Annotated in this window: 53 protein-coding genes and 6 pseudogenes; 40 read left to right on the top strand and 19 right to left on the bottom strand. The window is 37.6% G+C overall.

Features of this window, described 5'->3' with window-relative positions; translation table 11 throughout:
- Window positions 1–296: 296 nt before the first annotated feature.
- From HJG58_RS02860 to HJG58_RS02835, 6 genes and pseudogenes are all read left to right on the top strand, one after another.
- A complete protein-coding gene (locus HJG58_RS02860; protein ID WP_170247862.1) occupies window positions 297–740 on the top strand; it encodes a hypothetical protein in 444 nt (147 codons plus the stop codon).
- A gap of 149 nt (window positions 741–889) precedes the next feature.
- Window positions 890–1,135: pseudogene (locus HJG58_RS02855) on the top strand (TetR/AcrR family transcriptional regulator); the annotation flags it as partial.
- A 200-nt stretch (window positions 1,136–1,335) separates the two neighbouring features.
- Complete coding sequence (locus HJG58_RS02850) at window positions 1,336–1,806, top strand: hypothetical protein (protein WP_170247861.1); 471 nt, start codon at window positions 1,336–1,338, stop codon at window positions 1,804–1,806.
- A 314-nt stretch (window positions 1,807–2,120) separates the two neighbouring features.
- Window positions 2,121–3,185: a catalase family peroxidase gene (locus HJG58_RS02845; RefSeq protein WP_171545198.1), complete on the top strand. Its 1,065-nt coding sequence runs from the start codon at window positions 2,121–2,123 to the stop codon at window positions 3,183–3,185.
- 12 nt (window positions 3,186–3,197) lie between these two features.
- Window positions 3,198–3,794 carry a cytochrome b gene (locus HJG58_RS02840; RefSeq protein WP_170247860.1) on the top strand — a complete coding sequence of 199 codons (597 nt, stop codon included), beginning with the start codon at window positions 3,198–3,200 and terminating at the stop codon, window positions 3,792–3,794.
- Window positions 3,795–4,133: 339 nt separating this feature from the next.
- The gene (locus tag HJG58_RS02835) at window positions 4,134–5,438 is read left to right on the top strand and encodes an MFS transporter (protein ID WP_170247859.1); all 1,305 of its coding nucleotides are present in this window, start codon (window positions 4,134–4,136) and stop codon (window positions 5,436–5,438) included.
- Between the two features lie 85 nt (window positions 5,439–5,523).
- Here the strand turns inward: HJG58_RS02835 and HJG58_RS02830 are convergent, their stop codons facing one another.
- A complete protein-coding gene (locus HJG58_RS02830; RefSeq protein ID WP_170247858.1) occupies window positions 5,524–5,961 on the bottom strand; it encodes a DUF2147 domain-containing protein in 438 nt (145 codons plus the stop codon).
- A 513-nt stretch (window positions 5,962–6,474) separates the two neighbouring features.
- On the opposite strand from HJG58_RS02830, the gene HJG58_RS02825 reads away from it, so the two are divergent.
- Window positions 6,475–6,945, top strand: a complete 471-nt coding sequence (locus tag HJG58_RS02825; protein WP_130118597.1) for a Csu type fimbrial protein — start codon at window positions 6,475–6,477, stop codon at window positions 6,943–6,945.
- A 122-nt stretch (window positions 6,946–7,067) separates the two neighbouring features.
- On the opposite strand, the pseudogene HJG58_RS02820 reads toward HJG58_RS02825, so the two are convergent.
- The 4 genes and pseudogenes from HJG58_RS02820 to HJG58_RS02805 form a co-directional block, all read right to left on the bottom strand.
- Window positions 7,068–8,096: pseudogene (locus HJG58_RS02820) on the bottom strand (MerR family transcriptional regulator).
- A 214-nt stretch (window positions 8,097–8,310) separates the two neighbouring features.
- On the bottom strand, window positions 8,311–9,009 hold the full coding sequence (locus tag HJG58_RS02815) for a DUF1826 domain-containing protein (RefSeq protein ID WP_170247857.1): 699 nt from the start codon (window positions 9,007–9,009) through the stop codon (window positions 8,311–8,313).
- A gap of 176 nt (window positions 9,010–9,185) precedes the next feature.
- Window positions 9,186–9,806 (bottom strand): NUDIX hydrolase, encoded by a 621-nt coding sequence (locus tag HJG58_RS02810; RefSeq protein ID WP_170247856.1) that lies wholly within the window; start codon window positions 9,804–9,806, stop codon window positions 9,186–9,188.
- 136 nt (window positions 9,807–9,942) lie between these two features.
- Entirely contained in the window at window positions 9,943–10,701 is a 759-nt protein-coding gene (locus tag HJG58_RS02805) for an HD domain-containing protein (protein WP_170247855.1), read from the bottom strand.
- A gap of 676 nt (window positions 10,702–11,377) precedes the next feature.
- Here HJG58_RS02805 and HJG58_RS02800 point away from each other — a divergent pair.
- Window positions 11,378–11,926 (top strand): TetR/AcrR family transcriptional regulator, encoded by a 549-nt coding sequence (locus HJG58_RS02800; protein ID WP_170247854.1) that lies wholly within the window; start codon window positions 11,378–11,380, stop codon window positions 11,924–11,926.
- A gap of 86 nt (window positions 11,927–12,012) precedes the next feature.
- Here the strand turns inward: HJG58_RS02800 and HJG58_RS02795 are convergent, their stop codons facing one another.
- Window positions 12,013–12,699, bottom strand: coding sequence for a hypothetical protein (locus tag HJG58_RS02795; protein WP_170247853.1), 687 nt, complete (start codon window positions 12,697–12,699; stop codon window positions 12,013–12,015).
- A gap of 434 nt (window positions 12,700–13,133) precedes the next feature.
- Here HJG58_RS02795 and HJG58_RS02790 point away from each other — a divergent pair, with 434 nt between their 5' ends.
- The 8 genes from HJG58_RS02790 to HJG58_RS02755 all read left to right on the top strand — a co-directional run bounded on the left by HJG58_RS02790 (window position 13,134) and on the right by HJG58_RS02755 (window position 18,549).
- Complete coding sequence (locus HJG58_RS02790) at window positions 13,134–13,838, top strand: hypothetical protein (RefSeq protein WP_170247852.1); 705 nt, start codon at window positions 13,134–13,136, stop codon at window positions 13,836–13,838.
- Window positions 13,839–14,013: 175 nt separating this feature from the next.
- Complete coding sequence (locus HJG58_RS02785; RefSeq protein ID WP_170247851.1) at window positions 14,014–14,571, top strand: hypothetical protein; 558 nt, start codon at window positions 14,014–14,016, stop codon at window positions 14,569–14,571.
- A 2-nt stretch (window positions 14,572–14,573) separates the two neighbouring features.
- Complete coding sequence (locus tag HJG58_RS02780) at window positions 14,574–15,266, top strand: hypothetical protein (RefSeq protein WP_170247850.1); 693 nt, start codon at window positions 14,574–14,576, stop codon at window positions 15,264–15,266.
- 159 nt (window positions 15,267–15,425) lie between these two features.
- Window positions 15,426–15,743, top strand: coding sequence for a hypothetical protein (locus tag HJG58_RS02775; RefSeq protein WP_216076490.1), 318 nt, complete (start codon window positions 15,426–15,428; stop codon window positions 15,741–15,743).
- A gap of 175 nt (window positions 15,744–15,918) precedes the next feature.
- Window positions 15,919–16,113: a hypothetical protein gene (locus HJG58_RS02770; RefSeq protein ID WP_170247849.1), complete on the top strand. Its 195-nt coding sequence runs from the start codon at window positions 15,919–15,921 to the stop codon at window positions 16,111–16,113.
- A 250-nt stretch (window positions 16,114–16,363) separates the two neighbouring features.
- Window positions 16,364–16,822, top strand: a complete 459-nt coding sequence (locus tag HJG58_RS02765) for a hypothetical protein (protein WP_170247848.1) — start codon at window positions 16,364–16,366, stop codon at window positions 16,820–16,822.
- A gap of 313 nt (window positions 16,823–17,135) precedes the next feature.
- Window positions 17,136–17,480 (top strand): hypothetical protein, encoded by a 345-nt coding sequence (locus HJG58_RS02760; RefSeq protein ID WP_170247847.1) that lies wholly within the window; start codon window positions 17,136–17,138, stop codon window positions 17,478–17,480.
- A gap of 124 nt (window positions 17,481–17,604) precedes the next feature.
- On the top strand, window positions 17,605–18,549 hold the full coding sequence (locus HJG58_RS02755; RefSeq protein WP_170247846.1) for a DUF4424 family protein: 945 nt from the start codon (window positions 17,605–17,607) through the stop codon (window positions 18,547–18,549).
- Window positions 18,550–18,681: 132 nt separating this feature from the next.
- Here HJG58_RS02755 and HJG58_RS02750 read toward each other — a convergent pair whose 3' ends face one another.
- On the bottom strand, window positions 18,682–19,284 hold the full coding sequence (locus HJG58_RS02750; RefSeq protein ID WP_170247845.1) for an HvfX family Cu-binding RiPP maturation protein: 603 nt from the start codon (window positions 19,282–19,284) through the stop codon (window positions 18,682–18,684).
- 163 nt (window positions 19,285–19,447) lie between these two features.
- Here HJG58_RS02750 and HJG58_RS02745 point away from each other — a divergent pair, with 163 nt between their 5' ends.
- The 15 genes and pseudogenes from HJG58_RS02745 to HJG58_RS02675 all read left to right on the top strand — a co-directional run.
- Window positions 19,448–19,756: an HvfA family oxazolone/thioamide-modified RiPP metallophore gene (locus HJG58_RS02745; protein ID WP_170247844.1), complete on the top strand. Its 309-nt coding sequence runs from the start codon at window positions 19,448–19,450 to the stop codon at window positions 19,754–19,756.
- Window positions 19,757–19,825: 69 nt separating this feature from the next.
- Window positions 19,826–20,689 (top strand): HvfB family MNIO-type RiPP peptide maturase, encoded by an 864-nt coding sequence (locus tag HJG58_RS02740; protein WP_170247843.1) that lies wholly within the window; start codon window positions 19,826–19,828, stop codon window positions 20,687–20,689.
- Window positions 20,640–21,395 (top strand): HvfC family RiPP maturation protein, encoded by a 756-nt coding sequence (locus HJG58_RS02735; protein ID WP_170247842.1) that lies wholly within the window; start codon window positions 20,640–20,642, stop codon window positions 21,393–21,395. The genes HJG58_RS02740 and HJG58_RS02735 overlap by 50 nt, the downstream gene beginning before the upstream one ends.
- Before the next feature lie 2 nt (window positions 21,396–21,397).
- Window positions 21,398–22,018, top strand: a complete 621-nt coding sequence (locus HJG58_RS02730) for an RNA polymerase factor sigma-70 (protein ID WP_005076757.1) — start codon at window positions 21,398–21,400, stop codon at window positions 22,016–22,018.
- Window positions 22,012–22,191, top strand: a complete 180-nt coding sequence (locus HJG58_RS02725; protein ID WP_002163210.1) for a zf-HC2 domain-containing protein — start codon at window positions 22,012–22,014, stop codon at window positions 22,189–22,191. The genes HJG58_RS02730 and HJG58_RS02725 overlap by 7 nt, the downstream gene beginning before the upstream one ends.
- Before the next feature lie 91 nt (window positions 22,192–22,282).
- Window positions 22,283–23,194: a LysR family transcriptional regulator MumR gene (gene mumR, locus HJG58_RS02720; RefSeq protein WP_170247841.1), complete on the top strand. Its 912-nt coding sequence runs from the start codon at window positions 22,283–22,285 to the stop codon at window positions 23,192–23,194.
- A 344-nt stretch (window positions 23,195–23,538) separates the two neighbouring features.
- Window positions 23,539–24,792, top strand: a complete 1,254-nt coding sequence (locus tag HJG58_RS02715) for an NRAMP family divalent metal transporter (protein WP_014206320.1) — start codon at window positions 23,539–23,541, stop codon at window positions 24,790–24,792.
- 34 nt (window positions 24,793–24,826) lie between these two features.
- Window positions 24,827–25,591, top strand: coding sequence for a LamB/YcsF family protein (locus tag HJG58_RS02710; protein ID WP_170247840.1), 765 nt, complete (start codon window positions 24,827–24,829; stop codon window positions 25,589–25,591).
- Window positions 25,592–25,593: 2 nt separating this feature from the next.
- Complete coding sequence (locus HJG58_RS02705) at window positions 25,594–26,409, top strand: putative hydro-lyase (protein WP_170247839.1); 816 nt, start codon at window positions 25,594–25,596, stop codon at window positions 26,407–26,409.
- A 33-nt stretch (window positions 26,410–26,442) separates the two neighbouring features.
- On the top strand, window positions 26,443–28,029 hold the full coding sequence (locus HJG58_RS02700) for a 5-oxoprolinase subunit B/C family protein (RefSeq protein WP_170247838.1): 1,587 nt from the start codon (window positions 26,443–26,445) through the stop codon (window positions 28,027–28,029).
- The gene (locus HJG58_RS02695; protein ID WP_170247837.1) at window positions 28,026–29,744 is read left to right on the top strand and encodes an acetyl/propionyl/methylcrotonyl-CoA carboxylase subunit alpha; all 1,719 of its coding nucleotides are present in this window, start codon (window positions 28,026–28,028) and stop codon (window positions 29,742–29,744) included. The genes HJG58_RS02700 and HJG58_RS02695 overlap by 4 nt, the downstream gene beginning before the upstream one ends.
- Before the next feature lie 303 nt (window positions 29,745–30,047).
- Window positions 30,048–31,268 (top strand): chloride channel protein, encoded by a 1,221-nt coding sequence (locus HJG58_RS02690; RefSeq protein ID WP_151302650.1) that lies wholly within the window; start codon window positions 30,048–30,050, stop codon window positions 31,266–31,268.
- Between the two features lie 341 nt (window positions 31,269–31,609).
- Window positions 31,610–33,349, top strand: coding sequence for a ShlB/FhaC/HecB family hemolysin secretion/activation protein (locus HJG58_RS02685; protein ID WP_170247836.1), 1,740 nt, complete (start codon window positions 31,610–31,612; stop codon window positions 33,347–33,349).
- A 46-nt stretch (window positions 33,350–33,395) separates the two neighbouring features.
- A pseudogene (locus HJG58_RS02680) lies at window positions 33,396–35,318 on the top strand (two-partner secretion domain-containing protein); the annotation flags it as partial.
- A 4-nt stretch (window positions 35,319–35,322) separates the two neighbouring features.
- Window positions 35,323–35,481, top strand: a pseudogene (locus HJG58_RS02675) (aromatic acid/H+ symport family MFS transporter); the annotation flags it as partial.
- 34 nt (window positions 35,482–35,515) lie between these two features.
- Here HJG58_RS02675 and HJG58_RS02670 read toward each other — a convergent pair.
- Together HJG58_RS02670 and HJG58_RS02665 are read right to left on the bottom strand one after the other, a co-directional pair.
- Window positions 35,516–35,659: pseudogene (locus tag HJG58_RS02670) on the bottom strand (IS256 family transposase); the annotation flags it as partial.
- A pseudogene (locus tag HJG58_RS02665) lies at window positions 35,650–36,555 on the bottom strand (GDSL-type esterase/lipase family protein); the annotation flags it as partial. The pseudogenes HJG58_RS02665 and HJG58_RS02670, both read right to left, overlap by 10 nt.
- A 111-nt stretch (window positions 36,556–36,666) precedes the next feature.
- Between HJG58_RS02665 and HJG58_RS02660 the strand changes: the two are divergent.
- The gene (locus HJG58_RS02660; RefSeq protein ID WP_170247835.1) at window positions 36,667–37,572 is read left to right on the top strand and encodes a LysR family transcriptional regulator; all 906 of its coding nucleotides are present in this window, start codon (window positions 36,667–36,669) and stop codon (window positions 37,570–37,572) included.
- Here the strand turns inward: HJG58_RS02660 and HJG58_RS18945 are convergent.
- Window positions 37,565–37,867, bottom strand: a complete 303-nt coding sequence (locus HJG58_RS18945; RefSeq protein ID WP_068565411.1) for a hypothetical protein — start codon at window positions 37,865–37,867, stop codon at window positions 37,565–37,567. The genes HJG58_RS02660 and HJG58_RS18945 overlap by 8 nt on opposite strands.
- 905 nt (window positions 37,868–38,772) lie before the next feature.
- Here HJG58_RS18945 and HJG58_RS02655 point away from each other — a divergent pair.
- On the top strand, window positions 38,773–38,919 hold the full coding sequence (locus HJG58_RS02655; protein ID WP_033850239.1) for a hypothetical protein: 147 nt from the start codon (window positions 38,773–38,775) through the stop codon (window positions 38,917–38,919).
- 193 nt (window positions 38,920–39,112) lie between these two features.
- Here the strand turns inward: HJG58_RS02655 and surA1 are convergent, their stop codons facing one another.
- From surA1 to HJG58_RS02640, 3 genes are all read right to left on the bottom strand, one after another.
- Window positions 39,113–39,430 (bottom strand): surface antigen protein 1, encoded by a 318-nt coding sequence (gene surA1, locus HJG58_RS02650; RefSeq protein ID WP_170247834.1) that lies wholly within the window; start codon window positions 39,428–39,430, stop codon window positions 39,113–39,115.
- 115 nt (window positions 39,431–39,545) lie between these two features.
- Complete coding sequence (locus HJG58_RS02645; protein WP_170247833.1) at window positions 39,546–39,758, bottom strand: hypothetical protein; 213 nt, start codon at window positions 39,756–39,758, stop codon at window positions 39,546–39,548.
- Between the two features lie 279 nt (window positions 39,759–40,037).
- On the bottom strand, window positions 40,038–40,514 hold the full coding sequence (locus tag HJG58_RS02640) for a CinA family protein (RefSeq protein ID WP_170247832.1): 477 nt from the start codon (window positions 40,512–40,514) through the stop codon (window positions 40,038–40,040).
- Between the two features lie 316 nt (window positions 40,515–40,830).
- On the opposite strand from HJG58_RS02640, the gene HJG58_RS02635 reads away from it, so the two are divergent.
- Window positions 40,831–42,249 carry an iron-containing redox enzyme family protein gene (locus tag HJG58_RS02635; protein WP_170247831.1) on the top strand — a complete coding sequence of 473 codons (1,419 nt, stop codon included), beginning with the start codon at window positions 40,831–40,833 and terminating at the stop codon, window positions 42,247–42,249.
- Window positions 42,250–42,290: 41 nt separating this feature from the next.
- Window positions 42,291–44,435, top strand: a complete 2,145-nt coding sequence (gene katE / locus HJG58_RS02630) for a catalase HPII (RefSeq protein ID WP_170247830.1) — start codon at window positions 42,291–42,293, stop codon at window positions 44,433–44,435.
- A gap of 54 nt (window positions 44,436–44,489) precedes the next feature.
- On the opposite strand, the gene HJG58_RS02625 is transcribed toward katE, so the two are convergent.
- A complete protein-coding gene (locus tag HJG58_RS02625) occupies window positions 44,490–45,368 on the bottom strand; it encodes an SDR family oxidoreductase (RefSeq protein ID WP_170247829.1) in 879 nt (292 codons plus the stop codon).
- Between the two features lie 140 nt (window positions 45,369–45,508).
- On the bottom strand, window positions 45,509–45,910 hold the full coding sequence (locus tag HJG58_RS02620; RefSeq protein ID WP_170247828.1) for a DUF6367 family protein: 402 nt from the start codon (window positions 45,908–45,910) through the stop codon (window positions 45,509–45,511).
- A 474-nt stretch (window positions 45,911–46,384) separates the two neighbouring features.
- Here HJG58_RS02620 and HJG58_RS19125 point away from each other — a divergent pair, with 474 nt between their 5' ends.
- On the top strand, window positions 46,385–47,734 hold the full coding sequence (locus HJG58_RS19125) for a KGG domain-containing protein (protein ID WP_170247827.1): 1,350 nt from the start codon (window positions 46,385–46,387) through the stop codon (window positions 47,732–47,734).
- Between the two features lie 58 nt (window positions 47,735–47,792).
- On the opposite strand, the gene HJG58_RS02610 is transcribed toward HJG58_RS19125, so the two are convergent.
- Window positions 47,793–48,026, bottom strand: coding sequence for a hypothetical protein (locus tag HJG58_RS02610; protein ID WP_002114518.1), 234 nt, complete (start codon window positions 48,024–48,026; stop codon window positions 47,793–47,795).
- A gap of 287 nt (window positions 48,027–48,313) precedes the next feature.
- Here HJG58_RS02610 and HJG58_RS02605 point away from each other — a divergent pair, with 287 nt between their 5' ends.
- Window positions 48,314–48,925 (top strand): LexA family protein, encoded by a 612-nt coding sequence (locus HJG58_RS02605; protein WP_005069871.1) that lies wholly within the window; start codon window positions 48,314–48,316, stop codon window positions 48,923–48,925.
- 70 nt (window positions 48,926–48,995) lie between these two features.
- Here HJG58_RS02605 and HJG58_RS02600 read toward each other — a convergent pair whose 3' ends face one another.
- Window positions 48,996–49,607 (bottom strand): LysE family translocator, encoded by a 612-nt coding sequence (locus tag HJG58_RS02600; protein ID WP_000885232.1) that lies wholly within the window; start codon window positions 49,605–49,607, stop codon window positions 48,996–48,998.
- Window positions 49,608–49,763: 156 nt separating this feature from the next.
- Between HJG58_RS02600 and HJG58_RS02595 the strand changes: the two genes are divergently transcribed.
- Complete coding sequence (locus tag HJG58_RS02595; protein ID WP_000376211.1) at window positions 49,764–50,219, top strand: Lrp/AsnC family transcriptional regulator; 456 nt, start codon at window positions 49,764–49,766, stop codon at window positions 50,217–50,219.
- 57 nt (window positions 50,220–50,276) lie between these two features.
- Here HJG58_RS02595 and HJG58_RS02590 read toward each other — a convergent pair whose 3' ends face one another.
- Entirely contained in the window at window positions 50,277–51,893 is a 1,617-nt protein-coding gene (locus HJG58_RS02590; RefSeq protein ID WP_216076489.1) for a purine-cytosine permease family protein, read from the bottom strand.
- Window positions 51,894–52,088: 195 nt separating this feature from the next.
- Here HJG58_RS02590 and HJG58_RS02585 point away from each other — a divergent pair, with 195 nt between their 5' ends.
- The gene (locus tag HJG58_RS02585; protein ID WP_170247825.1) at window positions 52,089–55,553 is read left to right on the top strand and encodes a hybrid sensor histidine kinase/response regulator; all 3,465 of its coding nucleotides are present in this window, start codon (window positions 52,089–52,091) and stop codon (window positions 55,551–55,553) included.
- On the top strand, window positions 55,550–56,509 hold the full coding sequence (locus tag HJG58_RS02580; protein ID WP_170247824.1) for a response regulator transcription factor: 960 nt from the start codon (window positions 55,550–55,552) through the stop codon (window positions 56,507–56,509). Before HJG58_RS02585 ends, HJG58_RS02580 begins: the two co-directional genes overlap by 4 nt.
- Window positions 56,510–56,556: 47 nt before the next feature.
- Here the strand turns inward: HJG58_RS02580 and HJG58_RS02575 are convergent, their stop codons facing one another.
- The gene (locus HJG58_RS02575) at window positions 56,557–57,627 is read right to left on the bottom strand and encodes an alpha/beta hydrolase (RefSeq protein ID WP_170247823.1); all 1,071 of its coding nucleotides are present in this window, start codon (window positions 57,625–57,627) and stop codon (window positions 56,557–56,559) included.
- Window positions 57,628–57,671: the final 44 nt, after the last annotated feature.

Below are 57,671 nucleotides of genomic sequence, written 5' to 3'. Positions count from 1 at the left end.
CCACACAGATACAATCTTTTTATGTTAAAAATGAACATAATTAATTTTTTAATAAAATAACAAACTTTTATTAAAAAATTAATTATAAAAATAATATTATATATTAATAAGTTAAATTTATTTTTTGGCCATTACAATTTTTAACATGGAAAGCATAGTTTGAAATCATTAATAAATGTGTAAAATGCACATAATCATTTGGTGTGAAGTTGATAACTTCACCTAGCACATATGAGAAATGCTTCACAAATATAGAGATAACAATGGTTTTTACTTTTAACGTTAGGGAATGCTATATGTATAAATTGCGATTGTTAGTAATAGCTGTGTCAATTGGACTGTCTGCCTGTGTAGCAAACAATTATTCCCAGCCTGCAGGTCTACGGTTTCAAGAAGGGAGCAACGATAAGGCTCAAGTAATAAACGTAAAACGAGATGATAAGTTATGTGCAGAAGACACGCCGGAAAAGCAAAACTGTCCTATTAATTTTTATATAGACAACATTCAATCGGGTAGTTTTTATATTAATAATGCAGCTCAGTACCGTTTGAAGCCTGAAATTTACAATTTCAAAGTTAAAAATTGTACTGCTCAAGAGTGCCAATCATGTGATGTAGACCTTCAAACGAATCAATTAACCGACAATAATTTAACACTTTCCGTAGATAAAAATGGCAAACCGTATATTTTAAATAATGGAAAAGAACTTATTTGTTCAAAAAAAGAAGAAACTCCTTAAAGTGGGCTTCTATTAATTGAAATTATAAATTTAATTAATAAAGTGAAGTGGTAATTAAAATTTTATTTTTTAATAATATAAGATTTTAATTATTTTTAACTGCTCACTTAATTTGAAATTAATAATCTTATATGTGAGAGCTTTGCAATTTATTATTTAAAGCCATGTTTGAAATAAAACTGACCTATCCAAAAGCCTATCAAACCGCAGTGAGATATAGAACATGGCTCATTAATGAAATCTATAGCCAGCTTAGAGCACTCAAAAGGGATGCGATTTTTCAGGACGCCAAGCTATTTTTATATATGATTGAAGGCACAATTATTCAGCTTTTAAGCACAGGTCAGACAGATGAGAGGGAGAAAGTGATAGATCTTTATACAATTTATGTCTAACAGAGACTAATTAATCTTTATTTTTTGTGATCTATTTATCATTAATTTTTATCACTGCGGACGGTTTCCGTAAAAGATTGCAAAAGTTTCATATTAATTACTTAATAGTAGAAATCTCTTACATTTTGTAATGATTAATTCATCATAATTCCTTAAAAGGCAAAAGATATAAGAATGCCTATAATAAAAGGGAAATAGGGATGACAAAATTTATAGCTATCGCCGAAAAGGTTTACGAAGAATGCGAGAAAAAGAATTTATTTTCTGAAAGCACTATTGAGCAGCTCAATAACTTAGTAAGTGCGATAAGAAAAGAACTAAAGGGTTCTTCATGTAAACTAAAAAGTAATTACTTTGATTTCGAAGCGTGTTTAAACAAACCGCCCGATCAGTGCTTAGTTAAGCTAGATATCAGTTTAATGCCCAAATATAAAAATAAGCTTGAATACATCATGTGGTTAGCAGGTTTTATTGAAAGAATTACAGTTGGAGGAAGACCTAAGCTTCCACCACTCGCTAGCTTGATCCCTGCTGAATATCAAGCCAGACAAGAAGTTAAAGTTGATTTAGAAGAAGAAAGAAGAAGGTCAGAAGAAAGCGCCAATATGATTAGGAGCTATTTTGATTCTGACGATTATAAAAAAAATGAAAAAAGTTTGGCTACTTCATGATGAGAAGCACTAATTTTTATTTATAAATTAAAAATCTCAAGCAGCTGTTTATGAGAACAGTTGCTTGTTTATGTTAAAAATCTAAAAACTATTATCAACCGTAAAAGATGATTAGGACCCGTAAGTGGGTGCGTACCTTATATGATCGGGAAATAAATATTATATTAAGGCTTATCTCTATTGGATCCAGAACTTTCGGGATTTTATTTACTCAGCTAATTTTGAACGTGATTCCATCAATGTAAGTAAGTCTCTTTTGACATGATCAAACTCTTTTTTAGGGATGCAGCCATACAATTTACACAGGATGAAGAATGAATAATTTGAATTTTAAAACTCTAAAGAAGTACTGGCTGCGATTCGTGGGTATTGCTGTAATCGCGGGCTCCTTAGTATTGGCATTTGCTTGGGTCGCTGGTCTATTTGGGCATCGCACCACAAGCAAAACTTTTTTGGGAGACTCATTAAATAACTTTGATCCCGGATATCGACGTGCACACGGTAAGGGTATTTGTTTTGATGGCACTTACCACAGTAATGGTGCGGCGGCGGCACTCTCTAAAGCCACAGTATTTGCCAAGTCTGATATACCAGCAATTGGCCGATTCTCTATCGGAAGTGGTAACCCGCATGCGGCAGATAATTCGACAGCAACGGTAAGTATGGCTTTATTACTTTCCGCAGCTGATCATTCACAATGGCGCATGAAATTAAACAACTTTCCCTATTTCCCTACACGAAATGCCGAAGGTTTTTTGGCGCAGCAAAAAGCATTTAAACCAGTTCCAGCTACTGGCAAACCCGATCCAGCCCTAGTTGAGGCTTTCTTAAAAGAATACCCAGAAGCACGTAAGTCTATTGAGCAAAAGTCGACGATGCCATTAACCGGTAGTTTCAGTGGCGCAGAATTTTATGTCGTAAATGCTTTTATATTGCGGGCTGCCAATGGACAAGAACAGCCAGTCCGTTGGTCTATGCGTCCTCATTCAAAATTTATTAGCCTGACAAAAGAACAACGCGATCAAGCTGGCCATGATTTCTTATTTAAAGACATCAAAAAACGTTTGGCTGAAGGGCCGCTATATTGGGATTTGGTTTTGCAACTTGCCGAGCCGGGAGACCCAGTGAATGACCCGTCTCAACCTTGGCCAAAAGAACGTAAAGAAGTGATAGCAGGAACATTGGAAGTCAAAAATGTAACTGAACAGGTAAATGGCGTTTGCCGTGACATTAACTTTGATCCAACACTAGTTCCACCCGGAATTGAGTTATCAGATGATCCAGTACTCGCCGCACGAGCAGGCATCTATTCACAATCTTACAATGCCCGCTTACGTGAAATTGGATTTGGCAAAGCAACGGATGCCGTGGGCAAATAGGAGAGATCAGCCATGCAAAACAAATCTAACGATAATGGTCCACGTCATTTTAATTTGACTGCTCGAATACTACATTGGCTTATGGCAGTAGCGATTTTGGCCATGCTATTTATTGGTGTGGGAATGACAACCTCAATCACTTGGCGTCCGTGGTTAATCGATATCCATCGTCCTTTAGGAATCGCAATCTTATTATTGGTCATCATAAGGTTAATAAATCGACTCTATTTTCCAATTCCACCTTTGCCGCCGACTGTACCACGCTGGCAGACGTTTATGGCCCATGCATCACATTGGCTACTTTATCTTTTGATGTTTAGTTTGCCATTGCTCGGATGGGCAACGCTATCGGCAGGTAATTGGCCTGTAACTTTATTTCCGGGTTGGGATCTTCCACCTATAGCACCCACCAACTCTACGCTTTACGCTTGGTTCCGTACTCTACACGGAATTTTGGCTTGGTTATTATTTGCTGTGGTTATTGGTCATCTATCCGCTGCGTTATTACATGCATGGATTTATCGCGATGGCGTATTCTCAAGTATGGCTTTGGGCTCTTCTAAACCATCAAGTAATGGATCTTCTGCTGAAAAGAAGAATGCTGATTGAGGGGAATTATTAAGCTCAGATCAGGCGGACGAGAGGGAAAAGTTTTTCGATTGTTTTTTATCATCTATTTGAATCTAAAAATAATTTAAATAATAGGATGTATGGTTTGCTTAATTTTTGTTAGATGAGCAGACCATAGCCCCTGTGCAATATAATGAGATCATTACTCGGACATAATCAAATCACCTGATCTAACTTTTTGTTTATATTCTAAAAAAAATAATATTTTGACTTTGTTTGCATATTATTGCTATTTTATTTTACGTTAATCGTAAATTGATTACGTATTGCATAATTAATATGAATTGATTTAAAGCATGTCATGGAGAAGGGAATACCATGAAAGAAGTTGCATTAAGTGATCTGATCAATCAGCAGAAAGTTGGACGCTATCAAAAATTTATTCTGATCACCTGTTTATTACTGATGATTATGGATGGCTATGACATCCAGTCTATGGCTTACGCAGCCCCAATGATTATAGAAGAATGGGGTGTTCAAAAATCCATGCTAGGGGTTGTGTTTAGCGCCAGCTTATTTGGTTTGTTTGTTGGATCATTTTTATTAAGTTCACTCTCTGATCGTTTTGGCCGCCGTCCCATCTTACTGATCTCAACCTTTATGTTCTCGGTTTTGATGCTGGTGACACCACATGTAGGCAATATTGAGCAATTGACTGCAATCCGCTTTGTTACAGGAATTTTTTTAGGAGGTATCATGCCAAATGTTATGGCTTATAGCTCCGAAATTGTTCCATTCAAATCTCGTATTTTTACCATGATGGTCATTTCTTGTGGCTATACGGTAGGGGCAATGTTAGGGGGCGGTATATCCGCCTTATTAGTTCCTTGGGGAGGTTGGCAGGCAATTTTCTATTTTGGCGGTATTGTCCCTTTAATTATTTTCTTTATCACATACTTTAAGCTGCCAGAATCTTTATATTTTTTGAGTGAAAATAATAAAAATACTCCTAAAATTTTATTTTGGTTAAAGAAGTTTTATCCGGCCTTAACATTTAATTCAGAAATAAAAATTATTAATAACACTGAAGTTGAGGTTAAAAAGTCACCGCTTGAGTTGTTTAAAAATCAGCGTGCGTTTTTTACCTATTCCATCTGGATCATCAGTATTTTAAACATGATCAGTCTATATTTTCTGGCAAACTGGTTACCGACTTTGGCCAAAGAGTCAGGACTTTCATTAAATCAGGCATTGATGATCGGTTCCACTCTACAATTAGGCGGTACGATTGGTAGTGTGGTGATGGGCCTTAAAATCGATAAGACAGGATTTTATAAAGTATTAATTCCTGTTTTTTTGGTTGCAGTGATGAGTGTTGCTTTAATTGGCTATGCGGTTAGCCATATTGTTTTATTATTTATTATCATTTTTATTGCTGGCTTTGCAATTGTTGGCGGACAACCTGCCATTAATGCACTGTCTGCCAGTTATTACCCAGTTTCGCTTCGTACTACAGGAGTGGGCTGGAGTATTGGAATTGCCCGTTTGGGTTCGGTCATTGGGCCGCTATTTGGTGGCTACCTTTCCCAATTTCTGGTCATTACCCATTTATTTGTGATTGCTGCAATACCTTCGCTACTCGTCATTATTATGCTGATGATTCAAGCTAAGTACCGATCATAAAAACTATTACATCCATCATGCACATATTGACTGTAATTATGATCGGTAAGTAGTTACAAAGAGTTGGTTACTGCTAGTTCATGACCTATTTAACTCGATACCACGTTTGATTTCGGCCAATCGCAGAGATACCAATGTATCCACGTGCAGTAAGTTTTTCACCATCTGGTGATACCGTTACGCTAAAGCGATAGGTCTTATCTGACTGTGGGTCGAGGATAGAACCTTTGTCATATTTATTTTGGCCCACACTTTTTAAATTTTTGACGATGGTTAAACCAATCAAAGATTTATTTTTATAAGTACCTTCGCACATCGTACATTTGTTGGCTTCACTTGGAACAAGTATTTTTTCGATGTTTGCAGAGAGGTTGCCATTTTTATCTTGGCTAAATCTTACCAGCGCTCGAGGTTGATTGGTTGCGTCATCAATGGTTTTCCAAACACTGCCATGTAATTTGTCCGATGCAAATGAATGAACCGAATAAAAGCTGAATAAAATTAATAATAAATATTTTTTCATATCAATGGTTTCTCGAATTAAAAATAAATGGTTTTTAAAGGCCAGAATTATTCATTTTAAATTTAACTTCACAATTTTCTTAGTATTGAATCGATAAGCTAAACAATATGTGAGGTTATAATCTATTTATTTGGATATTATTTTGATCGGTTTTTTTATGCAATTGCGAGAATGGACAGAATGATTAAGCAAGGTTTAAAAGCAGTTTATAAATTATTGATAATTTTTAGAAGTAGTGGGGTGATTAAACTGCATACAATTTGATAAATAATGACAAAATTTATGTTTAGGAGAAATAAAAAACATCCACTACTTTTTAAATTAGTTAGATTGCGTGTAACTCATCACAAATAATAAAAATAATATGCAAATCATGTGATTAGTATAGATTGACACCGTGCAATATTAAGTCTTATAACTAAACAATCCTGAAAGCTGTTTCTTTAATAGGAACAGAAAAAACACAATATAAAGATGAATAGACATTAGAACAAAAAGTTAAGGAGAGAAGAAATGAAAGTCATTAGACATGCTTTATTTTCTCTGATGGGAATGTTGACAATAAATAGTGCAGATGCTGGAAATGCATCTACATCATTGAGGGTCAGTTTAACCATTCTAGAAACTTGTGAAGTTTCCACACAAGGAAACTTAGATTTTGGTTCGGTTGAACGTGCTCAGCCAGTTCCTACTGCAAGAACGGATGTAACTGTGCAATGCAGCAAGAATACACCTTATCAATTGGCAGTAACTTCAGACAATAATTTTGAACTTAAATCTGCTGACAGCCCAGCATCTGTTGCATATGTACTGTATCAAGATGCGGGCCATACTCAAATTTGGGGAGGGGTAGCGGATAAAATACGTTCACGAATCGCGACAGGAATGAAAGAAAATATTCCTATTCATGGAGCGATCATATCAACTACGAATGTTCAGGCGACCAAGTATGAAGATTGGGTTCGTGTGAATGTTATATATTAATTTTGAAAACAAAAATAATCATAAATATCAAAACTAATTTATCAAAAAACTGTTTTTAGGGGTGGATAGAATATTTTAAAAAGCTACACCAAAATATGGTGTAGCCAGTTGTTTTGATAGAACTAAGCACCACGCATTAATGCTGCTACTGCTTTTTCCAGAAATTGTAGAGTCACTGGTTTGAGCCAAGTACCGTCAGCAAGGCTTGGTTCACTTTGCATTGCTGTACGGATTTTCTCTTGAGTACTTGGGTTTTTGCCAGCATAGCCTTGTAGCATAGAGAGCCATTGTTGTGCCAAACACTTTGATCCATCACTATCTGGTGTGACCTCGGCATCAATCAATTTTTCAATATCAACCAATAATTGAGGCCATTTTTTCATCTCACGAATATAATTCTCTTTTAGAAAAATAAACTCATCGTCAGATAAATAACGGGCAAAAATACTCAGCTTACTCTCAGAAAAAGCTTTAAGTAAAAACTCAACAACTTCTGGCGTTACGCCTACTTTTTCCTGAAATTCAGGTTCGGCTGAGTTTATGGCATTTAGTTTAACTAACCATTCTGGGTTAGCTCGCGTATTGTGCTCAAGAGTTTTCATCCACTTTCGAGCTAGGTCTTGAGCTGCTTCACTGTTAGATGGTTCACCAGCATTAAATAGTGCATTTGCTGCTTGAGTTAACTCTTGCCATTCTTGGTGGCTTTTAGTGCCTGCTTGTAAGAAAGTCAGTTTTTCAAGCTCTTCTTTTGTAAAGTATTTTTCAAACATCGCTATAAGCTCCAGTGTTTTTAGCCAATCCTCCAAACCAAGCTCTTCACCACTTATGATCTGAGATTTAAGTTTGCTGAGCTGATTTCGCAATTTCTTTTGCTCCGTCAGCCTTTGATCAATTGCTTGAATCTGCTGATCAATAATCGGTAAAAGTGCAAGATTGGGGTCTTCAAGAACCGTATAGATTTCGGCTAACGACATTCCCAGTCCTCGTAATGCTTGAATTTGATGCAAACGAGTAATGTCTTTACGGGTGTATAGTCGATAACCAGCATCGGAACGGACCGAAGGCTAAAGTAAACCGATATCGTCATAGTGATGAAGAGCACGGACAGTAAGTCCTGTTTGCTTAGCCAATTCACCAACTTTTAACAGCATCTTTTTAGCTCCTTCTTCCTTAGGCGTGTTTTATGCTAGGGGCTTACGTTACGTGAGGGTCAACTACTTTAAATCATAATTTTCATTATTTTTGATTTGCTAGATATCCGAATTTATTTGATCCGTTTTCGGAATATCTTAAGAGATTACTTAAGCCAGTTTTTCTTGGATAAAAATGATTTCAAGCTATTCTAGTCATGGAGTGACAATATATTTAACAAATCAAAAGCAATCGATACTCGCCATTTTTTTCAACAGGTGCTCGATGAACACAAGGTAAAACCTTTTGAGTGGGATGATCTACTGCTAAACGCCAAATATGTCCCGTACCTAAATTTACAGGTTGAGCATCGGGTTTGGGTTGATAATGCAAATCAAAAAAATACTCTGCCAAAAAAGCTTCAAATTCAGCATCAGAGCCGTCATGTAATTCTTTGAGCTTTTCTCTAATTTCTGGAATTAAAACTTTTTGTTCAACCTGATCATTGGGCACAATATCACTGGCAGCGCCGTGATAGGTACATAAGAATGTATCGGTTTCAATGGGGGAGCGATCAACATGGAATGAATATACATCGGTTGAAATGAAATCTAGTTCTTCATCGCGTTCATAGTTTTTAAGTAAATTAAGTACAGGTGATGCACCAAAATCAGTTAACAGCTCGATATCTTCTAAAATAGTTGTCCTTGCAAGATTACCTTTTTCTGAAAGTTGTAGCGCTAAAAGGTCTTCAATAGAAACTTCTGTAATATTTTCTTTTAACTGAAGTTTATTCACAATTTCTTTAAAGTCACCCACCAAATTTCTGTGCCAGCAAATCGCATTTGTCTCTCCTTGAAACTTTGTATTTACAAGTTCAGGGAAACTAGACACTTTTCTAATTTGGTTGCTGTCAGAAAATGCGTTCTTCATATGAGAATTAGATAAAATAATAGAGCTTTACTAATATTATAGCCTGAGCTTAGCCAAAAAATATTCCATTCCAATTGATTAATCCAGTTTAGTCTTACTTCAGAAGGACATTCTAGAGTTAAATAACTAATAGTTTTTATCAATAATAGATATTTCTCTTTACATTGATTTTTTAACTAATCAAACTTAGTAACGTCTGGTACTGACTCTAAATAATCAAAGAATTGCTGTATTTGTTCTTCTGTTACACGTGCTGTAGAAATAGGTGGTAACTCATCTCTACCAAAGAATCCAACTTCGGGTGTTTCAATACTTGGTATCAGTTCACCATCAATAATTTTACACCAGAAGAAAGCCTTATACACATGTAAAAACATGGGAGGGTGTGGGTGCTTGGTTCTATCAGTTAAAGCTAATAATTTAATGGCCTTAACTCGTAAACCTGTCTCTTCTAGAACCTCTTTTTCAGCATTTTCCGATGCTGAGTAACCTACGTCAGCCCATCCACCCGGAACAGACCATCGCCCATCTCCAATTTCTTTTGCTAATAATAATTTATTTTCTTTAAAAACAACTGCTCTGACATCTAATTTCGGAGTGGCATAACCTACATCTTGGAGCACGTTATTAATAAAATTTTCTGTTTTGATTTCTTTTAATTCTAATAAATATTCAATATGTCCTAAGAGTTGTTCATAACGTTCTTTGTCATAAACATCTTTTGAATAATGTAAACCTGTTTGGGCAATACCAGTAATTTTATTTAAAGTTTCTAACCACTTCACTGAGTCATTCATTGCAAGAGATGCCTTCAAGCTTATATCTTTTAGCTATGTTAAGTCATACTCAGCCGAAGCACTATTAAACAGTTGTTAGCTGAGATTTCAAACGAATTTTTTTGAGATTTTTTTACGATTAATAGCTCTAATCAAATTACTCTTTATATAAATTTGACTTAATCATGAGTGGTAAACCAAAACTACTTAATAGACTAGTTCGAGAATTTGGTACATTCTTACTTTCTAAATTAACAAGCTCAATAAATTCTTTATTAAATTGTTTTCTAGGATATTTTTCTAAAATTTCATTTCTAAAAGAGACGGGGAGTCTATATAGACCGTCACTAATTACATCGCATGATGCGCCTTGCTGTAATAGCGTAATTTCTGCTGGGTCAGAGTGATCTATATAGCCGTTCATATGTAAGCAGATAGCATCTTTAATAACTTCACTTTTCTTCTCATCAAAGCTTTGTTCTTTAGCCTTTAGCTCAAATTGTTTAGCACTCTCATAGGTAAAACAGTTACAACCTTTACTATGAATATGTTGCTCAGTTAAGCCAATATCATGAAAAAGTGAGGCTATTAAAAGTGACTCATCATCAAATTGCTGTTTTTGTATATGGCCTAGGGCAGCACCCCAGAAATAGGTTCGCCATGAATGATTGTAGATAGATATACTTGCTTTAGCTTCGAGCTCATCAAGCGCGACTTTAACCATTTGAGTATCTGGTATTACGATCTGATCAATATCAAAATCATGAGAAATTTTGAATCGAAAGTAATTTATTTTTATAGAGGCCATAACACTTGGCAGCATAAGTTTTTGAATTAACTTAATTTTCTCTTTGAAGCTGAGCTGACCATTGGTAGCTTGCATCCAGTGATACGAACCAATTCTTTTAGTTTTCATTATTAGATCTCATTTTAGAGCAATTACTCTAAAATATTATCATTGATGATTTTTTGCAAGTTTTCAATCTTAAGACATCAATAGAGCTTTAATTGATAGACATTTTGTAAACCTCAATTTAACAATAACTTCCTCATTATTTATCCTTACTTTTTAATGATCTATTTTAAAGCAAATGTCATTTTGTGTGCTTGACTGAAAGAGGGCGGGCTACTATCCTTTGCCTGCTGGCCTACATTGCCAGTCGGTTTTAGCAGACCGTATCAAACGTACATTAGAAGTTTCGTGCTTCTAGTGTTGAGCCCTCGTGCCCCCTCTATGGCGGAACGGAGGGGGACACCTTCGGGTGTGCTGGCCACGTTTGACCAGTCTGCTAACCCCTTTCGTTCTGCCACCATAATTCTAATGTCTGGCAGAACTCCCAATAAAAAGGAGTTGGCTTTGCACATCCATTATTTCTTGGCTCTCAATGCCAAAAGCTATAACGACACAGCTTAAACGTTTAAAGCAGTTTGATCGCCGTAAGGTTTTCAGGCTTTAAATTACTTCGTCTAAAAACTTAATCAACAATAAAACTTGAGATGTGCCAAGCACAGTCTTACGGGCTTTGCTGTGCCTTTTTTCTCCCAAAAAAGTATCTCATTTAGAAACAACAATAATTTCTAACGGTAAGACTATGCCAAATTTAGTTCTCTCAACGCGTGCTATTCAAGTCATTAATAAGTCGATTGATTTATTTCACCATCACGGCTTTCATACGGTTGGGGTAGATAGAATCGTGAAAGAGTGTGAAGTGACCAAAGCAACTTTTTATAACTTTTTTCATTCTAAAGAGCGGTTTATTGAAATCTGTCTAATCGTACAAAAAGAACGTTTAAAAGAAAAAGTGGTTTCAATTGCTCAGTACGACCAAGGTACAAACGTGAACGATAAACTTAAAGAGCTTTATTACTTACACACCGATTTAGAAGGAATGTACTACCTATTATTTAAAGCAATTTTTGAAACGAAACTGATCTATCCAAAAGCCTATATAACCGCAGTGAGATATAGAACATGGCTGCTTAATGAAATTTATAGCCAGCTTGTAAAACTCAAAACAGATGCTACCTTTCAAGACGCTAAGCTATTTTTATATATGATTGAAGGTGCAGTTATTCAGCTTTTAAGCTCGGATGTGGCAATCGAGCGGGAGAGAGTGCTTGAGTGTTTTTTGAGAAGATAATTCGTTTATTCATTTCTTTTAAAGCCCTTCCTCTATTTTAAAAAATAGAAGAAGGTTAAACATGATAATTTTGCGAAAAAATTTAATTATAAATCTATATAAACTTCAGGTTCTTTATTTGAGCTAAGTTCACAAAAATCTTTTGTAAATTTAGGTTTTAAACTCTCATTTAAAATAAATAAAGCTACTGAGAAGAGACTTATTATAATAAAGGTTACTGCTAATATAATTTTCCAATCCAGATTTAATTTCATTGGTTGATTGAAAATTATCTGGGAGAACATCGGAAGTAATAATGGTGAAAAAGCTAATATACTTATTCCCATATAAAATATAAATCCAAAAAAAATATTGAAATTAATTCTTAATTTCCCCATTTTTATCTTTGGAACTACGTGTCCATCCTCAATTTTTACTTCACTTTTTATTCTATGATAAAGACTGATAGTACTTAAAATATCTTTTCGGCTTAAAATAAATGTAGCCATTTCTTTAGAGCAAAATCGGCAACCTATTAAAGCCTTAATTTGTGTTTCCTCACATAAACGTAGGTAATCTTTCTCTAATTCATTAGTAAGAAAATTTTTATCCTTGAAGTTAGCTGCCTCTTCATATTTTTGTATGAGCCTTTTCTTAGTAAGGTCTTTAAATTCAAGGATACTATATAAAATATTTTTTGATTTAACAATAATAAATAAGATAACCAGAGTAAAAATAAATGCTGGTGAAGGGTGTTCTAAGGCTAATTTTAATAGTTCAATAATATCGCTCATCTAACCATCTCATTGTTGAAATTTACGATATTATACATATTTGAAATATTAGGTGTGTCTAACGTTCATTATTATATAATTAAATGAAACAACTATTACTCCTTAAGTATTTATATCTACAATGTACTTTATGTTTAGATATTAATACTTACATTCAGATTGGCTAGATCTGTTACTAAATTTTAACTTGATATTTAACAACGGGAATTTTAGAATTCGCCCAACTAATTTTTAGGAGCTTCAATGTGAGTACTTGCTCGAGTGACAGTAGTCGATCGGTAATAGTCTAAGTATCCACTGAAGTCCTGACAGACCTCTTTTTGTGGATGCAAGAAGAGGTTTTTTTATTTTCATCTTTTCATTTCTATTATTAACCCATGATCTGATCATGTTGGGTTGCAGTACTTGCATGTGCTCCATGACTTATGGGAGTGATGCCAGTGTTATTTACTTTAAAGAAACGCTCACTTATTTCTGGTTTCTGTTTATTCACATTATCTAATGCAAGCTATAGTGGACGACCTATGGTTGTTGACGATGCCGCTCTTGTTTCTCCAAAAACTTGTCAGCTAGAAACATGGGCACAGCATAACTCTGACAGCAAAGAATATTGGGCAACACCAGCCTGTAATTTTGGTGGCAATTTTGAATTTGCTGTAGGGATGGGGAGAGTAAATGATGATACCGAGCACGTCAGTTATGCAACTCTACAAGGCAAGACCTTATTAAAACCTTTAGAAACGAATGATTGGGGAATCGGTTTTTCATTTGGTACTCAAATCAATACTAAAGATTCTTCAAAGAAAGATTGGACGTTTAATGTTCCTTTAAGTCTTTCTACTTTGGATGATAAATTTTTAATCCATGCCAATATGGGGTGGTTACGTGAAAATACCACACATAAAAATCAAACCACGTGGGGAATTGGAACCGAAACACAACTTGCTAACCCATTAACGTTCACTGCCGAAGTATATGGTAATGACCGAAATGATGCCTTTTACCAAACAGGTTTTCGATACATGGTCTATAAAGATTTTGTTCAATTAAACACAAGTTATGGCAACCAAATGTCTCATCATGATAATGCTTTTTTCTCTGTCGGATTTGTGTTTCTAACAAAGCCATTTTTACCTTAATCACTTAAAAATGTCTCAAAGTTCCCTTTAAAAAGTGCTCTTTTGAATATAAAGAGCACAAGTAAAAATAAGTATATATTTCATATAAGGAAACTTTCTCTCTATTCTTTTGATTTTATCTAAAACATAGAGTAAAGTTCGTTCACAAGATATTAAATAAAATGAATGGCTTGTTATGAATATTATAAAAGGTACTAATTTTTGGAGATTACTTTCTATTATATTATTCTTTATAATTTTTCTGGGATTATATTATTTTTTTATTGTATATCCTAAGGATACAGAGCAAGCCAGAATAAGATTTTCAGAAGAAGTTATGGCTTCTTTTTTTTGGATGGACTTATCTGATGAAGTGGAAATAAACAGTATTATTTTAAAAGAAGGCCTACAGTTAAACCCCATTAATGATGAGATATACATTAACGATTTGAATGGTTTAAGCTCATTTTATGTTTGGAATGGTGAACATAAAGAAATGAAAGATGTCTTAAATAAATATTCTGAGTATTCATATTTTGGTAATAAGGGCATTCGAGGATTATGCTTAAAGCTTATGTTTGTACAACAATATAATCAAAAAATTCAGCAGAAAAATTATTCTTCATCAAGGCTATTAGCATCAAAAAATATTAATAAACGTAATCTGGAAACTATCTCTCCATGGTTAAATGATATGAAGGCTTTTGATGAGTTTTATAAAGCTAAGCACATGATTCCAAATTGTAAAATATAGATATGGCTTCTAAAAGTTTTCTTTCTACGCTTGCACGGAAAAGTAAAGGAAATAAAGGAAATATAGCCTTATGCTCTATTCTTTTTATTATTCCTTTATTTGTATTTCCTGCTTATCCAAAAAATGAATGGCAGTACGAGCTATATCAATACATCACACAAACTATGCATGTGACTGTTGGTACGAAAGGGCCATTACCGTTTTTTACGATTCTTTATAGCATTTACATAACCATAGTCATGTTCTTTGTTGGTTGTGTTATCTCCTATTTTTTTATTAAAAAATATGGAATTAATAAAGCTTATCAAGAAGAAATTTATAAATTCTTTTTTAAAGCCGAATTTGAATCTTCAAAAAAATACCCTTGGTTAGAAAAGCCTCTAATTAAAAAGACTTTAGTCTCAAGTACATTTGCTGGTTGTTTTGTTATGGGAATTTTTCACTTTATTGAGGATGATATTACTCAGCAAAGGCCTAGACGTAGAGGTGGACTCATATCATTCTGTTATAACTATAGAGTCGGGGTTATGTTTTGGGAAATCATAAGTACTGCCTTTAGTATTTTTCCTATTTTTTATTTTGGTCTTTTATTCTTATACATCTTTAATTATTTTTTTCGCGGGTTGGGTACAGGTAAGGTGGATATTCCTTTAGAAGTGCCAAGCAAAAAACGAAAAAGAACTAGGAAGGTCTGATATTTCCCTTTTAATTGATTAAACACATTTCACGTAATCTATCAACAAATGTGACAGAATCTAACTTTTTATATCGTGTAAATACCGCTATCTTGATTGGACTTGAGCACATCCTTTTGAAGTGTTCGTCTTTTCGTTAGATTTTTAGGTATTTAAAAAATGAATAAAATGCACGTAACTTTGGCGGTCATTATTGGTTTAATTGTTGGTGGTGTAATCGGTGCTCTAGGCTACTCTGAAACTGCTGCGCGTTATGACGCGATGACGACAGCATGTGTCATGGTAAACGAAGCAGTTGAACATGGCATCTTGAAACCAGAACAAGTGAAAGAGCTTGGTGAGCTAACAGGACAAAGCCTTAAAAAAGATTATGAGTCAGTTGCCTCTAAATTTAAATTTTCTGAAAAGCAATTAGGTAATGCATCTGAAGGTTCTAATTGTAGTCAGTTTATTGTTGGGGTAAATGCCGCACAATAACCATTTAGAAGCCCACAGTAAGTGGGCTTTTTTTATAATATTTAGTTAGGGCAGCTACAATATTAACTGACCATATCATCTATAGATTGCTATAATAATGATCAATTCAAAATCTGAAATATAAGCTTGCCTAAAGGCAGGCTTTTTGTATATATAAACAAGTCTGCTAGGAAATATGAAACGCTATTTAAAACAAGCTGAATCGGCTACGACTAATTGGACAACAGAGCAAGACTGTTTCTTGATAGAAAATAATTCTCTCTCAATTTACGAGCTTATCGAGCATTTACCTTTTTCTGAAGAAGAAATACGAGTGCGTCGAGCTTTTCTGGGTTTAGTGAGACGAGATAGGCAAATGAAAGTATATTAATTTTACCAAATGGTAAAAATAATATGAAAATAAATGTTTCAAACTTTCTCTATTCAACCATGCATTTTTGCGGATAAGTTATCAAAACCATAATTTTTTTCGGTATTTTATTGGTGCGCTTTACATAAAGCGATAACTACTTACAAACAAGTCTAGTAAGGTTACCTTTAATTACACGCGTTTAAGCATAATCAAATACATAAGACATTCATAGATCAGAACTTTATAACAATAGGACGGAGAGAGGTTAATGCCAAAGTATCTAGCTGTAGCCGAAAAGGTTTATAAAAATATAAAAAAAGATAGCTTATTCACTGATGACATTACTCAGAACCTTAACTGTTTAATTAGTCAGACCCGAAAAGCCATCAAGGGGACTGAGTTTAAGCTCAAGTTCAACTATATAGACTTTGAAGAAAACTTAACTAAACCGTTAAGTGAATGTAAAGTTAAAATTGATTTGAGTGTCATGCCAAAATTTGTAAATGAAGGAGAGTATCTTCTTTGGTTAGCTGGTTTTATTGAACGAATTACGGAAGGTGGAAAACCTAAATTGCCGCCTATTTCGCAATTTCTTCCACCTGGTTTTAATATGTCGAAAGATGCATTTCCTGTATCTGTAGCTCCTCAAAAAGAAGAGCATGCAGACATGATTATCAATTATTTTAAATCTGAAGATTTTAGTAAAACCAATAAAACTCCTTCATAAAAAGAATATAGAAGTGACCGTCCACCACACTTCTATATACTGCTGGTTTTAAATTCAGCGACCGCCTTCTGGGGCGGTTTTTTTTGTCTTAATCCCATCCTAACTAACTTTTAACATTGTCTAAATTTAGATTTTTGAAAATATTAAATGTATACAAATGTGCAGATATCTATTGAATCATAATAAATAACAATATCTTAAGTGTATTTGTTAATAAAGAAAAATATACGTTTTTCACATAAGCAATGTGTCAAGTAACGCAATTAAACATTTAGCTGTTCATAATCTTTAAAAAAAGGGGAATATAAATAATATGAATGAAAATGCCGAGTTAATTAAATACATAGACGTTGCTGAAAATGTATATGAACGTATTTATGAAAATAACCAAGTTTCAAATAATTTGATTGTTAACCTCAATCGAATTATGGCTGAAATTAAAAAGCAGGCCCAAGAAAAGGATCTAAAATTAAAGTATAACTCTATCGACTTTGAATATTGTCTGAGTTTACCTTTGGCAGATAGAGATATAAAAATTGATTTAAGTTTGATTCCTCATTTTGAACATCGTGATGAATGTATTTTATGGCTAACCAACTTTATTGGAAAAATTAGTGTGCAAAAAAGGATGATAAAGCAGAAACTAAATTATCATTAAAAGAAATTAGATTTTTAATGTATGAATGAACCGTCTTTAGACGGTTTTTTGTGGGTGAAATATATAATATGATTTGCCTTAGATTGATATTCCATAATTAGAAAATGACATAGAGCGCTTTAAAATGAAAAAGCTTGTAATGACTTTTGCTGTATTAATTCAACTATCGACCTATAGCGTAGCCAATGATTCTACGGGCTATGTCGGTACGGGTGGGATTCAATATCTCAAAAATTCGCAGATTGCCATGCAAAGCGAAGATCTATTTATTAGTAAAAAACTGATTAAGGTCGATTACCTCTATAAAAACCTAAGCAATAAAGAAGTCACTGAAACCATTTTATTTCCACTACCGCGCATTGATAATTTTTTTGAGTCTGATTTTGCCCATACAGAAGAACTTCTAAAAAGTTTTAAGATCGTGGTGGATGGGAAAAATATAAAACCGGAAATGCATGTCAGAACGTTTATTCAAAAAGATGAAAAATCGCCTCTGATTGATGCTACGGATGAGTTTAAACAGTGCGGTTTTAGTGAAAAAGAGATGCTAAATCCCTGGACTCGTACTAACTATGATTATGAATATTATGTAGATAAGCTAAAACAATGTAATAAGCCGAACATACAAAAAATCTTAGCCAAATTTAAAAAAGATGATGTGATCCCGTGGTCATCTCAAGTGGTTTATAGTTGGAGGCAGACCTTTAAAGCCAATGGTTTGACTAAGATTCATCATGAATATAAACCTTTGGTGGGTGGTTCTGTTGCCTTATATCCCGAGGAAGATAGCCAGCAATTTTGTATGGATAAGCAATTTAAGCAGGGCTTAAAAAAAGCCAGTGCAGAAAATTCGCCGTTTAGTGCTTTGGGTTACATTTTGACGACGGGCGCAAATTGGGCAAAGCCAATTGAAAACTTTAAGTTAACCATTGAGCGCGATAAAGACGAACTGGTTTCATTTTGTTGGGATGGGCCAGTTAAAAAAATTAGTCCAACTCAATTTCAAATGACCAAGACTAAGTTTGTACCCAAAAAAGACCTAGATATTATTTTTGTGAGAGTTAGATAACTTCCTACAAGCTTCTGGTTTGACCAACAAATTGCCTCAATATTGATTGTGTGTCATGAACCAGACATGGCACACAATAAGCAAAAAGATGCTCTATGTTGCTGTCAGTAGGATTCTGAGCGTAATGATTAATTAGAGCAGCTTCTTTTTAATCCAATAATCTAAACTGAAATAACGGCCGCCTCCAAGAACAAGCAGTGCGAGTAGCATGACTAAATACGTAACGGCAAATTCAATTCCATTATTTAAAATTACAAACGAACCACTAGACGTGAGCCAGTCATAATTGCCGTAGGTTTGTAATATTTCACGAGCTTTTTCTAGCTTTTCAGCCGAGGCCAAGACCTGCATGTTTGCAAAGGGTGCATTTGGATCAGCAATCGCTTGCCATCCATTTGGTAGATGGACTGTGAATATAGCAACTAACATCGTAATAAGCAGTGGGATGCTAATTAAGCGAGTAAAAAGGCCAAATGTTAATAGTATTGCCCCCGCGAGTTCAGTTGTTGTTGCAAGCAGGGCCATTAGATATGGAAAGGGAAGTCCTAAACCTCCATCTGAGTTGCCAAACCATTCTACAATATCATTGAAGTGCATTAATTTATTTGTGCCGGCCATCCAAAATATAGGAACTAAATATAATCGAAGAGCCAGAGCTGCGATGCCGTCCGCATGTTGTAGAGTTTTACCCAGTTTTTGATAATATTGAGATAAGCCATAAATAAAATTCTTCATGATAATTTCACATCCGATGCGATTGAATATTAATTAGTCGGATAAAGACTGTATTTCTTACATAAAAAATTTTTTATTTACGGTGTAATAAAAAAGGATTTGGTCCGTCTAACTATACGTACAAATGTACAAACAGAGAATTTATCTTTAAAGGAATACTAAAATGAACAAACTCAACTCAATGACTTCAGTGGCGGCATTATTAGCACTTTCAGTTACTGGCGCTACACAAGTGGCGGTAGCAGCAACCCATACAACAACCGAAGCACATGCAACCAAAGCAGCAGATGGAAAATGCGGTGAAGCAAAATGCGGTGCTAACAAAATGAAGAACCACGAAAAGTCTGCCGAAGCAAAATGTGGTGCAGATAAAAAAGCAGCTGATGGAAAATGTGGAGCAACCAAAAAAGCAGCGGACGGCAAGTGCGGTGCAGATAAAAAAGTCGCTGACGGTAAGTGCGGCGCTAAGTAAAAAATCTGATCATGGATGATGTCGACCTTCTGGTAAGTGTCGGCATCGTTTCTAAAAGGAGAAATCACCATGATAGATTTGTCAGGCGTAGGGCTGGGTTTAAGGCGTGATTTTATAGATTCGTTTTTAGATGCAAAAACATGTCCCGATTTTATCGAAGTTGCTCCTGAAAACTGGCTAGGTTTTGGTGGACGACACGCGAAATTACTCGCACAGTGTGTTGAAAAAGCTCCATTAATTTGTCACGGCTTGTCATTGTCTATTGGCGGTCCTCATCCACTCAATCTTGAATTTATCGAAAAAATAAAAAGCTTTTTAGAACAATATGATGTCTCGATTTATTCTGAACATTTAAGTTATACAAATGATGGCGGCTATTTATATGATTTGTTGCCAATCCCCATGACCGAAGCGGCTGTTCAATATGTCGCTGAACGTATTTTACGTGTTCAAGATATTTTAGGAAGAAGATTAGTCATAGAGAATGTTTCTACTTATTTAATGCCCAATGCTGAAATGAGTGAAGCGGAATTTATCCGTGAAGTTCTTCAATATGCAGACTGTGATTTGCTGCTGGATGTAAATAATGTCTATGTCAACAGTATTAATCATGGCAGTGATGCGTTTGGATTTATTCGGGACATGCCAAAAGAGAGAATCCGTTATTTACATATTGCTGGGCATGAACAAGTTCAGAAAAATTTATTAATTGATACGCATGGTGCAGAGGTTTGTGATCGCGTATGGGAACTATTGAGATATACCTATCAAGTGTGTGGTGTGAAGGCAACTTTACTTGAGCGCGACTTTAATATTCCATCATGGCGAGAGCTAGAAGAGGAGCTAGCCAAAATTAAAATAATTCAACAACAGGAGAGTGGCTATGAAGGAAAATCAAATATCCTTTCAGACCATGCAACAACAGTTTTGTGACTGGATTCGTGATCCTGATTTGGAATTACCTCAAGCTCTTCCTGCCGAACAAATGTATATTTATCGAGATTTACTTTTTAATAATGTCTGTTCATTTATTGATTTAGTTTATCCCGTGGCTCGTGCGATGTTGCCAGAGTTAAAGTGGCAACAATTACTCTCGGAGTTTTTTCAAAAAGCCCAGTGTCGCTCACCTTTGTATAATGATATTTCTCTGGAGTTTAGAGAGTATTTGACAGATCAGAAACACCCAATATTGCAAGACTATTCTTGGTTGGCTGAGTTGTTGCAGTTTGAATGGCTTGAGTTGTATTTAGACACTGTTGAAATTGAAAAAATAGTCTTGCAGGAAAACTGTGATTGGCAGTTAACCACGAAGGTATGGGTATTGGTTTATCAATATCCCGTTTATAGGTGGACAACTTTAATGACTCCAGAACAGGTCGAGCCTATGCCTGGAGCAATTATGGTCTGGCGAGATGAACAAGACAAAGTATGTATTGAACAGCTTTCGCCTTTGTTTGCTATGGTAATTGAACAGTTGACTCAAAATGTAAAGTTAACTGACCAAGATATTCATACACTCATTCAATCTGTACTCACTGATTTGTCTGAACATGATATTTATCTGCAGATTCAAGAACTAAAAGCACTGTTAACTCGAATGCGATTGATTCAAACTCCTCATGATTTTAAAGAGGTATAAGGATGACTTCAGCCGTGGCATCAGATCATGAAGAAATAGGGGATCAGTTGCATAATCCAGCCTTTTTACAAGACTTAAGACAGCAAATGATAAAATTTGCTTTTTTACAGCTTTCTTCTCTTCCTCAAGCTGAAGATGTGGTGCAAGAGGCATTAACGAGTGCTTTCCAGCATTTAGATTCATTTAAAGGACGTGCTGCGTTTAAAACATGGGTGTTCGCGATTTTAAAAAATAAAATTATTGATGTGATTCGGCAAAAATCGCGTTTGGTCTCAATGACAGAATTATTTAAAGATGAGGAAAGTGAACTGAGTATTGATGCACTGTTTGATGCTTCTGGACATTGGCATAAATATGAAGCGCCTCAAGCATGGCAAAGCCCTGAAGAAATGATGGAGCAGGCCGATTTTTGGATGATTTTTGAAGCTTGTTTAAATCATTTACCTGCCAAATATGCTCAAGTTTTTATGATGAGAGAGGTGATAGAGCTGAGTTCTAATGAGATTTGTAGCAAGTTGGAATTGTCTATCTCAAACTTTAATGTGTTGATGTATCGGAGTCGTACCAGATTACGTGAATGTTTAGAAAATAAATGGTTATTGAAGGAGGATTGTTCATGCTGACATGTCGACAAGCCACTCAACTGTTGTCTGAAAAGCAAGATAGACCATTGTTATTACGTGAGCAAAGTGGTTTACAACTGCATTTATTGGCGTGCCGCTCATGCCGCCGTTATTCAAAACAGATCAAAACAATTAGTCAGCTTTCTAAGGCATTTAAAAGTTTTGATGGCTAATTTTATTTAAAAATTTATTTATTGCTAGCCTAATCACGCTAACAACTCCCATACTATAAAAGTAGAGGAGTTTTTTAAGACAGGATGAAACGTGAATTTAAAGAATCTTGAAGCATTTTATTGGGTTGTGACTTTAAAAAGCTTCAATAAGGCCGCGACTAAATTACAAACCACCCAGCCTGCGGTTTCTCAAAAAATCACATCTCTTGAAAATGAATTAGGCTTTAAAGTTTTAGATCGAAGTTATCGGCAGCTTAAACCAACACACAAAGGCTTAACTTTATTTAAGTACGCCGAAAAATTTATGCGACTAGAGACAGATCTGGTGGCTGAACTGACTGAAAATCAACACCTGACTGGCACCATTCGTTTAGGCGTTTCCGAAACTATTGTTTATACATGGTTGGTTGAATATATCGAAAAGGTTCAGCAAGAGTTCCCAAAAATTTCAGTAGAAATTGTGGTAGACCTTACGCCTAACTTACAAGAAGGTGTACGTACAGGTGACTTGGACATGGCCTTTTTGCTTGGGCCAACGTTGGCTTTTGAATGTATTGAACAGGCATTGTGTGACTTTGAACTAAGTTTCTTGGCTTCACCGTCGTTTAAAGGTGGAGTTGCTCAAATGTCTTTTAAAACTTTAATGTCACATACCATTTTAACTTATCCAAAAATTACCTATCCCTATAAAGAATTGAAAGCACGAATGAAAGAGCAAGGGATTGATGAACCACTTTCAATTACCAGTTATTCATTGGCAACGCTGTTGCGTTTAGCCGAGCAGGGCTTGGGTATTGCTGTGGTGCCGACCTTAACAGCACTAAAAGAAATTACTGATGGGCGACTAGAAATATTAAATACACCGATTCAGTTAAAGATGTTTCATTTCACCTCGATCTACATTCAAGGAAACGATGTTGCATTAAAAGAGAAATTGACCGAAGTTGCGGTTAAGGTCTCTGAATGCGCTATGAAAAGACTCAATGAGCAAATTAAAAAATAAGCTGTTTTTGTGTGTCTTGTATCCCTATTTTTTCTTATTTAAAAAAGCTGTTTTGTATGTAAAATCATAAAAGCAGCTTATTAACTTCAATAAGTAAAGCTTATCTTGATTTTTTTACAATTAATAAATCATTAGAAATCAAATATTTGAAATTTTAATTTTATGTAAAAAGTCTTATTGTCCGTAGGGATTAGCTATGTTTTTATTTTAGACACAAGATTTGATCACCGATTGTGTTGATTGGGGAACAGGGAATCTTTGTCATTTAAAAGGATTAAAGAATATCGTTTGGGACGAAAAATGGTGTTCTTGGTTCAACTTGAAAATAGCGTTGTTAAGCTCAAATGGATGAGGAACGCATTAATATGTCTTTACTGAAATCTTCTTTTTTATCAGATCGCCAATGGGCCATTGTGGCCTCGATCTTTATGATGGCGACCTCTGCAATGGGGCCCGGCTTTTTAACCCAAACTGCTGTATTTACAGTCAAGTTAGGCGCGGCATTTGGCTTTGCCATTTTAGTTTCCATTTTGATTGATTATGTGGTTCAACAAAATATTTGGAGAGTGGTCACACTTACTCAAATGCGTGCATCAGACATTGCCAATAAAGCATTGCCGGGTAGTGGTTATTTACTGGCGTTTCTGGTGATTTTGGGCGGGTTTTTCTTTAGTGTCGGTAACATTGCCGGTGCAGCTTTAGGTTTAAATGCACTTTTTGGCTTAGACACAAAGTGGGGCGGTATTTTAAGTGGTGCTTTAGCCATTTTGATTTTTGCTTCAAGAAAAGCAACGCTTGCCATGGATAAAAGCATGATCGTGTTGGGATTACTTAAAATCCTCCTGATTATTATCGTTGCTGTCATTGTGATGCCTCCAGTTGGGCAAGCTGTACACCAAACCTTTGCTCCAGATCAGATCGACTTTGCCATTATTACTACCATTGTTGGCGGAACGGTTGGTGGCTATATCTGTTATGCAGGTGCACATCGTTTACTAGATAAAGGCGCTGTTGGCCCTGAAAATATTGATGAAGTTGCTAAAGCTGCGACCAAGGGCATTGTTGTGGTCGGCATCATGCGCTATGTGTTGTTCTTGGCTTTTTTAGGTGTGGTGGTGAGCGGTGCAACGATTGATTTAGCCAGCCATGACGCCAATCCGGCAGCTCAAGCATTCCAATATGCAGCGGGTACATTTGGTTTTAAATTATTCGGCTTAATTTTCTGGGCAGCAGGGATTAGTAGCACGATTGGCGCAGCATATACTTCAGTGTCATTCTTTACTGCCTTTAAAAAGAACTTAACACCAAAACAAACCAACTATACGACCATTACCTTTATCGCATTGGCTTTATTGCTTTATGTGTTATTGGGTGCAACTCCGGCAGGCCTACTCATTTTCGTAGGTGGTTTTAACGGATTGGTGTTGCCAATTGGCCTTACAATTTTTGTGTATGTTGCCGCGTGCCGTAAAGATTTGATGGGTAATTATAACTATCCAAAATGGTTGCTTATTTTGGGTGGATTAACATGTCTGTTAACGTGGTGGATGGGCTATATGTCGTTTACGACTGTGTTTAACTATTTGACCAAGCTTTAAGCCAGACTGCGTGAAGTGATAAAGGAATAATGCCATGTTTGTAGATTTAAATAGTGATTTGGGTGAAAGCTTTGGCTCATGGAAAATGGGTAATGATGACCAGATTTTACCTGTCGTGACCAGTGCCAATATTGCTTGTGGCTTTCATGCGGGCGACCCACTCGGCATTTTAAAAACGGTTCGTAAAGCCGTTGAGCTTGGTGTGACTATTGGGGCCCACGTGTCTTACCCAGACCTTGTAGGCTTTGGCCGCCGTAATATGGATTTGTCACGTGACGAATTGATTGCCGATGTGCTTTACCAAATTTCTGCACTCGATGGCTTGGCTAAAGTGGCAGGCTCAAAAGTGCAATACGTTAAACCACATGGCGCGCTCTACAACACCATTGCACATGACCAAGCTCAGGCAGCAGCCGTGATTGATGCCATTAAAATGTATAACCCCGAATTGGTTTTAGTGGCTTTGGCAGGTTCTAACTTAGTCGAACAGGCACGATCTGCGGGTTTAAAAGTTGTGTCTGAAGCATTTGCAGACCGTGCGTATAACAGTGATGGTTCATTAGTTTCTCGCCGTCTAGAAGGTGCGGTTTTACATGACTCGGCATTTGTTGCGAGCCGTGTGGTGTCTATGCTTAAAAATGGTGGAGTTGAGTCAATTGACGGCGTATTTACCCCAATTCAAGCCGACACCATTTGCTTACACGGCGATACCGATGGTGCGCTAGAGATGTCGGCTGCCATTAAAGCCGAGCTTGTAAAAAACAATATTGAAATTCACCCATTTGTAAATAAAGCATAAGGATGAGCACCATGTATAAGGATATTAAAGTCGACCCAGCTCAGCTTGAAGCCGCATTAGATGCGCGTTTAAAAATCCGTGCTGGTTTTGATAAACCGACAGCAGGCATGGCTGCGGGCATGACGCAGGTCAACATGATCTCGGTGCCAAAAGAGTGGGCATATGACTTTTTGCTCTATGCACACCGTAACCCTCAAAGCTGCCCAGTGCTTGACGTGCTCGAAGAAGGCATCTATGCAACTAAGCTTGCAGCAGACTCAGACATTCGAACCGACTTTCCGCGTTATCGTATTTGGAAAGATGGCGAAATGGTCGATGAAGTGACCGATGCAAGAGAGATTTATAACGCTCGTCCTGATTTGGTGACTTTCTTAATTGGCTGTAGTTTTTCGTTTGAAACAGCTTTGCAAGAAGCGGGCATAGAAGTTCGCCACATTCATGACGATACCAATGTGCCGATGTATTTGAGCAATATAAAGTGCGAACCAGCAGGGCGTATTTCAGGAAACATGGTGGTTTCCATGCGACCAATTCCATCGCATCAAATTAGTGAAGCGGTAAAAATTACAGCACGTATGCCAAGCGTGCATGGTGCACCTGTACATATTGGGCACCCTGAAAGCTTAGGAATTTTGGATGTAAATAAGCCAGACTTTGGCGATGCTTCTCGTATTGAAGCGGGTGAAATTCCAGTGTTTTGGGCCTGTGGCGTAACACCGCAAGCTGCCGTCATGAACTCGAAAATTCCTTTTGCGATTAGTCATGCACCGGGTCACATGTTTATTACCGACATTCCTGACCATGCTTGGATTGGCTAACTGGACTAAAGAAGAATTAAAAAGGATAAGCAAATGCGTTTTTTATCGGTAAACGCCGACTGTTTCCTGATTGAGCTTGCAAGCCTAGAAGAAACATTGGCGTTGTACAATAAATTGCAAAATACGCAATTGAATGGAATTAAAGACTTAGTCCCCGCTGCAAAAACAATTTTGGTTTTCTTTAATGAGATCGAAACCAATTTTAAAACGCTGGTTGCTTCAATTCAGAGTCTCAAAATTGATTCTGGATTTGAGCGTAGCGGCCAAGAAGTGATTGTGCCGATTTGCTATAACGGCGAAGACCTTGCTCAAGTTGCAGAGCTACAAGGGCTGACTGTTGCAGATGTGATTAGAAAACATCACCAAAGTGTGTGGAATGTGGCTTTTATTGGTTTTGCGCCGGGCTTTGCGTATATGAGCAGTCCCGATAAGCCTTTTACCGATATTCCGCGCTTAACGGTTCCGCGTAAAAAAATACCGTCAGGTTCTTTGGGCTTGGCTGGGAAATACTCTGGTATTTACCCAAAAGACAGTCCGGGTGGTTGGCAGCTAATTGGTACTACATCAGAAAAAATGTGGGATTTAGAGCGTAAAAATCCTGCGTTACTGTTACCGGGCATGACCGTACATTTTGAAGATGTGACGCATAACCAAACGACAGTGACTGTACCGCAGCAAATCACGCGTACGGTTGAGCCGAAACAATCGGTGCCACTGTTTAAGATCACTGTACCAAGTTTACAAATGCTTATTCAAGATGAAGGGCGATTAAACCAGACCAATATTGGGGTTGGCGTGGCTGGTGCAATGGACTTATCTGCCATGCACAGTGCTAACCGTATTGTAGGTAATCCAACCGATACACCAGTTATTGAAGTTTTAAATGGCGGCCTAAAAGCCAAAATGCAGCATGCGGGCGTTATTGCAGTGGCTGGGGCTATCTCAAACATTCGGGTGAAATTTGCCGATGGTCAAGCCGCAGACTTTGCAAGCTATCAACCGATTGATTTGGATGAAGGCGATGAATTTCAAATTCAGCCACCAACAGCAGGCTTAAGAAATTATTTGGCTGTTCGCGGTGGAATAGACGTTGAGCCAGTACTCAATAGTGCTTCGTTTGATAGCTTGGCAGTGTTAGGTCCAGAGCCTTTAAAACTTGGAGATACCATTTATCAAGGGCAAGTAAAGGCAGCCAATATTAGCGTAAATGAAGTTGGTAAAAACGATTTGCCACAAGCTGGCGAAGTAGTTGAGCTAGATATTGTGATGGGTCCACGTACCGATTGGTTCGAACAAGACAGTATTGAACTGCTATGTCAGCAAGAATGGCTCGTGACCAATGAAAGCAACCGAGTCGGGCTAAGACTTTCAGGTGCACAGCCTTTAACTCGCAAAATTACCCATGAACTGGAAAGTGAAGGCACATGTATTGGTGCTTTGCAGATTCCACCGAGTGGTCAGCCCGTTTTGTTTATGAATGATCACCCTTTAACGGGCGGATATCCGGTCATTGGCTCTGTTGCTAAACACCATTGGGACTTGGTGGCACAGATTCCAGCAGGTTGCCGCATCAAATTTAAAAAAATTGCCGAATTTACAGATTTTGAGAATGAAAGATGAATACAGAAAAATTATTGATTGCTAACCGTGGTGAAATTGCCGTTCGTATTATTCATGCTTGCCGTGATATGGGAATTTCATCAGTAGCGTTATATGCAGATGACGATATTGGCAGTATGCATGTCGAACTTGCAGATGAAGCATGGGGTTTGGCTGGTGCGACTGCTAGCGAGACTTACCTAAATATTCCAGCCATTATCGAAGTTGCAAAGAAATCGAAAGCGACGATGGTGCATCCGGGGTATGGCTTTTTATCTGAACGTGCTGAATTTGCCCAAGCCGTGATTGATGCGGGCTTAAAATGGGTAGGGCCATCACCAAGTGCCATTGAAAAACTAGGCGATAAAATCGAAGCACGTAAAATTGCAGCTTCTGTAGGTGCGCCGTTAGTTCAGGGTACGCAAGACCCACTCAATAATGCAGATGAAGCTTTAGCGTTTGCCAAACAATATGGTTTACCGATTGCTATTAAAGCCGCATTTGGTGGCGGTGGCCGTGGCTTAAAAGTCGCGTGGAAACTCGAAGAAGTGAAAGAGCTTTATGAGTCGGCAGTGCGAGAGGCAAAAGCTGCTTTTGGTCGTGGTGAATGTTTTGTCGAGCAATATCTTGATAAACCGCGTCATGTAGAAGCGCAGGTGATAGCGGACCAACATGGCAACATTGTGGTACTGGGCACACGTGATTGTTCATTGCAACGTCGTAACCAAAAGTTAGTCGAAGAAGCACCAGCGCCATTTATTAGCGATGAGATTTATCAACAAATTTTAACCTCGGCAAAAAACATTTGTCAGGCCGCAGACTATGTCGGTGCGGGCACAGTTGAATACTTACTGAGTCGTGACGGCAAGCTTTCCTTTTTAGAAGTAAATACGCGTTTGCAAGTTGAACATCCAGTGACTGAAGAAACATCAAAAGTCGACTTGGTGGTAGAGCAAATTCGCGTGGCACAAGGCCATGAGCTTTCTATTAAAGAAACACCAAAAGTCCAAGGCCATGCCATTGAGTTTCGTATCAATGCCGAAGACCCAGCACGTGGTTTTATTCCAGCCTTTGGTGTGCTTAGTTTATTTGAAGCGCCGTTTGGTAACGGTGTACGAGTCGACACAGGTGTTCGAACTGGGTCATTAGTGTCTAGCCATTTTGACTCACTCATGGCAAAACTGATTGTCACTGGTCCAACCCGAGAAGTTGCAATTGCTCGCGCTAAACGTGCTTTAAAACAATTTAAAATTGAAGGTGTAGCTTCGGTTTTAGACTTTCACCGTGCGGTACTTAATGAACCTGACTTTACAGATGAATTTAATGTACATACGCGCTGGATTGAAAATGACTTTAAACAAGAGTTAAAGCCAACCAAACGTGGCATTCCAAACCATCAACAGCCAATGCTGCTTAGCTACATTGAAATTGATGGCAAGTTACACCGTTTAGGTTTACCTGCGGGCATGTTTGCACAAGGCCCAGCAACCGCCGTTCAAGCGCAAACAGCCGAGCCAGAAGTCAGTGCCGAGCATTTACTCGCCCCAATTAATGGTGTGATTAGTGCTTGGAAAGTCGAAAATGGGGAGCAAGTGATAGAAGGCCAAGTGGTCGCCATTATGGAAGCCATGAAAATGGAAGTGCAGGTACTGGCACACCGCAGTGGTGTTATCCAGATTGGTGCAGAGAAGGGCGCGACCTGCCATGCAGAAACAGTGATTGCGAGTATTAATTAAGTTTTGAATAAATGATTTGACTCACTTAAGCATTAGTTTAATTGGGTCAAATCGAATGCTTATTTATTCACTCAGTTCGTTATTTTTCACAGTACTCGTTAACCATTTTCAGCTTGAAAATCAGCCCAAATTGTGAGATATTTATCACAGTTTAGTGATATCAAAATTAATCACTGTATTGAAAGCTCGCTTATGCGGGCTTTAATTTTTAGCCCAGTTTAAGCATTTCTCACTTAATGAGCTGGCAGCATAAAAATAATTTGAGAATTTGGCACTCACTCAAAGGCGAATTGAAGAAAGCGAATGAAAATTCTACCTTCATCTGAATATGATCAAATTCTAAAATACAGTGTCTATTGGCTCGTCATCTCGATTGTGATTGGAGTCGTAGCGGGGTTGGCCTCGACTTTAATTTTTGTCGCTTTTGATATTTCAAACAAAGTTAGAAGTCTGCATCACTGGCTCATCTACTTTTTGCCTTTTGTGGGTTTTGGTATTGGTTATCTCATTAAAAAATATGGATCACCGATTGAACGGGGAACCCATTTACTGATTGATGAAATTCATCAACCGAAGTCGTTTATTCCAAAGCGAATGAGCCCCATCATTTTTATTACCTCAATTTTAACGCAACTGTTTGGTGGTTCGGCAGGGCGTGAAGCGCCAGCGGTTCAGCTTTCAGGTGCCTTAATTGACCACTTAAGCCATATATTAAAAGTCTCGGAAGATAACCGAAAAATTTGTTTAATCGCCAGTATTGGTGCAGGCTTTGCAGGGGTATTTGGTTTGCCTCTGGCGGGTGCAATCTATGGGTTAGAAATTACTGCTTTAGGTAATTTAAGATACTCAGCTATTTTTCCATGTTTTGTGTCGGCGCTGATTGCATCGGCCATCCCTGAGCTATTTGATATTGTTCATCCGCATATTTTCTATGTGATTAGTGAGTTTCCAGCCATCCATTTTGGCACGCTCATGAACTTAATTGTGGCAGGTCTGATCTTTGGTTTAGTCGCACGTTTCTTTATTGCGGCCATCCATTTTGCGAGTGACGTCTTTTATAAATATGTGCGTTATTTGCCATTAAGAACAATGGCGGGTGGTATTGTCATTATGCTACTTACTTTGTTCACTGCACATCAGCAATACAACGGTTTGGGTACAGATAAAATCATTTCATCTTTTTATGTGCCGATTGAGTTTTATGACTTTTTTAACAAGACTATTTTTACTGCCATCACTTTAGGTTCAGGCTTTAAAGGTGGTGAAATTACGCCGTTGTTTTATGTAGGTGCGACATTAGGTAATGCGTTAGGGGCGGTTTTAAACTTACCACTTTCATTGCTTGCAGGCTTAGGTTTGGTGAGCCTGTTTTCTGGGGCGAGTAAGGCACCGTTAACGTCTATTATTTTAGCTGTTGAGCTATTTGGAATGAATGTTGCCACGTATGCGATTATTACTTGTTTGTTGGCAGCGCTATTTTCAGGGAATTGTGGGTTGTATCGCCGTAAAAAGTTGATGGATTAGAGTGAGCCTTTCTAAGGAGTTGAGTAGTTTTAGGTTGCTTAACTCCTATTAAATTTTTTTTAATAATAAAAATTGGCCTAGTAAATGAAATACTTCTAAAAATATGAAAAGAATTGAATTTATATCTTTATAAAAGAAGATAGAAATTAATTTTAATGAACAACTATTGTTTCCTAAATATTTAAACTATAGATATACATTAATAAAAATTAAAAATATTTAAAAAATTTCCAAAAATGTTTCAATTATGAATTTTTTATGACATTTATTGTTGATTGTGAATGATTCATGTAGTTTTTGTTTGATTTTTTATCCATTTGGTAAATTAAAAATAACATTTTATGCAAAACAAAATTTTTTTTACTCACGCTTTTTTTCTTTTGTATGGGGTAGCTACACATGCTTATGCTATCGATGATATTTCTTTACCAGATCGTATACGTCAGGAACAACGTTTAAAAGAGCTTAATCAACAATTAGAAGAGCAAATCACTCAGCTTGCACCTAAACCTGTCACTACCCAATTGCAGGATTTTAAAACTATAGTCGTTTCGGAAGAGCCATGCGTTAAGGTCAAGAATATTGATTTTGATAGAAAGACGTTACAGGACCCTGAACACTATAAATTTCACTTTATGCTTCGGGCAATCTGGAATCATCCCCAGAAGATTATTGGCAAGTGTATCGGTACGCAAAGCTTACGTAACCTCGTTAATTTCGCCCAAAATGAATTGATTAAAAAGGGTTTTATTACCAGTCAGGTTACTGTTGATCCTCAAGATATTCAGCAAGGTTCTTTGCGACTTGGTGTGCAGATTGGGCGTTTACGTAAGATCATCGTTGAAGGTGAGCAACTCTCTTTATTACAACTTAAAGCAGCTTTACCATTTAAAGAAGGCGATGTCCTTAATCTACAACAACTTGATCAGGGTCTCGAAAACTTAAAACGTGCTCATACGGTAGATATACAAATTGTGCCGTCAAATGAGTCTGTTCAGGAAGCTAAAGGGTATAGTGATCTGATTATTAAGTTACAGCCACAATCAAAAATCAATTTAAATTTTGGTCTGGATAATTCAGGGAGTAAAGATACAGGTCGTTATATAGGTAGTCTGGGACTCAATATTAATAATCCATTCTATTTAAGTGATTCTCTTTCTTTTAATTTTAGTCATTCATTAGATAACTTACATCGAGACTTAAATAAAAACTACTTTGTAAGTTATCAGCTTCCGTTAGGAAATTATGATTTCAGTACTAGCTATAGCCGTTATCAATACGAGCAAAATGTATTGGGTGCAAATGGTGTACTGCGTTATCACGGCTTAAGTCAGCAGGGTAATTTGAATGTATCTCGTGTACTTAGCCGAAGTGGGCAACATAAAACCAGCCTCTATGGCAAGCTCTACCATAAGCAAAATTCAAACTTTATTGATGATATTGAAATCGAAGTACAACGTAGAAAAACTTCAGGCTGGAATGCCGGGATACAACATCGGCAATATTTGGGTGATGCTGTATTAGATGCGGGTTTGGATTATCGGCACGGTACGGGTGCCTTTGATGCATTGTTAGCACCAGAAGAACAAATTAAGGATATTGATAAAAATCCATTACCGTCAGAAGGGTATTCACGTGCACCGATATGGAGTGCCGATTTACGTTTTCAAATGCCATTTTTGCTTTTAGATACCCCTGCTCAATACCGTTTGAACTGGCGTGGACAATATGCTCCACGAGTTTTAGTACCTAATGATCGTTTTTATATCGGTGGTCGTTATAGCGTTCGAGGTTTTGATGGTGAACTGATGCTATCAGGCGATAACGGACAGTATTTACAACAGGAAATCAGCGTAAATACACAAATTCCTAATACTCAATTTTACATGGCTGTAGATCAGGGATGGGTGAACGGTGAGAACAGTATTGCTGGGCAGCGTCATCTGATGGGAAGTGTCGTAGGACTACGAAGTTATCTCAACCATTTTTATATTGATGCCTTTACAGGGCGAGGCCTAATCGCACCTAAAAGTATAAAAAAAGACTGGATTTTGGGATTTAGCCTAAATGCTTTTTATTAAGTTTCCTTAAGAAACAAAATTAATTTTAATTAGAGAAAACTGACTTATGAATAAAAATCTTTATCGAATTGTTTTTAACAAAGCTCGTAACATGTTTATGGCTGTTGCGGAGAATGTTAGAAGCCAGAGCAAGGCGGCAGGACAATCTACCTCCTCAGAAATAGAGCGTTCGGGACAATCATCAGGACAAGAAAAATCATTTCATCAACTGTGGCATGTCAAGGCATTAGTAGCAAGTATTAGCTTATTAGTACCATTTGCTCCTGTCTATGCTGCTATTGTCGCAGATAGTGCAGCAAATGCTGCGAATAGAGCAGTCATTGGTGCTGGTAAGAACTCAGCAGGTACAACAGTTCCAGTGGTTAACATTCAGACTCCCAAAAATGGTATTTCCCACAATATCTATAAACAGTTTGATGTATTGGCTGAAGGTGCTGTTTTAAATAACAGTCGAACAGGAGCAACCACCAAAACAGTAGGGGCCGTAGGGGCAAACCCATTTTTAGCGACTGGTGAAGCGCGAGTTATTTTAAATGAGGTAAATTCAACAGCTGCTTCAAGATTTGAAGGTAACTTAGAAGTCGCAGGGCAAATGGCAGATGTGATTATTGCCAACCCGTCTGGTATTAACATTAAAGGCGGTGGCTTTATTAATGCCAATAAGGCAATTTTTACTACGGGTAAACCTCAATTAAATGCCGATGGTAGTATTAAACAGTTCACAGTTGATCAAGGGAGAATTACGGTTTCAGCAAATCCTAACTCTAAGTTTGGATTAGGGGGAAATAATAACGATGTAAATTATGTAGACCTTTATGCTCGTGCATTAGAACTTAGTGCAGAACTCCGAGCCAAAAATGATATTCAGGTGATTGCAGGGGCGAATACTATCGGTGCAGATTTACAGAATGTTATGGCTAAAACAGGAATAGGGACTGCACCGACATTAGCTGTGGACGTGAAAGCACTGGGCGGGATGTATGCCAATAACATCTATTTGATGGGGACAGAAAAGGGCTTGGGCGTTACCAATGCAGGGACTCTTCAGGCAGTCAACAATCTGGTAATTACCAGTGCAGGGAAAATTGAGCATAGCGGTACAATCAGTTCAACCAGTAAAACCCAAGGTTTAGTGAACATACAGACAACGGGCACTGGTGCAGTTGCAGATATCAACTCATCAGGGAGTATTAATAGTAATAGCATGCTCAATATTGATTCAGGTAATAACCTGAATGTAAATGCCAAAGAAATTATTATTAATAATGGTAGCTTGGCTTCTTCTCCTTTAATGATCAATACTAAAGGTAATTTAAATTTAGCAGCGAATAGCCGAATTTTTAATGATGCACAGAGTGGGGATGTATATGTTGATGCAGCGAACATCAATCTGGCAACTAACGCAGGCATCACCAGTAATCGTGGTTCTGCTTATATTCAGTCACAAAAAGATGTGGTTGCAGCACAAGGTGCAAAATTAATAGCAGCACAAAATTTGAATGTATCTGGAAAAGGTAAGCTCTCACTGAACGAAAATCAGATACAGGCATCCTTGGGTTCAATAAACCTACAAGCAGATTCTTCAAATACAGATGGTTTAATTGATATCCGAGGTGGGACTATTTATGGGGGTAAAGATTTAAACTTATATAGTTCAGGAGATGTAAATTTACAGAATCTTGGATTTGCACTTGAAAATTCTGCAACACGAGTCAAGAATATTAATGCTCATAGTGGACGAAATTTGGTCTGGAACAATGCAACAAAAGTTCTACCCCAGATTACAGGGAAAGTTGCATTGGATGCCGAGAATAATTTAAGTATTTCAGCTCAAGGGGTCTCTAGCAAAGATAGTATCCAATTGCAAGCAGGTCAATTAACATTAAATACTAATCTCACCTCTCAAAAAGATATTAATCTGATCGCAGAAACAACTGATTTATTTCTAAATAATGTATTAAATGCTCAGAATGGGGGTCATGCCAAATTTAGTTGCACTTACATCAGAATATGCGCCTAAACGTATAAGAAGTACGCTGGTTGGGAGTATGTTTAGTGGTTATGCAATTGGCGGGATTCTTTCAGCATTAATTGGTAGTTATCTGGTTGAAAGTCAAGGATGGCAAATTATGGAGCCTGTAAATTATTTTGTGTAAGTTCCATTTTTTATAAATGATCTTTTAATCGATCATCGAACTGAATCGTAAACCAATTCATTGCTAAACGCCAATTTTGAATTGGCATCGTCCATTTCTTCGCAGCATTTGATGTTGCTAAGTAAATGACCTTCTTTACTGAGGAGTGAGTGTTTCAAAAGTCGGTATTTGTTGTTTAGGTGCAAATGCGGTACCGGGCCATGAAATATCATTAATACCCAACAAAACAATTAATGTTTTCACACCTGAATATTGAAATACTTCTTTTTTCAAACGATCTAAAGCATTGTCACCCATACCGTCTGTGAGTAATCGATTTCCTGAAATTCCACTATTAATGACCGCGACTTGATGTGGCGATAAGCGCTTAGATAAAAAGTCGGTCCATCGTGTATTTGCATCTAAAGTTGCAGTTGCTCCATCGGTAATTGAGTCTCCAATGACAGCAATAACATGGGCTTTACGCTTTGGTTTTACTTCTACAGCCGACAATAATAATCGCGCAGTTGTAGTTTTGGCACTACTAGGCATATTTAAGTTCGCAGTCTGGTTGCCCGTAATGAGCCAACTGGTTTGTTTCGCATCCCAATGAAAAGTTTTAAATGTAGTTGGCCTTTGAATAAAGGTATTTACCATTAACTGCGCATGATCGGGAACAGGGAGCTGGATTGGATCACTGATCAATTGTTTGCCAGGTAAAATTTGTGCTTTAAGCTTTCCTGAGAAATAAACTGGGTAAGCACTCTTTGATTTAAGACTTTGTCCTTTGACTAACCCCACAGTAGTTTTATCAATATAAAGTGGTTGATCCCCATATTGATTGGTAAAAACGAGCCTAACCGCTTCACCACCTAAACTAATTTGGCTGATTTGCTTAATAGTCTGATTGGATATTTGCTCGGGAATTAGGGTTGGAAAAACGAAATCTTTATTCCAGACTTTTTGTGGACTAGCTGCCCAAGTGGTAATCCATTGGCTCTTTTGTACTTCTGCTTGTGCAAAGCTCGTAAATAAAACGAGAGAGAATAGTGCAGATTGATAAAGTTTCATCTCAAGAACTCTTTAAAACGAATTAAAGGTATCTTGAAACAAATTGATGCCTTGTTATAGCGGTCTAAGCGGAATAAGATTTGTGAATATAATTCTTAAATAAATTTTACTATGTCTTATTTTGATATCAATCGTTCTGGCGAGTTGGCAATTTTTATACGGGTGGTCGAGCTTGGAAGTTTTTCAGCGGTAGCAAGAGCATGTAACATGACGCCGTCTGCCGTAAGCAAGTTAATTTCTCGTTTAGAAAAAAGACTGGGTGTCAGGTTACTCAACCGTTCAACACGTCAGTTTCAGCTTACCAGTGAAGGATGCCAGTTTTATGAGCAAGGCATTCAAATACTCAATGACTTAGACGAACTGGAACAAGCGGTTACCGCAAATCATACACCGAAAGGGCGAATTAGAATCCATACCAGTTTTTCATATTGGACACACTTTCTATTGCCATGCATTAGTTTGTTTAATCAACGCTACCCGGAAATTGAATTAGAAGCTCATTTGAGTGATGAAGTCATTAATTTGGTTGAACAAAGAATTGATGTTGCGATTCGAACAGGACCTTTGAAAAGCTCCAATTTGGTGGCCCGCTCGCTTGGCAGTACTTATAAACAGTATGTTTGCTCTCCTGTATATATTGAAAAGTACGGTTGTCCTGAGCATCCAGATGAACTACATGAACATCAGCTTTTAGATGTAAGTTATCAGCGCCAGAACAAAACGTGGCTCTTTAAAAAAGACGTTCAAGAAATCACACTTACACCAACCAAAGTTTTAAAAGTAAATCATGGAGAGGCAATCTTACAATTGGCGCTTGCAGGAGTTGGTATTGCACAGCTTAATGAATTCCAAGTCCAAAAAGCTTTAGAACAAAAACAGTTGGTTAGAATCCTTGAAGATTGGAATATCAATGCTTCGGAAGAATTCCATGCTGTTTGGATAGGACATGATAAATATGTCCCTAAGCGTGTAAGGGCCTTTCTAGATTTCTTAGTAGAGCATGCGAATATTAGTTAATTAAACTTTTTCTGGCACTTAACTGACATTGGTGCATTGTTTCATTCATTGTTTCCACAAAGTGCATATCCGCATCAATATTTTGTAAGCTTACTTTAGGCAAGTTCTCAACAAATTGTGGCGAATAATGTTTTTCTAAAGAGTTATAAATACAGTTGCATTGTGAAAGTGCACGACCAGCCCAAACACAATGTGTATTAAATTCATTTTTACTAATAGATCTGCAACCTAATAAACTTATAGAACTTATTAATAGGGTGCACACTAAAACAATACGATATAAAAAAAACATCATTATTGCTCTTCATTGGTTGTTGTTATCGTTAAGTCATGTTTATAGAAATTTTCTAGTCTTTATCCAGCTTTAAATATGGAAATATTTACTCTGAAAAAAGAAGAAAGCAGCAACATAAAAAAATAGAGCTTTTTCTTGAAAATAGTTTCAGCTAAATCGATAACGTAATGAAGAGTAGATGAAATAACACGATATAAAATAATAGTCATTAGAGACTCCTTGATAAAAGAAGTTGCGCCCAATCACTGCTATTAATTATGGTGGTGAAACGAAAGAGGGTTAGCAGACTGATACCTAAGAAACCAGCACACCCGAAGGTGTCCCACTCCCGTTCCTCCGTCAAAGGCACGAGGGGCTACACACCAAAAAACTCGTTTTTAGTGCGCTTAGGTAGACGGTCTGCTAAAACCGACTGACAAAATAGGTCAGCCGGAGCATCATAAGCTGAGCCTTAAAGCGGGTCAATTGCAAAAATAAAAGATTGGTTTATATAAACAAATATTAATATTTTTAAATTTTCATTAATAAAATAATGAGTTATTTACAATTGGAGTTATTGAATAATGGTTCAATATGATTATAAAAATAATTTTTAATGTTTATATATCAAATATTTATTAATTGTTTATTTGTATAGTGTTCGTGTTCAATGACTTGACTAAACATAAAGCAAAAAAGAGTAACCAAATTTAATTTTATGAATATGGCGTAATTAAATAAATAGCTGTTGCCAAATTTTAAATAAAATATCAATTGCAAGAAGAGTAATTTTTTATCATTTATTTTATTCAAGTTTTTACAAAAGCTTGCATAACCTACAAAACTTAAGAGAACCACAGCGGTAGGCCAACATAAGATAATGTTATTCATAAGTCTACATCTTAAGATTTATAAGGGTGGCCTCAATGTTAAGAATTTTTTGTGCAGTGAGTATGGTTGTTGCAATCGCCATGGGTATGAGCGCTTGCCAAGATCGAAATTCAACAGATGATGATGGAACACATGGCTCTAATGATCCAACCACTTCTCAACAAATGGATAAAAATTCATAATTTTTTATTTAAGGAAACTCATAGTTATGTGGGTTTCCTTAACTTTTTTCTATAAAGTATGTAACATAATAAAAAATGAAAATATAAAAATAATTAATTGTTTAGTATTCTTTAGTACACACATCCATAAAAAAAAGCTTATTTCCCAGGGCCAATAGGAAATAAGCTATATGCTTTGGAGCAATTAAGGACGTCACATGCCATCCCATGCATCTTTAATGGCTTGTTTTGCATGTTCCCATTTTAATCGGGATTCAGCTTTGAGTTCTTCCCACTTTTGTTGCAATCTACTTTCCATATCTTCAAACTGAGTTCCTTCTTTCGATTCTGAACGGGCACGGTGACCTAGTTCATAAGCTGCAGAAAAATCACGATCATAATCCAGATCTGGCGTAGTTAATTGAGCTTCTTGATAATAAGGTCGAGTAAGATAACTTTCTCGCCAGCGAGAGTCAGAATAATTATGGTCGCCAGCTACTAGTCGAGTATGGTCTGTATTTTGATCTGTCATCAGTTTTTCCTCTTCTCTTATTTAATTTTATGCTTATGTTAAATTTAGGAAGGTGAGGGCACCTTCCTAAATAAAATGAATGACCGCATCAAATGACATTTAAGTCAGCAACGGATTAACGTTGCTGATTATTGTTATTTGAGTTTTGTTGGCCTGAATCTTTTTGATTAGAGCCTTGTTGTTGGCGGCGGTTGTCATTTTGCTGTTGTTGCTGATTGTTCTGTTGCTGTTGATTGCCTTGCTGCTGTTGGTTGTTGCGGTTGTCGTTTTGCTGTTGTTGTTGCTGTTGATTATCGCGTTGATTGCTTTGATTATTAGTACTGCTCATCTTTAATTACCTCATATCATTTATGATGTGTGTTTTATCTGAGAGCTTCAGATAGGTTTATTTAAACATGAAATTTTTTAATGTGTAGCTTCGGGCTGTTACCCTATATTTAACTGTAACTTTAAATATTAAATAAAACCTTGATTTATATAAAATGTAATTTGAATGAATAAACATAATTAATATGAATATAGTTAAAATTACATTTGGGTACATAGAGGTTAAATAAAAGCTATGATCATTTCTAAATATGTATTTGTTATCTTTTATGAAGGAAAGCTATTTTTTATTATCCAATATTACATATTTTATATCCTGCGTAATGTAATAGAGCAGTTGTCTAAGTTTAAGATAGGGTAGTCCTTTAAATAGTCGTCTAAAATTATAAAAATTATTTTTATAATAAATACAATAAAAAAAGGTACCTACAGGTTTTTCTTGAGTTTCAGAACCTCCTTTTTTTAATAACCCGGTACAGGCAATATAAAGATCGGCATTCAGGAGTTCTTTACCTTTTTTGATCATTTCTACAGTGACTTGCATCGACTCAGGTGTATATTTTTCAATGAGTTCAGGTGAAATATGAAGTGTATTTTCTTTAACACGTAAGTCGTAACTGACTAAGCTCCCAATAAGAATATCACCTGAATAGGGACTCAAAGAAAAGCGGTAAGCTAAATAACCTGCAGATGCACTTTCAAAAAATGCGATTTTAATTTTTTCTTGTGCTAGTAGTTTGCAGCATGAGTTAAACATTTGTACTCTCCTTACAATTGTTTTTAATTTAGTTATAAGATTATTTTTGATTTCTTTTTGTTAAGTTTTTAGTCTGTATAATCTTAAAAGTAACTCAAATGTAATGAAAATTAATAATTTATATGTTTTTTATAAAAGCAAATATTTAAATTATTCTAAAGTTGAGAATGTAAATTTGTGTTATGATTTATGTTGTTGAATTTTAATGATTTAAAAGGGATGCGGTTTTTCTTAATAACGTAATATAACAAAGATATGCTGAGATTATAGTTTTCTTAAAGTATGGTAATTTATATCTCACTAAAGGAGAATAGAAATGCCTGTTGTAGTGAAAAAAAGATTATTAGACCTATTACAAGATAATCAACAGAGCTATTACGAATTATTTGTTTTTTTCCTTGATCCTGATATTTCTAGTTTTGAAAAAGGGAAGAAAGCAAAAGATTTCCTTAATAAAGAAATAGATAAAATAGATCAAGACGAAATTGATTTTCCCGCATCTATAAATACAGTTAAAGAATGGTGTGAAAATGATAATAAACAAAATTGTGAATTATTTCAGACTTACCTAAACCGTAGACAAAGTGGGGGGGGGAGAGAGTACTTCCAAAATGTCGGTCAGGCATTTGAATTTTTAATTAAAGTTTCTCCAACTAAAAAAGTAGACGGCGCATGGCTATATAGTTCAGTTCACTACTGGAATGATCCTATTTTTCATGACCTTATTATTACCTATCTAGAAGAGCTTGGACTCGGTGAGCCGAAAGCAAACCATGTCTGTATCTATGATGATTTGTTACGTAGTCTGGGGCTTGATAGTTTTGATCTACTTTTAGAGGATGAATACTATCATAATGCCGTGATTCAGCTGGCGCTTGGCTATGCTCCACCTGAGTTTATTCCCGAAATTGTCGGCTTCAATTTGGGTTATGAGCAACTGCCACTGCATTTACTCATTAGTAATTATGAGCTTGCAGAACTGGGTATTGATTCTAAATATTTTAATTTGCACATCACTATCGACAATATTGATAACGGACATGCAGATAAAGCCATTAAAGTTATAGAAAATATTTACAATAAATACAGAGATAAAGAAGCTTTCTTTAATAAATTAAAACGTGGTTTTGCTCTTAATAACCATGGTGTTTCTTCTTCAAAAATTATTAAAAATTTAAATCTTGAAGATTTAGTCCTTAAAATTTTAAAAAGAAAAGCGCTCGTGGGTCAGCTAATACATAACGAAACCAGACAGTTTGGATGTAAAACCATTAACCAATGGTTATCAAACCCAGAAGACGTTAAAGGCTTGGTTACACATCTCATTGATCACAAGTGGATTAAATTGAATACCGACCCTGAACAGAGCGTGTTCTGGCGAATGATTAATGAAGAAAATGGAAAAATGTTTGGGGTATTTAACCCTGTAGAACGTCAAATTATTCATGACTGGATTGCTGGTAGTGATCATTCTTCTAACTTCTTGGCATACAGTAGAGAACTAAAGAATAGCCAGCGTATTCAAGATTATCTGTTTAGCTATATTTCTGATGGCGAACTGGAAGCACTCCAAGAACGTATACGTCAGACACCTGATCTTGCCATAAAAATATGCAAGCTGACTCCGTTTTTGGCACCAGATTCACACCATAAAAGCATTGGGCTTTGGAGCACACGTAAATATGTCGAGCTCCTTTTTCCATATTTAAGTTCCTTTAACAAAACTAACTCTTGAAGTTTTTAACTCACCCCACGTTTAACTTTAAAACATAGGTAATGAACATGACTGATAATATTAAATCAACAAATAAAACAAGTGAAATGGCTGGTGCTGACGCTGCAAATAAAGCGAATACGAACCAAAAAACTGAACAATTAGACTCAGTCAGAGACGATGCAACCAATGAAGCATTAACCACAAATCAAGGGGTTAAAATTGCTGATAACCAGAATAGTTTAAGAGCAGGTATTCGCGGTTCGACACTATTAGAAGATTTTATTTTACGAGAAAAGATTACTCATTTTGACCATGAACGTATTCCTGAGCGTATTGTGCATGCGCGTGGCGTGGGTGCTCATGGTTACTTTCAGGCTTATGAAGGAAATGAGCGCTTAACAAAAGCTGGTTTTTTGACTGACCCAACCATTCAAACTCCAATTTTTGTACGCTTCTCAACAGTGCAGGGACCACGTGGTTCTGCTGATACGGTCCGCGATATTCGTGGTTTTGCCATTAAATTTTATACCCAAGAGGGTAATTTTGATTTAGTCGGCAACAATGCCCCAGTATTTTTTGTGCAAGATGGAATTAAGTTTCCAGACTTCGTTCATGCTGTAAAACCTGAACCAGATACAGAAATGCCAACAGGAGCATCTGCACACGATACTTTTTGGGATTTTGTGTCTTTAGTTCCTGAGTCAGCACACGCGGTGATTTGGGCAATGTCAGACCGTGCAATTCCACGTAATTTACGCTCAATCCAAGGGTTTGGGGTTCATACATTCCGTCTCATTAATGCCGAAGGAAAATCACATTTTGTGAAATTCCACTGGACACCTAAACAGGGTTTAAGTGCTTTAGTTTGGGATGAAGCTCAAAAGCTTGCAGGTAAAGACCCAGATTTCCACCGTCGTGATCTTTATGAAGCCATTGAAAATGGGGTTTATCCTGAATGGGAGCTCGGTGTACAAATTGTTGAAGAAGAAGACGAGATGAACTTTGACTTCGACTTATTGGATCCGACAAAAATTATTCCTGAAGAGTTGGTTCCAGTGACACCAATTGGCCGATTTGTTTTAAACAGAAATGTAGATAATTTCTTTGCAGAAACAGAGCAGGTGGCTTTCTGTCCGGGACATATTGTGCCAGGAATTGATTTTACAAATGATCCGCTTCTACAAGCACGTCTATTTTCATATACCGATACACAGTTAAGCCGTTTAGGTGGACCAAACTTCCATCAAATTTCGATCAATAAACCTGTGTGCCCATTCCATAATAATCAACGTGATGGTATTCACCAGCATACGATTCATAAAGGGCAGGCTTCATATCAACCAAACTCAATTGATAATGATTGGCCAGCTGAAACCCCACCTGCTGCTTCAAACGGCGGTTTTGAAAGCTATCCTGAACAGATTAGCGGACACAAACTTCGTCAAAGAAGCGAAACTTTTTCTGATCATTTTTCTCAACCGCGCCTTTACTACAAGAGCCTTGCCCCTCATGAGCAAAAGCATGTGGTCGATGCCTATACTTTTGAATTAAGTAAAGTGCAACGAAAACACATTCGTGAGCGTCAAGTTCAACAAATTTTGGCAAATATTGATCTCGACTTAGCACGACAAGTAGGCGCTAATTTAGGAATTGAAGTACCTGATTTAACGCTAGATTATAAAAAAACTGCAGTTGAAAAATCGGCTAAATTATCTTTCTTGGCTTTCCCACCCCAAGATATTCAAGGCCGAAAAGTTGCAGTACTCATCCATAATTTAGTCAAATCTGATGCATTAGAAGCTATGAAAAACTGGGCAATTAAAGAAGGGGTGACTCTTCATTTATTAGCGCCAAGCTTAGCTCCTGTAAAAGACCATAAAGACAACATTATTGTGGCTGATGGTATGCAAATGGCTGAGCCTTCAATTGCATATGATGCAGTGATTATTCCTGATGGCGATAACTTAAACGCTGTCATGCAAGACGGAGTAACTCGCCATTATCTATTAGAGGCTTACAAGCATTTAAAACCAATTGCGTTTTTAGGTAATAAATCTGATTTACTTGAACCACTAGGTTTAGTTCCCGATGAAGGCACTCTTGTTGGAGATGAATTCCAGCCGATTGCTGAAAAGTTCAAAAACTTGATTATGGCTCATCGTGTTTGGTCACGAGAACAAATAGCTGCTCAGATACCGGCTTAACAAACAAAAAAGCCCTGAAAGTTTTAACTTCAGGGCTTTTTTATATCTTAGGGATTAACCATTTACGATTTGACCGCCATTTACATGAATGACTTGACCTGTAATGTAACTTGCATCATCTGAGGCAAGGAAAAGATAAGCAGGTGCAACTTCACTTGGTTGTCCCATTCTTCCCATTGGGGTGTCTTTACCAAACTCCTTAACGGTTTCTGCATCGAAACTGCTTGGAATTAATGGTGTCCAGATGGGTCCCGGCGCAACACCATTTACCCGAATTCCTTTTTTCTGCTTCATTAAATTGTTCGATAAGCTACGCGTAAAAGTAGTAATCGCGCCTTTGGTACTTGCATAATCAATGAGCTCATCATGGCCTTGATAGCTGGTAATACTGGTTGTATTAATAATACTGTCGCCTTCTTCCATATAAGGAATGGCTTCTTTAGTAAGATAAAACATTGGGAAAATATTAGTTTTAAAAGTTTTTTCTAATTGCTCATTACTAATGCTTTCAATTTCTTTTTGTTGATATTGCACACCAGCGTTATTCACTAAAATATTAATTTTACCGTAATGTTGTAGAACTTTATCAATATCGAGTTTCGCAACATCTGGATCAGAAATATCACCTTTTAATAAAAGACAATGTTGTCCTTCTCTTTCAACGAGTTGTTTGGTGATTTCAGCATCTTGATCTTCTTCAAGATAAAGTATCGCAATATCGGCACCTTCACGAGCAAACAATACTGCGACAGAACGCCCGATACCGCTATCGCCACCACTAATAACGGCAACTTTACCTTTTAGCTTATCGCTCCCTTTATGTGAGCTTTTTATAATCTCTGGCTCAGGATGCATTTTTTCCTGATCACCTGGTTGATGAGGTTGAACTTGTGCGGGGGCAGATGTTGGATACTGGTTTGTTGAGTTTTCCATTTTTAAATACCTCGGTTGTAATATCTAATTTTTATATAGTGAGCTGTTACCGCGTAAATGTGAGTAAAATGAATTCTTTAATAAGTTGTCTTTGTTATTTTATTTATAAGGATGTAAAAAAATATTTTTATATTTGAGGGTTAAATAATATCGATCAACTTGATTTTATTTTTATCAATCATACTTTCAATAATAGATCTATTTCCTGTGTCTTCTAACCAGTTTTCTATAGGTATATTATTAGATAAGTCTAATATTTTTTTAATAATTTCTTTTGCTTCATCTATATTTTCTGAACTTTTATTATTTTTAACAGCTATATTATCTAGCAAAAGTTTTATATCTTCATTTTCTATATTTTTTGACTTAATGATATATAATTCTCTTTGGAAAGGATGACTTGCATGAGGTGGGTCTAATCTATAGCTCCATTCTTTGTCATAGTCCTGCCATGAGTTTTTAGACTTAATATGTCCTAGTAAAATTTCAGGGATAGAAATATGAATATATTGTAGAGCTGACTGTTGATTTTTTAATTGCATAGTTAAGTTACTCAAACCATCTTATTAAAATTAGTTTTAAATATTCATATTAATCTCTCAAGTAAATTAATTCTGAAAATGTAATGATATATGTTATTGTTTTTTAATTAAAATAATTGTTTGCTTGTTATTTTCTCAATAGACCTGATGTTGTGTTATTTTACTGTTTTGTACATTTTGAAATTTTTTGTTATCAGTTAAATTATTTTAACTATGTTTGTAAAACTATATTATAGTGTACTATTAGGTAATAATGAGTATGTTCATTATTTAAAGAGTAAAATTATTAATAATTAAAATTTTTAAAATATTTTAAAAATAATAACCTTATAGGAAATTTTATTTTTAGATTGATATACATTTAAAAGGATTGATACATCACTTGGGTGGGAAAATATTATAGATATTCTATTGTTATTAAATCCGTTAACTAAAAGCGGTAGTGACTATAATTAAATATAGGAAGATATAACTATGGCTAATACTAGATATGAAGATGATGATAACAATAGATCAGGTACTTCAAATCGTGGATTTGCAAGTATGGATCCTGAAAGAGTACGAGAAATAGCTAGCAAAGGTGGGCGAGCTGCTCACGCGAGTGGTAATGCACATGAGTTTACCTCTGAAGAAGCTCGTGAAGCTGGCCGAGCAGCCCATGCAAGTGGTAACGCTCATGAATTTACGTCTGAAGAAGCGCGTGAAGCGGGTGCATTAAGCCATAAAAATGATGGCCGTAATGGTCGTGGCCGCGGTCGTGATGATGACGACGATGATGATGATCGCGGAGGCCGTTCAGGTGGACGAGGTCGTGGTCGCAGCCGTGATGACGATGATGATGACGATCGCGGATGCCGTTCAGGCGGACGAGGCCGTGGCCGCAGCCGTGATGATGACGACGATGATGACGATCGCGGTGGCCGCTCAGGTGGTCGAGGCCGAGGTCGCAGCCGTGATGACGATGATGATGACGATCGCGGAGGCCGTTCAGGTGGTCGAGGCCGTGGCCGCAGCCGTGATGACGACGATGATGATCGCGGTGGCCGCTCAAGTGGTCGAGGCCGAGGTCGCAGTCGTGATGATGACGACGATGATGACGATCGCGGAGGCCGTTCAGGTGGTCGAGGCCGAGGTCGCAGTCGTGATGACGACGATGATGATGACGATCGCGGAGGCCGCTCAGGCGGACGAGGCCGAGGTCGCAGTCGTGATGACGACGATGATGATGACGATCGCGGAGGCCGCTCAGGCGGACGAGGCCGTGGCCGCAGTCGTGATGACGATGATGATGATGATCGCGGTGGCCGAGGTCGTGGCCGCAGCCGTGATGACGATGATGATGACGATCGCGGCCGTTCAGGCGGACGAGGTCGTGGCCGCAGTCGTGATGACGATGGTGATGACGATCGGGGTGGCCGTTCAGGTGGCCGAGGCCGAGGTCGCAGCCATGATGATGATGATGACGATCGGGGTGGCCGTTCAGGTGGCCGAGGCCGAGGTCGCAGTCGTGATGACGACGATGATGATGACGATCGTGGCCGCTCAGGTGGACGAGGCCGAGGTCGCAGCCGTGATGACGACGATGATGACGATCGTGGCCGTTCAGGCGGACGAGGCCGTGGCCGCAGCCGTGATGACGATCGTGGCCGTTCAGGCGGACGAGGTCGTGGCCGCAGCCGTGATGACGATGATGATGATGACGATCGTGGCCGCTCAGGTGGACGAGGTCGTGGTCGCAGCCGCGATGACGATGATGATTATGATGGCCGTGGTCAAAACTCTCGTAATCAAAAACGTGATGCCTACGGACGTTTTACGTCTTAAGCAGAATGTTTTAAAAACAAAGGAGGCTTTTGCCTCCTTTGTTTTTTAGCTTACTTATTTACTGAGGGAGAGGTTGTAGGCCTTTTACAATATCAAGGTATTCAGAACCGTTTAACCAAAAAGATTTTTTCAAAAAAAGTGTCGTCATAATACTTTCGGCTGCTTCGCTATCTGGATTTTCACAAAATAATCCGTAGCTTTCACCTAAAACCGCATCATTTTCAATTAGGCGGATATAGTAAGCATGTTGCTCATTTGCATAACCTAAAACCGCATCACGTTGATTTTTCATTTCGCATGTCTCCATACCAAAAAACTGAATTTAACCAGAATGTTAAGTGTTCAGAATCTCATTTGATAAAAATCAAAAAACAGTCAGCGATAACGACTATTCCGAAATAGGTTTTGATTTTCTTCAAATTGCCATTTTGGTTAAAACATCCCTGTTAAAAGCAAAATGGATTAAAATCTGATCATGAGATTTATTGTTATGCAAAAAAAATATTTCGTCAACTTGAAAATGTAACTTTTTCAAGTTACATTGTTTGTGTAGGATTTGAACAGTGGAGTGGAGGCAATATGCCAAAGAAAAAAGAGTTCGAGCATGGCGGTGCACGAGAAAATGCCGGACGTAAAGCACAGTTCAATGAACCCACCAAAGTCATTCGTGTTCCCGAGTCTCAAGTTAACTTTATCAAAAATTGGTTACTGAATAATGTCAAAACCAATAACTTGACCGACTTTAACTCAAAACTTAATGTCCAACAGGTCCACCCGAATAACGATAAAATTTACCACATTCCTTTGGCAACTGAACGTGTTGCGGCAGGTTTTCCTTCACCTGCGCAAGATGATATTGAGCAAGCACTTGATTTAAATGAATATTTAATTAGAAATGAAAATGCCACGTTTATTGTTAAAGCCAACTCTTTATCCATGTTAGATGCTGGAATTGATATTAATGATCCGCTTATTGTGGACCGTAGCATTCCCGCTAAATCAGGTGATATTGTGATTGCACTCATCGACAATGATTTTACTGTGAAGCGCTTAATGATTGATAGTCAATTTCATCCACCTAAAGTTTGGCTGAAAGCAGAGAACCCTGATTATCAGAATATTTATATTGAAGAGGGGCAAGAACTGGTTATTTGGGGAGTGGTGACTTATAACCTCAAACGAATGAGATAATTTTTTCTCATATTTTATATTCAAGTTACTGACCTGGAATGGAGGCCAGTAACTTTTGCTGAATGACTTTTTAAATTTGTCCAATCAATAAACATGTAGCGATAACAACCATCAAACCACCTGAAAAACGACCAACTAACTGTGCTGCTTGTGGTCTGGTTTTTAAAATAGCCTCTGAACCATAACCTACCATTAAGTAAATTATCGCGCAGCTAATCATGTGAACAACACCAAAGGCAAGAATTTGTGTTGTCACTGACCATGAAGCAGTAGTATCAATAAACTGAGGAAGCAGGGCTAAAAAGAGTAAAAAAACTTTCGGGTTTAATCCACTCACGTAAACGCCTTTGGTTGCCCAGCTCAACCATGACTGAGCTTTTTCAGAACCAGACTCGTTCGGAGTAGGAGGGGTAAGTAATAAATTTATACCCATCCATAACAAATAAGCAGAACCCGCAACAGTAAGAATCATTAGAGCAGTTGGATTATTTGCTACAAGCAGACCAACACCAGCCGCTACCAATAAAATCGTAATAAAGTGTCCAAATAGCATACCTGCGACGGCGGGTACGACGACTTTGCCTTTAATCCCTGCTGAAATGGCATAGGCCCAGTCTGCCCCTGGCGTAATAATAAAAAGAATGGAGACACTCCAAAATGCAATAAAAATGTTAAAAGCCATATGCTTATCTCAGCAAACTATTTTCCAAAGGTTTCGCTCGTGGTTTAGAAAAAATCCCTATTTATGCGAGCTTGTTGAAAATAATATGCTCATGTATTTAGAATGTGCTTTTAAATGTTTGCTCATATCACACTCATTTGGGGTAAATTTTTCTAAATGGATCGCACAGATAAAAAGATTCTTGCTGAATTGCAATTAAATGGCCGATTATCTATCACCGAGTTGGCAGAAAAAGTCGGTTTGAGCATTTCACCTTGTCATAGACGAGTGAAGGCTTTAGAAGAGTCTGGAGCTATCAAAGGTTATCGGGCAGAACTCGACCCAAACTTAGTGGGATTTGAATTTTCAGCGATTGTTTTTATTACGCTTAAAGAGGGCGATAAACAGGCAGTCGAGAAGTTTGAAAATGCCGTGATAGACATACCGCAAATTATTCAGGCACAGCGTTTGTTTGGTGAGCCAGATTATTTACTACATGTGGTGGCTAAAGATTTACCTGCTTTCCAGCGTTTGTACGATGAAAAATTATCTGCTATTCCAAGTGTGCAACGGCTCATCTCAACCATCGTGATGAAAGATGTAGTGCCTGAACGTTTATTCCCGATTGGCTAAGAATCATCAGATATAAAAAAAGAAGCTTTAAAGCTTCTTTTTTAGTTTTAAGAATATTTAAGCATCGAGTGTTTTACACAAAGAACAGATCGTACCGTTATGTTTGTGAGAGAACATAATATCTGGACGTTCATAGCCTTGCTCACATACGCGGCAGTGATAGACGGTAGCAACAGGAGTGCCTTCAGCATCGTAACGTGGTTCTTTAATACCGTCATCGTTTGACTTGATGTAGTATTTTCCTTTGGTTAATAAACCCATGATTGGTGTTAATACAAAAGCAAGCACAAGTGCGATAAGCGGTGAGTAAGGTGCCAAGAAACTACCGAGTAAGCCGAAGAATGCTGCAATCGATAAGCCTGCTGATACAAGGAATGCAACCATACCGACAGGGTTTACGTTGTATAGCATGTCACGGCGGTATTCCGGCTCTTTAGGTGAAAGTTTTAAAACATATTTGTTGATTGAAATGTCTGTTGCAACAACTACAACCCATGCAATCGCAAAGTTTGAATAGAACCCTAAGATTTTACCCAGTACCGCAAACATGTTGCCTTCCATTAAAGCAAGCGCAATTGCCAAGTTCACCATCACAAACACAATACGACCCGGATAATGTTTGCTAATACGAGTGTAGGCACTTGTCCATGCAAGGGAACCAGAGTAAGCATTAGTCACATTAATTTTAATTTGAGAAATGACCACCAAAATCACTGCGAGTGTTAAAGCAGCCCAGCCCGGAAGCATGTCATGAAACGCCGCATTAAACTGTTGAACAGGTTCAGTGCTGTTTACGCCCGGTATTTTAGTAAGTAAATAGAAACCTAAAAATGCCCCGATAATTTGTTTAATCGCCCCTAAAATCACCCAACCCGGACCCGCTGAAATAACCGCAGCCCACCATGCTTTGCTATTTTCTTTTGTTTTAGCAGGCATGAAGCGTAGGTAGTCAATTTGCTCACCAATTTGCATAATCAAAGATAGACATATACCAGCACCCAACATGATTGCTGCCATGTCTACAGTTGCGAAACCTTCGTTACCTGTGAAAGTTGCAAACTGGCTGACTAAGGTAGGTTCTTGATAAATCAGATAGGCCACAGGACCAATCATCAGAACCAGCCAAAGCGGGGTAGTCCAGACTTGTAATTTACTTAAGGCTTTCATGCCGTAAATTACCAGCGGTATGACCATAACTGTTGAGATGAGATAACCTGCCCAAAGCGGAATACCTAAACCGAGCAATAACCCTTGCGCCATGATTGAACCTTCAAGGGCAAAGAAAATAAAGGTAAAACTGGCGAAAATGATACTGGTCAGGACTGAACCGATATAACCGAAACCTGCACCGCGGGTAATCAAGTCAAGATCGATGTTATAGCGCGCTGCGTAGTAGGCTAAAGGAATGCCGGTTAAGAAGATAATAATCGCTGCAAATAAAATGGAGAAAACAGCATTGGTTGTTCCGTAAGACATACCAATACTGGCGCCAATAGAAAAGTCAGCAAGATAGGCAATACCACCAAGTGCAGTAATAGCGACAACTTTGGGACTCCAGCGCCGAAAGCTGTGTGGAGCATAACGTAAAGTATAATCTTCTAAGGTTTCATTCACTGCTTTTTGTGAATCTGTACCTTGCACAGTGTCCAGATTTGGATGTTCAGATACACTCATAACATCAATCTCCCAATCATTTTCGGTCAATCAACACAAATATTGATCATTGTTTTTTGATGGATTTGAGTGTGTGATTTTTGGGAAAAATTGAAAATACGTTATTTTGCGTATATGTGCGTATTCGAGAAAATCACCATGATAATTGACTTTTGGCATAAGGATTGCTGGGGTTAATGCAGCCCTATCCAAAACATGAGTGTTATGCTAGATTCTTCACGCCCCCAACAAGCGCCACAACGTGTGATCAAAACACGCCGTGAATATAATATTTGGGTGGCAGATGAAAGTATCGAAGATTATGCGCTCCGCTATGCACCCACCTCTGTACGTAAATGGTCACCTTGGACTGTGACCAACACCGCAATTTCGACCGTTAGCTTTTTGGCGATGGAAGCCATTGGGGCGACCATGCTTTGGCAGTATGGCTTTAGTAATGCAGTATGGGCAGCAGTAGTCGTATGTACCATCATATTTTTAACCAGTTGGCCGATTAGTTACTACGCTGCAAAATATAATGTAGACGTCGATTTGCTTACTCGTGGTGCAGGTTTTGGCTACATTGGCTCAACCATTACATCTCTGATTTATGCGAGCTTTACCTTTATTTTGCTTGCGTTTGAAGCCGCAATTATGGCGATGGCACTTGAGCTTGCTTTAGGTATTCCGCAAGTTATTGGTTACTTAATTTCTGCCTTAGTGATTTTGCCTTTAGTAGTTAAAGGCATTGGTTTTATTAATAAAGTTCAGGCAATCACACAACCCATCTGGCTCTTATTGCTGTTATTACCGTGGTTTTTTGTACTTTGGAAACAGCCACAAATTTTAAGTAGTAGTCTGCATTTTGTTGGTGCGGTTTCAAACTCGACTGATTTTAATCTGTATTACTTTGGTGCGGCGTGCACTCTTATTTTTTCATTTGTGATCCAAATTGGTGAGCAAGCTGACTATTTACGCTTCTTACCGCAAAAAGAAAAGAACAGAACCGCATGGCGTTTTGCCGTTTTTCTAGGTGGTCCATCTTGGATTATTTTTGGATTTCTAAAAGTTTTGATGGGCATGCTGCTGATGGTGTTAGCTTTTCAGTTGTTTATTCCTGTCTCTGAACTAGATAATCCGACTTATTTATATTGGGTTGCCTATCAACAATTTATTCCAAACCCTCAGCTAGCGTTAATATTGACTTTAGCACTGGTTTGCTTGGCGCAAATTAAAATTAATATGACTAATGCCTACGCTGGCTCACTGGCATGGTCAAACTTTTTTGCGCGCTTAACTCATAGCCATCCGGGGCGAATTGTCTGGCTTCTTTTTAACGTTTTTATTGCCATTGTTTTGATGGAAATGGGCATTAGCCATGCAGTTGAACGCATTTTGGGACTATATAGCAATATCGCTTTGGCATGGATTGGTGCCGTTGTTGCCGATTTAATTATCTGTAAGCCTTTAGGCTTAAGCCCAAAGGGAATTGAATTTCGCCGTGCTTATTTATATGACATCAATCCCGTAGGTGTAGGCGCGTTACTCATCGCTTCAGTGTTATCGATGCTGAGCTATTTGGGCTTTTTCGGTCTCATGGCGAAAGGTTTAGCAAGTTTCATTGCTTTGGGGAGTGCGGTGTTATGCGTTCCTATTATTGCTTACCTAACTAAAGGCAAATATTACATTGCACGCCAGCCTGAAAAAATTCAGGCGACTTCGGTTGCTAACTGTGTCGTGTGTGAACGGGATTATGAGCTTGCTGATATGGCGGGTTGCCCAGCCTATAACGGTACGATTTGCTCTCTATGCTGTTCACTTGAAGCACGCTGTCACGATTTATGTAAACCCGATGCACGTTGGTCAGTACAGCTCAAAAAAGCCATCTGGCACTATTTACCAGAACGTTGGGCTAGCCGTTTAAATAGCAGGGTCAGTTTGTATCTATTGCTGACTCTAGGGCTGTCTATTGTTTTGGCAGTGAGTTTAAGTCTGGTTTATATCCAAGAAAAAACCTATTTAGAAACCATTAATGCTGCAGCCGTTCCTCAGTTATTTACACTGTTTGTCAAAATCTACACCATTTTATTTTTATTAATGAGTGTTGCTGCATGGTGGTTAGTGTTAAACGATGAAAGTCGTCGTAATGCCGAAATCGAAACGCATCAGCAAACTGCATTATTGATTGATGAAATTGCTGCCCATGAAGTCACTTCAAAAGACCTGCAAGATGCCAGAATTTCAGCAGAACGGGCAAATGATGCAAAAAGCCGTTATGTCATTGGCATTAGTCACGAACTAAGAACGCCTCTAAATAGTATTTTAGGCTATAGCCAATTACTCCAAAAACAAGAGCAGCTCTCAGAACAAGGCAAAATGGCGCTCGGTGTGATTAGCCGTAGTGGGCAGCATTTAACTTCACTGATTGACGGTTTACTAGATTTAGCGCGAATTGAAACAGGCAAGATTTCTTTAAATGTAGTGGACGTTCATTTCCCAAATTTTATTGAACAAATTATTCAAATGTTTCAGCCACAGTTTGAACAGAAGAATTTACAGTTTGTTTATGAAATTGGAGATAACCTGCCGCACTATGTTCGTACCGACAAAAAACGCTTAGAACAGATACTTATTAACTTACTAGGCAATGCTTTAAAGTTTACAACGAGCGGCACAATTACTTTGAAAGTCGAGTACCGATTTCAAACAGCATATTTTGAAATTAGAGATACGGGCTGTGGTATTGCCGAGGCAGATTTAGAGCGAATCTTTAACCCGTTTGAACGGGGTAGCAATGTGGTTCAAGGCGGATTTACCGGAACAGGGCTAGGCCTACCCATTGTAAAATTATTAGTCGATTTACTTGGTGGCCAGCTAGCTGTGACTAGTCAGCTCAATCAGGGTTCACAGTTTAAGATTAAGTTTTATTTACCTTCAAAAGAAGTGGTTCATCCAATTTCTAATGTTTATTCCAACCAAATTACGGGTTATCAGGGCGAGCGTAAACGAATTTTGGTTGTCGATAATGAAGCGGTGGACCGAGGTTTAGTTGCTAATTTTCTCAAACCTTTGGGATTTATGATTGAAGAGGCCGAGTCGGGCATTGATTGTTTAAGACGTGTACCTATTTTCCAACCTAATCTGATCTTGATGGATTTAAATATGCCTTTGATGGGCGGTTGGGAAACTGCGCGATTATTGCGTCAGAATAATATTACCAATGTGCCGATCTTAATTATTTCAGCGAATGCAGGCGAGCGTGAAGTCAATCCACAAGACGCCGTCTTAAGTGAAGACTTTATGTTAAAACCAATCGATCTTAATTTGTTGCTGAGTAAAATTGGAGATAAGTTGGGTTTGATATGGATTGATTCCAAATCAGATGCACACCTTGAAAATAATGAAGTTCAAACACTTGATCTAAATATATATAAGCAAGAGCAAACCACTGTTCATGCACCAATTAAACAGCCAGAAGATAATGAGCTACTCGATTTACCGCAAAGCTTGCAGCAATTAAATGATTTGATTGGACAAGGTTATATCCGTGGAATTCAACAGACTTTAACGCAATGCCGTCAAAATTTTCCAGAGCATAACGAGTTATGGGAACAGCTTGAACAGGCGATTCAAAAGTTTGATTTAAAACACGCGCAACGATTAATTCAGGATAAGCAATGAGTACGCAACAAGTTTCTTTTCAGCAAGCTTCACCAAATGAGCAAGCTGTTATTCTGATTGTGGATGATGTGCCAGAAAATTTAGGCTTGCTACATGAAAGTCTGGATCAGGCAGGTTATCGCGTACTTGTCACAACCGATGGGTTAAGTGCTATTGAAATAGCACACCGATGCTTACCAGATATGATTTTGCTTGATGGCAATATGCCACATATGGATGGTTTTGAAAGTTGTATACAGCTTAAAGCGAGCCCAATTACCCAGTTTATTCCCGTCATTTTTATGACAGGCTTGTCGGAAACAGAGCATATAGTGCGAGGTTTCCAGGTCGGCGGGGTGGACTATGTAACCAAGCCTTTGAATATTGAAGAAGTACTAGCAAGGGTAAAAACACATTTGGCACATGCCAAACTATTGCAGCAACAAAAACAGGTGATTGATGCGACGGAAACAGCCATTCTTGCGCTAGATGTTCAAGGTAAAATTGTTTGGAAAACCCAAAAAGCCAGTGATTTACTGAATCAATATTTACCTGAATTAGAGGGCTTTGAAGCAGGCTTAAAAGCTTGGTTTTCAGATTTAGTACATGAAAAAGACCCTAAAAAATTAACCAGCTGTTCTTATTCAACGCCATCCCAGCAATTACAGCTTTTATTGCTTACACCGTGGGAAAGTGAGCAAAGTGTGGCAAAAAATTATCTGATACAGATTAAGACTTCTACGCCGGCTTTGGAAATGGCTGATATTTTGAAATATTGCCCACAGTTGACTCAACGTGAGGCAGAAGTCATGCATTGGTTGTTGTTAGGGAAAACCAATAAAGATATTGCAGAAATATTGGAGCTTAGCCCACGGACCGTGAACAAGCATTTAGAACATATTTTTGAAAAACTTTGCGTTGAAAATCGAACTGCTGCCGTGGCGCATATTAATAGCCTAGTGCAAGAGTTTCATTAAGTTAATTGAAAATGATAGAGGCCCGTGTTGAGCCTCTATCATTTTTCTTACTTCAAATTCTCTTTAAAGAAAGTGGTTAATTTATTAAATGGAATGAGATCGATTCGATCGTATAAATCAACATGTCCTGCACCTTTAACATAGTAAAGTTCTTTAGGTTGGCCTGCGAGTTTATAAGCTTCTTCACTAAACTCTTTTGAATGGGCCTGATCACCAGTAATAAATAGCATTGGGCGTGGTGAGATGGTTTCGATATCGTTAAATGGATAGAAGTTTAAAAATTTGACATTACTTGTTAGTGTTGGGTGCGTTGTAAGGTCTTTTGATGAACTTTTCGGTGTGTATTCACCACGTGGGGTACGATAAAAGTCATAAAATTCACGTTGGATCGGATGTGTATCTGCCGTTAACTCATGCGTAGTCCCACTAGTATATTTTGTTTCACCGCCTGTGAACTCGACATAACGTTGCGCAGCAGCTTCAGCAATAATTTGCTTTCTTTGCTCTAAGGTTTGTGAGTGACGTAAGCCATTGCGGTTCGCAGCTCCCATATCATACATGCTGACAGTGGCAATTGCCTTCATACGAGGGTCAATTTTTGCTGTGCTGATGACAAAACTTCCACTTCCGCAAATGCCGAGTACACCAATACGTTCACGGTTAATAAAAGATTGTGTTCCTAAATAATCTACAGCCGCACTAAATGCTTCTGCGTAAATGTCAGGTGCAACTACATTTCTGGGTTGGCCCGCGCTTTCACCCCAAAATGATTGATCAATCGCCAAGGTTACAAAACCTTGTTCAGCCAGTTTCTGTGCATAAAGCATAGAGCTTTGTTCTTTGACGGCTCCCATTGGGTGACCAATTACAATAGCGGGGGTTTTTAGTTTTTTATTTAAGTTTTTGGGGATAACCAGATTACCGACTATATCCATGTTGTATTGATTTTTGAAAGAGACTTTCTGAATAGTCACTTGCTGGCTTTGATAAAAATTATTCGCGCCGTTAGTCATGTCTGCTGCCATACCTGAGGTTGAGGAGAATAAACCAATTGTTGCAGTGCAAATCGCAGCCGCCGTATGGGTTTTAAGCTTTTTAAAGAAGGGAGATGTAGTCATGGATACCTCAATTTAAATAATTTGAATGGGTGAATTTGCTCATG

Origin of the sequence: Acinetobacter geminorum (assembly GCF_013009345.1) — a bacterium.
GTDB classification, from domain to species: Bacteria; Pseudomonadota; Gammaproteobacteria; order Pseudomonadales; family Moraxellaceae; genus Acinetobacter; species Acinetobacter geminorum.
This window is presented reverse-complemented; position numbering and strand designations above follow the sequence as displayed.

Coding starts and splice junctions, on each gene's coding strand:
- HJG58_RS02860 (WP_170247862.1), top strand. CDS start 297: ATGTATAAATTGCGATTGTTAGTAATAGCTGTGTCAATTGGACTGTCT.
- HJG58_RS02850 (WP_170247861.1), top strand. CDS start 1,336: ATGACAAAATTTATAGCTATCGCCGAAAAGGTTTACGAAGAATGCGAG.
- HJG58_RS02845 (WP_171545198.1), top strand. CDS start 2,121: ATGAATAATTTGAATTTTAAAACTCTAAAGAAGTACTGGCTGCGATTC.
- HJG58_RS02840 (WP_170247860.1), top strand. CDS start 3,198: ATGCAAAACAAATCTAACGATAATGGTCCACGTCATTTTAATTTGACT.
- HJG58_RS02835 (WP_170247859.1), top strand. CDS start 4,134: ATGAAAGAAGTTGCATTAAGTGATCTGATCAATCAGCAGAAAGTTGGA.
- HJG58_RS02830 (WP_170247858.1), bottom strand. CDS start 5,961: ATGAAAAAATATTTATTATTAATTTTATTCAGCTTTTATTCGGTTCAT.
- HJG58_RS02825 (WP_130118597.1), top strand. CDS start 6,475: ATGAAAGTCATTAGACATGCTTTATTTTCTCTGATGGGAATGTTGACA.
- HJG58_RS02815 (WP_170247857.1), bottom strand. CDS start 9,009: ATGAAGAACGCATTTTCTGACAGCAACCAAATTAGAAAAGTGTCTAGT.
- HJG58_RS02810 (WP_170247856.1), bottom strand. CDS start 9,806: ATGAATGACTCAGTGAAGTGGTTAGAAACTTTAAATAAAATTACTGGT.
- HJG58_RS02805 (WP_170247855.1), bottom strand. CDS start 10,701: ATGAAAACTAAAAGAATTGGTTCGTATCACTGGATGCAAGCTACCAAT.
- HJG58_RS02800 (WP_170247854.1), top strand. CDS start 11,378: ATGCCAAATTTAGTTCTCTCAACGCGTGCTATTCAAGTCATTAATAAG.
- HJG58_RS02795 (WP_170247853.1), bottom strand. CDS start 12,699: ATGAGCGATATTATTGAACTATTAAAATTAGCCTTAGAACACCCTTCA.
- HJG58_RS02790 (WP_170247852.1), top strand. CDS start 13,134: ATGCCAGTGTTATTTACTTTAAAGAAACGCTCACTTATTTCTGGTTTC.
- HJG58_RS02785 (WP_170247851.1), top strand. CDS start 14,014: ATGAATATTATAAAAGGTACTAATTTTTGGAGATTACTTTCTATTATA.
- HJG58_RS02780 (WP_170247850.1), top strand. CDS start 14,574: ATGGCTTCTAAAAGTTTTCTTTCTACGCTTGCACGGAAAAGTAAAGGA.
- HJG58_RS02775 (WP_216076490.1), top strand. CDS start 15,426: ATGAATAAAATGCACGTAACTTTGGCGGTCATTATTGGTTTAATTGTT.
- HJG58_RS02770 (WP_170247849.1), top strand. CDS start 15,919: ATGAAACGCTATTTAAAACAAGCTGAATCGGCTACGACTAATTGGACA.
- HJG58_RS02765 (WP_170247848.1), top strand. CDS start 16,364: ATGCCAAAGTATCTAGCTGTAGCCGAAAAGGTTTATAAAAATATAAAA.
- HJG58_RS02760 (WP_170247847.1), top strand. CDS start 17,136: ATGAATGAAAATGCCGAGTTAATTAAATACATAGACGTTGCTGAAAAT.
- HJG58_RS02755 (WP_170247846.1), top strand. CDS start 17,605: ATGAAAAAGCTTGTAATGACTTTTGCTGTATTAATTCAACTATCGACC.
- HJG58_RS02750 (WP_170247845.1), bottom strand. CDS start 19,284: ATGAAGAATTTTATTTATGGCTTATCTCAATATTATCAAAAACTGGGT.
- HJG58_RS02745 (WP_170247844.1), top strand. CDS start 19,448: ATGAACAAACTCAACTCAATGACTTCAGTGGCGGCATTATTAGCACTT.
- HJG58_RS02740 (WP_170247843.1), top strand. CDS start 19,826: ATGATAGATTTGTCAGGCGTAGGGCTGGGTTTAAGGCGTGATTTTATA.
- HJG58_RS02735 (WP_170247842.1), top strand. CDS start 20,640: ATGAAGGAAAATCAAATATCCTTTCAGACCATGCAACAACAGTTTTGT.
- HJG58_RS02730 (WP_005076757.1), top strand. CDS start 21,398: ATGACTTCAGCCGTGGCATCAGATCATGAAGAAATAGGGGATCAGTTG.
- HJG58_RS02725 (WP_002163210.1), top strand. CDS start 22,012: ATGCTGACATGTCGACAAGCCACTCAACTGTTGTCTGAAAAGCAAGAT.
- HJG58_RS02715 (WP_014206320.1), top strand. CDS start 23,539: ATGGATGAGGAACGCATTAATATGTCTTTACTGAAATCTTCTTTTTTA.
- HJG58_RS02710 (WP_170247840.1), top strand. CDS start 24,827: ATGTTTGTAGATTTAAATAGTGATTTGGGTGAAAGCTTTGGCTCATGG.
- HJG58_RS02705 (WP_170247839.1), top strand. CDS start 25,594: ATGAGCACCATGTATAAGGATATTAAAGTCGACCCAGCTCAGCTTGAA.
- HJG58_RS02700 (WP_170247838.1), top strand. CDS start 26,443: ATGCGTTTTTTATCGGTAAACGCCGACTGTTTCCTGATTGAGCTTGCA.
- HJG58_RS02695 (WP_170247837.1), top strand. CDS start 28,026: ATGAATACAGAAAAATTATTGATTGCTAACCGTGGTGAAATTGCCGTT.
- HJG58_RS02690 (WP_151302650.1), top strand. CDS start 30,048: ATGAAAATTCTACCTTCATCTGAATATGATCAAATTCTAAAATACAGT.
- HJG58_RS02685 (WP_170247836.1), top strand. CDS start 31,610: ATGCAAAACAAAATTTTTTTTACTCACGCTTTTTTTCTTTTGTATGGG.
- HJG58_RS02660 (WP_170247835.1), top strand. CDS start 36,667: ATGTCTTATTTTGATATCAATCGTTCTGGCGAGTTGGCAATTTTTATA.
- HJG58_RS18945 (WP_068565411.1), bottom strand. CDS start 37,867: ATGATGTTTTTTTTATATCGTATTGTTTTAGTGTGCACCCTATTAATA.
- HJG58_RS02655 (WP_033850239.1), top strand. CDS start 38,773: ATGTTAAGAATTTTTTGTGCAGTGAGTATGGTTGTTGCAATCGCCATG.
- surA1 (WP_170247834.1), bottom strand. CDS start 39,430: ATGACAGATCAAAATACAGACCATACTCGACTAGTAGCTGGCGACCAT.
- HJG58_RS02645 (WP_170247833.1), bottom strand. CDS start 39,758: ATGAGCAGTACTAATAATCAAAGCAATCAACGCGATAATCAACAGCAA.
- HJG58_RS02640 (WP_170247832.1), bottom strand. CDS start 40,514: ATGTTTAACTCATGCTGCAAACTACTAGCACAAGAAAAAATTAAAATC.
- HJG58_RS02635 (WP_170247831.1), top strand. CDS start 40,831: ATGCCTGTTGTAGTGAAAAAAAGATTATTAGACCTATTACAAGATAAT.
- katE (WP_170247830.1), top strand. CDS start 42,291: ATGAACATGACTGATAATATTAAATCAACAAATAAAACAAGTGAAATG.
- HJG58_RS02625 (WP_170247829.1), bottom strand. CDS start 45,368: ATGGAAAACTCAACAAACCAGTATCCAACATCTGCCCCCGCACAAGTT.
- HJG58_RS02620 (WP_170247828.1), bottom strand. CDS start 45,910: ATGCAATTAAAAAATCAACAGTCAGCTCTACAATATATTCATATTTCT.
- HJG58_RS19125 (WP_170247827.1), top strand. CDS start 46,385: ATGGCTAATACTAGATATGAAGATGATGATAACAATAGATCAGGTACT.
- HJG58_RS02610 (WP_002114518.1), bottom strand. CDS start 48,026: ATGAAAAATCAACGTGATGCGGTTTTAGGTTATGCAAATGAGCAACAT.
- HJG58_RS02605 (WP_005069871.1), top strand. CDS start 48,314: ATGCCAAAGAAAAAAGAGTTCGAGCATGGCGGTGCACGAGAAAATGCC.
- HJG58_RS02600 (WP_000885232.1), bottom strand. CDS start 49,607: ATGGCTTTTAACATTTTTATTGCATTTTGGAGTGTCTCCATTCTTTTT.
- HJG58_RS02595 (WP_000376211.1), top strand. CDS start 49,764: ATGGATCGCACAGATAAAAAGATTCTTGCTGAATTGCAATTAAATGGC.
- HJG58_RS02590 (WP_216076489.1), bottom strand. CDS start 51,893: ATGAGTGTATCTGAACATCCAAATCTGGACACTGTGCAAGGTACAGAT.
- HJG58_RS02585 (WP_170247825.1), top strand. CDS start 52,089: ATGAGTGTTATGCTAGATTCTTCACGCCCCCAACAAGCGCCACAACGT.
- HJG58_RS02580 (WP_170247824.1), top strand. CDS start 55,550: ATGAGTACGCAACAAGTTTCTTTTCAGCAAGCTTCACCAAATGAGCAA.
- HJG58_RS02575 (WP_170247823.1), bottom strand. CDS start 57,627: ATGACTACATCTCCCTTCTTTAAAAAGCTTAAAACCCATACGGCGGCT.